This window comes from Clostridium frigidicarnis, from assembly GCF_900111985.1.
Classification (GTDB): Bacteria; Bacillota; Clostridia; order Clostridiales; family Clostridiaceae; genus Clostridium_Z; species Clostridium_Z frigidicarnis.
Map to the genome: position 1 here is coordinate 1 of NZ_FOKI01000004.1, position 57,671 is coordinate 57,671.

Below are 57,671 nucleotides of genomic sequence, written 5' to 3' on the forward strand. Positions count from 1 at the left end.
CTTCTCTCCTTTTAAGGGGGTATTATTTTGTTTCGCAAACTTATTGTATTTCCTTAGGTTGAGAAGATCAATGTTCATATAACTTAACAGATCGTATTTATATATAGGGGGAAATAAAAAAATATATTAGTTTAATTAGAAGAAAAAAATGAAAAGTTATTATTGAAGAATATTTTATATGTAATATATAATTTTGATATAACAGATAGTTTTAGTATTAATAGCTAATTGTAAGAAAAAGCAGGTGCTGTAATGAGAAAATAATTACAACACCTGTTTTTATATGTATATAAACTTCTTAATGAGGAACAAATAATAGTGAGATTTATTTATATTTTAGGAGGGTTTATATGGAAAATAAAATGTTTTGTTATCAATGTGAACAGACAGTAGGTGGTAAGGGATGTACTAAGATGGGTGTGTGCGGAAAAACACCTGAAATAGCTGCATTGCAAGATTTATTAATATATCAGGTAAAAGGTATAAGTTGTTATGCTAAGTATATCTTAGATAATGGAGAAAAAGTCGATGAAAATATTGTTGAATTTGTAGAAAATTCATTGTTTACAACTTTAACTAATGTAAACTTTGATGCAGACGTTCATGTTGATTTACTTAAGGAATCACAAAAACTAAAGGAAGATTTAAGATCAAAGACTAAAGGATATGAATGTTCTAGAGAAGCAGCTTTGTATAACTTAAGTGACACTAAAGAACAAATGCTTAAAGATGCTGTAAAAGCGGGAATAATGTATGATCAAACTATAGATGAAGATGTACGTTCTTTGAGACAAACAATAATATATGGACTTAAAGGAATAAGTGCGTATGGACATCAAGCTAGAATATTAGGGTATAAAAGTCATGAGGTTGATAAATTTTATTTTATAGCTTTGGAAATCACAATTAATGATAAATGTACTCAAGAGGAATTAATTAGAACTGTTATGAAAACAGGAGAAGCAAGTGTTGATATTATGAGGGCTTTAGATGAGGCCAATACTACAATATATAAAAATCCTACACCTAATAAAGTCAATGTACATATTAAAAAAGGGCCATTTATCATAGTTTCAGGACATGATTTAAAAGACTTAGAAATGTTATTAAATCAAACTGAAGATAAAGGAATAAATATTTATACCCATGGAGAAATGATACCAGCTCATGGGTATCCAGAGCTTAAGAAATATAAACATTTAGTTGGTAATTATGGTGGAGCATGGCAAGATCAACAAACTGAGTTTGATGGAATACCAGGATGTATTTTAATGACAACTAATTGTCTTATGAGACCAAGGGAAACTTATAAGGATAGAATATTTACAACAAGTGTAGTAGGCTGGGATGGAGTTAAATACATAAAGAAAAAAGACGATGGGACTAAAGACTTTTCAGAGATGATAAATAAAGCTTTAGAACTTGGTGGTTTTAAAGAAGATGAAGAACCAAAGGAAATATTAGTTGGTTTTGGACATAATGCAACCCTCTCACATGCAGAAGAAATAGTCAGTTTAGTTAAAGAAGGAAAAATAAAACATTTCTTCTTAATAGGAGGGTGTGATGGTGCAAGGCCAGGAAGAAATTATTACACAGATTTTGCTAAAATGGTTCCAGAAGATTGCATTATTTTAACTCTTGCCTGTGGAAAATATAGATTTAATAAGTTAGATTTTGGGGAAGTTGCGGGATTACCAAGACTTTTAGATGTAGGCCAATGCAATGATGCTTATTCAGCAGTGAGAATTGCCACAGCACTTGGCGATGCCTTTGATACAGATGTTAATGGATTACCTTTGGCTATTATCTTATCATGGTATGAGCAAAAAGCCGTAGCCGATCTTTTAGCATTATTATCATTAGGAATAAAGGGCATTTACTTAGGACCATCTTTACCAGCATTTTTATCTCCAAATGTACTTCAATATTTAGTTGAAACATTTGATATAAAACCAATAAGTACTCCTGAGGATGATTTGAAAAGTATATTAAAACAACAATGCTAGTTGGGCGTTTTTGAAAATGTAATTATATAAAATAATAAAGTTGAATCTTAATGTAGATTCAACTTTATTATTTAAATTGTTATTTTACCTTTTCACAATCTATTAGGATTTTTAAACTCTACAAACCATATTATATTGCATATCGTTTACTCATCAATGATTTTATATACAAAATTTATAGTAAGCATTATAAAATAAGGTAATTAGTTTTCAAATAAGACAAGTAAGTTTTTATACCCTATAATATTTATAGGGTTATTAAACATTAAGCTAATATTAAGCTTAAAGAGATATAATTAAAGTAAAAGCTTATTATAAGGGGAGAATGTATATGATAAAAATATTACTTGTAGAAGATAATATTGAAATAAGTAAAAATATAGTAGCATATTTTAAAAATGATTCTTATATTGAGGCTGTGTATGATGGAGGAGATGCTATAGAATATTTAAATGCATATGATTATGATGTTGTTATTTTAGATTTAATGTTACCAGAGGTAGATGGTATGAGCGTATTAAATTATATATCTAAAAAAGCATTAAACACGGGAGTAATTGTGCTCACAGCAAAAGAAGAGTTAGGAGATAAATTAAAAGCATTTAATTTAGGTGCAAATGATTACTTAACAAAGCCATTCTTTATGGAAGAATTAAAAGTACGTATTAATGCAATACTTAAAAGTATGGGTAAAATAAAAAAACCTAATTTTCTAGAAGTTAAAAATATGCATATTGATATGAAAACTAAAACAGCTTATATAAATGATGAGCCATTGGAACTTAATGAAAAATTGTATAGATTACTTGAATATTTAACCATAAACAAAGGTGTGTTACTTTTTAAAGAACAAATTTTTGATAGCATATGTGGATATGATAGTGATGCATCAACAGAAATTATTGAAGTGTACATGAGTAGACTAAGGAAGCAACTTGCACCTTTTGGATATGATAAATATGTTGTAACTAAACGGGGAATGGGATATATACTTGATGAGAATGTAGGTGATTAAAACACATGAAGAGAAAAGATATTTTTTATAAGACCAAGAAGAATATAATTATCATAAGTGTAACAATAGTATTTTTATGTTTATTTATATTTACTGTAATAACTAAGACTTTATATTCATCTAGGTTATTTAATGATGTAGATAGGCAAATATTACAGCAAAAGGATATGCTGGAGAGAATTTCACCTAATAGTATAAATAGCAATGAAGGCAATATATTGGATGAAAAGGGCCCATCTAAGTCACCACGTATTCCTCCAAATATAATAGTTATTGTATATGAGCGGGGAAATATAGATTTTATTAGTCCCAATGCTTATTTTAATATAACTAGTCTACCAGATTTAGCGAAAATCGAGAAAAACAAGATATCGGTGATAGAACATAATGGATATACGTTTAGATGCACTAGTTTTGATAACAAACAATATAATATGCAAGTATTTATAAATGTTAATTCAGAATTAAAGTCAATGAAACAGCTTACTAATGCTATAGTTATAAGTTTAATTGTGCTTATAATAATCGCCATAATTCTTTCAGCTTATCTAGCATCGAGAATTATAAAGCCAGTTAGAGAAGCGTATAATAAACAGGTCTTTTTTGTACAAGATGCTTCCCATGAGATGAGAACACCATTAGCAGTAATTAAAGGGAAATTAGAGCTTTTAGCAAATTCATGGGGAGATACTATAGATACTCATTTTGAGCATATTTCAAAGATGATGAGTGAAGTGAGATCCCTTGAAAAATTAAATAGCGATTTATTATTGCTATCTAAGGAAGATGTAGATTCAAGCATAAATATTACAGAAGTGAACTTAAATGATTTTATAGAGGATTTAAGCGATTTTTATGAGGATTTAGCTGATATGCAAGATAAAAAATTTTATGTTAATAAAACTAAGGATAATATAAAATTACAATGGGATTATAATAAAATAAGAAGAGCTACAATAATACTTATTGAAAATGCATTCAAATATACAAGCTCAAAAGGAGAAATAACTTTAACTTTTGAAGATATAAATAAAAGTATTCTAATAAGAGTTAAGGACAACGGAATTGGTATTAAAGATGAGGATAAAAATCGTATATTTGATCGTTTTTTCAGAAGTTCAGATGTTAGAGGTAAAAATATAAATGGAAGTGGAATTGGATTAAGTTTATTGAAGTCAATTTGTAAAACACTTGAGATTGGCATCAAAGTGGGGTCACAATATGGAAAGGGAACAGAATTCATTTTAAATGTTCCAAAGGTAATGAAGTAAATATTCTATCCTAATAAGAGAGCTTACATGAGTTATATTGTGTAAGCTCTCTTTTATTTGTGTTTACAATGATTAAGCCAATGTTAAGGTTTCAGATTTAGAATAAGAATTGTTAAGAACAGGAGGTGAGATTTATGAGTGAAACAAAATTTAGACATGAAATGAAACACTATATAAATATGTGTGATTATGTGGCTATAAGTAATAGACTAAGAAAGATTATGCACTTAGATAAAAATGCTAATTCTCATAGAGAATATAAAATTCGAAGTCTTTACTTTGATAATTTAAGGGATAAAGTATTAATGGAAAAAATCAATGGAATAAATCGCAGAGAAAAATTCCGTATAAGATTTTATAATGATGATTATTCTTTTATTAGATTAGAAAAGAAATCTAAAATCAATGGATTATGTAATAAGGTTAGTGAAAAAATAAGTGTAGATCAGTGTGAAAGGCTAATTAAGGGTGATATAAATTTTCTAAATGATTCTGAAAAGCCACTATTTGTTGAATTATATTCAAAAATGAAAGGCGACTTATTAAAGCCAAAAACAATAGTAGATTATACTAGGGAAGCGTACATATATCCAGTGGGAAATGTAAGGATAACTTTTGATAAATCAATAAGAACGGGAATTAATAGTACAGATTTATTTAATGAAAATTTACCAACAATAGGTGTGGTAGATAGCAGGTGTATAGTTTTAGAAGTAAAATATGATGAGTTTTTGCCTGAAATAATACAAGATATAATACAAACAAATAATCGTAGGGCAACAGCAATTTCAAAGTACGCAGCATCAAGAATTTATGGATAATTAGAGGAGGAAAAATTAATGGGACAACAAGCAATTAATTTTGGAGATATATTTAAATCAAGTTTTATTGAAAAACTAAATTCAGTATCAATTTTGGATATGGCAATAGCATTAGCACTTGCATTTATAATGGGATTATTTATAATGCAGGTTTACAAAAAAACATTTAAGGGTGTAATGTATTCAGCAAACTTTGGGGTAGCTTTAATGGCACTTACATTAGTTACAACTTTAATTATATTAGCAGTTACATCTAATGTAATTTTATCACTAGGTATGGTAGGTGCTCTTTCTATAGTTCGTTTTAGAAGTGCAATAAAGGAACCTTTGGATATAGCATTTTTATTTTGGTCAATCAGTGTAGGTATAGTACTTGGAGCAGGACTTATCCCCCTTGCAATTTTAGGATCTCTTTTCATAGGTATTGTAATGGTTATTTTTGTTAATAAGAAAACTATAGATAATCCCTATATATTAGTTATTAATTGTGATGATGATATGAGTGAAGCTAAGGCTATGGATTTAGTTTCAAGCAACGTTAAAAAACATGTTGTAAAATCTAAAACGGTTTCTCCTTCCAATGGTATAGAGATGACAGTGGAGGTTAGACTTAAAGACACTACTACTGAATTAGTAAACGAGATTTCTAAGGTAAGTGGAGTATCTAATGTCGTATTAGTAAGTTATAACGGAGATTATATGGGTTAATTTAGCATTGAAATTTAACTGGCTGAAAAAAGGCAGGTGTAATAATGTGAAGTGTGAAAAACATGATAAAGGTCTTTTAATAACTACTACAATACTATTAATAGTTTTTGTAGTATCAATGATAAATTATCTTCCAAAGAAAGAAGAGGACAAGTTAGTTTTAAATTCTGAGTCTATTTCAACTTCTGGTGAGGAAGTATTAGACAAGGATTCAGTAATGGATGTAAATATTGATATAAGTGATGAAGATTGGCAGTGGTTATTAGAAAATGCCACAAAAGAAGAATATAAAAGTTGTAATATAACTATAAATGGAGAAACTTTTAACAACGTAGGTATAAGGCCTAAGGGTAACTCAAGTCTTACAGCCGTTGCAAATGACGATACCACAGATAGGTTTAGTTTGAAAATTGATTTTGGTCAATACATTGAAGGACAAACATATCATGGAATTGAGAAATTAGCGCTTAATAATAATATATATGATACATCTAATATGAAAGAATACCTTTCTTATGACTTATTTGAGTCTTTAGGAATAGCTACACCAGAATATGCATATAGCAACATAAAGCTTAATAATAGTCAATGGGGATTATATTTAGCCGTTGAAGTTATTGATAAAAATTTTTTGCAAAAAGAGTTTGGAACTTCAGAAGGCAATTTATATAAACCAGAAACTATGGGAATGGGTGGAGGAAATATGAAAAATGGTAATAATGGTATGATGCCTAAACAACAAGGTGATATGCCACAATTACCAGAAGGAGTAAATAAAGAGGATATAGAAAAAAACATTAATAATGGAGAGGGAATGCCTCAGCAACAAGGAAATATGCCACAATTGCCAGAAGGGGTAAATCAAGAAGATTTAGAAAAAAACATTAATAATGAAGAAAGAATTCTCCAGCAAGAAGGCAATATGCCACAATTACCAGAAGGAGTAAATCAAGAGGGTAAAGGAGAAAACTTAAAAAATGGACAGGGAATGCCTAACATGGGAAAAGACAATGGGGGGGCAAACCTAAAATATAGTGGTGATAGTCTTTCAGATTATTCTACTTTAAGAGAAAGTGCATTATTTAAGAGTACAACAGACAAAGAGTTTGAAAAAGTAATTGATATGATTAAAAATTTAAATGATGGAACCAATATAGAGAATTACTTAGATGTAGAAGAAGTACTAAAATACTTTGCAGTAAATACATTTTTGGTGAATTTAGATAGTTATTCAGGAGGAATGTATCACAATTACTATCTTTATGAAAAAGATGGAGTGTGTCAGATTATACCTTGGGATTTAAATATGTCTTTTGCAGGTTTTGGAATTAATGAAGGAGAAAAGGCAGTAAACTTTCCAATTGATACACCAGTAACAGGAAACCTGGAGGATGCACCTTTAATAGGAAAGCTATTAGAAGTTGATGAGTATAAAGAGATGTATCATAGTTATCTAGAAAAAATGGTTTCAGATTATGCTAATAGTGGAGTTTTTGAAAGTAAAGTAATTAAAATACAAAATCTTATTAATGATTATGTAAAAACAGATCCAACAGCATTTTATACCTATGATGAATATAAGAATTCTATAAATGAATTAATTACATTTGTTAATGATAGAACTGATAGTATTGAAGCTCAGCTTAATGGAGAACAACCATCTACAGAGTATGGAACAATTAGTACAAATCTAAATCTATCAGCTTTAGGAGGAATGAATATGTCAAAGGGTGGCAACAAAGGACAAGAAGAAAAAGCAGTTGACAATAAAGAAGAAGGACAAAAAGCACCTGGACAAAATAATTTCAAACCTATGGATAATTCAAAAAATACTAATAATAGTTTTGATAAGAAATATTTTATTGAGTTATTTGCAATTACATTAATTAGTATATTAGGAATAGTGTTTACAGCAAGATATAAACGAAAACGATATTAAAAATTTATTTAAGTGACAAGTTGAAGCTGATTTTTATAAACAGAGTGAATAAAAACATCACTAACTTGTAACTAAAAAAATAGAGCTGTATCAAAAGTTATTTTGATACAGCTTTATTTTTTAATTTTAATAAATAACAATTAGGAGTATTAACCTTAATTGATTTAAAATATTGATACATAATTAGTTATTTATAACAAGATTTTTAAATGCTATAAAATAATAAATGATTGAACTTGAATGATAAAGTGAATGGTTTTGAGTGTTTTTGAATGAAAATGCTTGATTTTCTTTTTGAAAAGGTTTAATATATAAATATAGACAAGGAAGTGATTTTAATGTTAACAGAAGAAAGACATGAAATAATTCTTCAAGAACTTAAAAAAAATTCTGTAGTATATGTAAGCGATTTAGCTGAAAAACTAAACTCATCAGAATCAACTATTAGAAGAGACTTAAATACCCTTCATAAGGAAGGCGAACTTAAAAAAGTTCATGGGGGAGCGACTATATTAGATAAAATCATAAAGACAAGTGAAGATAAAGTTTCAGTAAGACAAACTCTTAATATAAATGAAAAGATAGAAATTGCAAAATATGCAGCAGGCCTTATAGAGAAGGATGATTTTGTATATATAGATGCGGGGACGACTACTGAACTTATGATAGATTTTATTCGAGAAAAAGGAGCAACCTTTGTAACAAATGGAATTGAACATGCTAAGAAACTTATTGAGAATGAGTGTAAAGTTTTTATACTTGGTGGAGAAATAAAATGGACAACAGAAGCAATAATAGGAGTAGAAGCTATAAATAGCTTGAAAAAATATAATTTCACAAAAGGTTTTTTTGGAACTAATGGTATTTCTATAGAGAGAGGATATACAACTCCTGATATAATAGAAGCTTTAGTAAAAGAAGAGGCAATTAATAGATGTAGAAATGCATATATTTTAACTGATAATTCAAAATTTGATGAAATAAGTTGTGTTACATTTGGAAATATAAACAAAGCAGCAATAATTACAACAACAATTGAAGATAATAAGTACAATGAATTTACAGAAATAGTGGAGGTGTCAAAATAGTGATATATACTATAACATTTAACCCAGCACTAGATTATATAGTCAGGGTTAAAGATTTTAAAATAGGATCAGTTAACAGAACAAGCTACGAAGAGATTTATCCAGGTGGAAAGGGAATAAATGTATCTATAGTTTTAAATAATTTAGGTGTAAATAATAGAGCCCTTGGGTATGTAGCAGGATTCACTGGAAGAGAAATTGAGAGAAGAGTTAGTGAGTTTGGATGTGAAACTGATTTTATTAAGTTAAATGAGGGTATGTCAAGAATAAATGTAAAATTAAAATCTGGTGAAGAATCAGAAATAAATGGTATGGGACCAGATATAAACAATGAAGCACTAAATGCTTTATATGAGAAGTTAGATAAATTAAAAGATGAAGATATTCTTGTATTAGCAGGAAGTATCCCTAATACTTTACCAAAGGATATATACGAAAACATAATGGAAAGGCTTCAAAGTCATAAAGTAAAATTTATAGTTGATGCAACTGGAGATCTTTTATTAAATGTATTAAAATATAAACCTTTTTTAATAAAACCTAACCACAATGAATTAGCTGATTTATTTAAAGTAGAAATAAAAAGTGAAGAAGAAATAATTTATTATGCTAAAAAGCTTAGAGAAATGGGAGCAGAGAATGTTCTTATATCAATGGCTGGGGATGGAGCAATCTTTGTAACATCCAGAGGTGAAGTTTTAAAAACTAGGGTGCCAAAAGGGATTTTGAAAAATTCTGTTGGTGCTGGAGATTCAATGGTAGCAGGATTCATAGCTGGTTATTTAAATAATTTTACATTAGAAGATGGATTTAAAATGGGAGTAGCTACAGGAAGTGCTAGTGCATTTTCAGATGGATTAGCTACTAAAGAAAAGGTAGAAGAATTATTAAAGGAAATTATCTAAATAAAAAGTACAGAGGAGGAAGGATTATGAAAATTACCGACTTATTAAACAAAAGCGGAATAGAATTGAGTAATGGTATAAAATCAAAAGAAGAAGCTATAAATAAATTAGTAAATTTAATGGACAGTACAGGAAATTTAAAAGATAAAGAATCATATAAAAAAGCAGTTTTAGAGAGGGAATCATTAAGCACAACAGGTATTGGAGATGGTATAGCTATACCTCATGCAAAAACTACAGCTGTTAAAAATGCTGGGTTAAGTGCTATGGTTGTTAAAGATGGTGTGGATTATGATTCTTTAGATGGGCAGCCAGCAAAGTTGTTTTTTATGATTGCAGCACCAGAAGAAAAAGGTGATGTACATCTTGAGGTTTTAGCAAGACTTTCAACTATACTAATGGATGAAAAGTTTAGAGAAAGATTAATAAATGTAAAAGATAAGAACGAGTTTTTAAAACTTATAGATGATAAGGAAAATGAAAAACTTAATGAAGAGAATAGTAAAGAACAAAAATCAGGATATAGAGTATTAGCAGTTACAGCTTGCCCTACAGGAATAGCCCATACATTTATGGCGGCAGAAAGCTTAGAAAACAAGGGTAAAGATATGGGAGTATCCATAAAGGTTGAAACTAATGGCTCAGGAGGAGCTAAAAATGTTTTGACTAGAGAAGAAATAGAAAATGCAGAATGTATTATAGTAGCTGCAGATAAAAAAGTGGATATGGCAAGATTCGAGGGTAAGAGAGTTATACAAACAAAGGTAGCTAATGGAATACACAAGGCGGAAGCTTTGATCAATGAAGCCCTTAGTGGAAATGCACCAGTATATCATCATAGTGGTAAAGGTGAAGAAATACAAGAATCAAATGAAAAAGAGAGTATAGGACGTCAAATATATAAGCACTTAATGAATGGAGTTTCTCATATGCTACCATTTGTTATTGGTGGAGGTATATTAATAGCCTTAGCATTCTTATTTGATGATTATAGTATAGATCCAGCAAACTTTGGAATGAACACTCCTTTTGCAGCTTTCCTTAAAACAGTAGGTGGAACTGCATTTGGATTTATGTTGCCAGTATTAGCAGGATATATTGCGATGAGTATAGGAGATAGACCAGCTTTAGCAGTAGGTTTTGTAGGTGGTATGCTTGCAAATGAAGGTGGGTCAGGATTTTTAGGAGCACTTTTGGCAGGTTTTATTGCAGGATATTTAGTTGTAGGATTAAAGAAATTATTTTCAACATTGCCAGATAGTTTAGAAGGCTTAAAACCAGTATTATTATACCCTTTCTTTGGTATATTAATAATAGGAGCACTTATAGTGTTCGTAATAAACCCTCCGGTTGCGGCACTTAATAATGGTATTACTAATACGTTAAATGGAATGGGAGAAAGTAGTAAGATATTATTAGGAGCAGTTTTAGGTGGAATGATGGCTATAGATATGGGTGGTCCTATAAACAAAGCAGCATATGTATTTGGTACAGCTTCTTTAGCTAATGGACAATTTGAATTCATGGCAGCAGTTATGATAGGTGGTATGGTACCTCCATTAGCAATTGCATTATGTACAACATTCTTTAAAAATAGATTTACAAAGAGAGAAAGACAATCAGGATTAACTAACTATATAATGGGATTATCATTTATAACAGAAGGTGCTATTCCATTTGCAGCAGCAGATCCTTTAAGGGTTATACCAGCTTGTGTTGTAGGATCAGCAGTGGCAGGAGCTTTATCTATGGCATTTGGATGTGCATTAAGAGCTCCACATGGTGGAATATTTGTATTACCTGTTATAACTAATCCATTAGGATACTTTGGAGCTTTAGTTATAGGTTCTTTAGTAGGAATGATTGTATTAGGTTTATTAAAGAAGAAAGTAGATTAATAAAAAAAGCCGCATTTAAAATGCGGCTTTTTTGAATTTATATTGAAATTAATGATGTTTTATTTATGTTGTTAAAAAATGTTAAGTGTGTATATTAAAAGTGTGAGGATATAAGCGTTAGCAAACTATTTGGCGAATATTAATAATTTTTGTTATAAAAAAACATTGATGACGTTAAAAATTCCAATTTGTCTGAAGTGAAGCAAGTTATTGGCATTTAACCATATGAAGTTTTTATACTTTAAAATATTTCATGTTGCTTAACTCCTTCTTTTCGATTGTATATTATTATAATAATAAAATTCTTTAATGAAAATAGAATGATAAGTGTTGGTATAAAAAAATTATATGGAGTTGAAAAATCTAATTATTGAACGTATTCATAAAATTAATGATGTTAAAAAATGTTAAGTATATATATTAAAAGTGCGGGGATATAAGCGTTAGCAAACTATCTGGCGAACATTAATCATTCTTGTTATAAAAAACATTGATGACGTTAAGAATTCCAATTTGTTTGAAGTGAAGCAAGTTATTGGAATTTAGTCATCGATGCTTTTTTATAACTTAGAATGATATGTGTAGCCAGCTAGTTTGTGTTGCTTATATTCCCACACTTTTTCATTTTTATATGACTTTCCTTATTAAATAGTATATCCTGTGTTTTCTATACAAGACTTAATTTCATTTTCATTAGCTGGTTCGTTAAATCCAACTTCTATTGTGCCTCTTGCCAAATCTACATTAACCATTTGAACTCCAGTTATTTTATCTAATGCATTTTTAACTTTAGTTTTACTTTCATTATTTGCTAAACCTGCTACATTATAATGGACTCTATTCATAAATTTAATCCTCCTTAATATAAGTTTATTCAAAGTTAGTATTGAGAATAAAGTCTCATTTTATACTAGGGATTAGATGTTTATAAATTAAGATTATTGTTAATAAGGTTTAAGATATTCTTCAGAATAACTTAATAATTGTATATTAAAATTAAATAGACTAATTAAGGCACATTCAAAAAATAACAAGTCAGTATGCCAGTCTATTTCGTGTAATCTTACCTCCTTGTCTAACTCAAAACATACATTGCATCTTTGACTTATTATTTTATTTCATTTCATGTGCCTAATATAAAATCAAAGAATTATATGTATTAGAAAGTTACATAAGCTTAATATAAAAAATATATTGTTTTGTGAAATTCATGTGATATAGGTATAGTATATTATTTTTAAAGGCTAATTAATTTATATAATTAGTTAGTATACATAAGAATAGGAGTATGGAATTATGAAGATTATCAAAAGATTAACTTTAATAATATTGTGTTTTTTAGTAGTTGCATGGGTATATTCAATAAAAATAGAACCTAAAATGCTTATTAAAAAAGAAATTAAATTAAAAAATGATATAAATTATAATAATGGTAATGTGAAAATTATTCAATTTAGCGATGTTCATTTAGGAGATTTTTTTTCTTTAAACCAGCTAGAAAAAGTAGTTAAAAAGATTAATGAAAATGAACCTGATATTGTTGTATTTACAGGAGATTTAATAGATGTAGCTTCACAATATGAAAATATAAATGAAATTTCAAATGTTCTTTCTAAAATAGATGCTAAGTTAGGAAAATATGCGGTGTATGGAAATCATGATTATGGTGGAGGCGCTGTAAGGGTTTATGAAAATATTATGAAAGAATCAGGATTTAAAGTTTTGGTTAATGAAAACCATAGTATAAAGGTATCTCCAAATAAAAATATTAATATTTTAGGTGTAGATGATGTGCTTTTAGGAAAACCTAATATAGAAAAAACAGTTAAAAATATAAGGCGTAATGATTATAATATACTGCTTTCTCATGAGCCAGATTATGTAGATAAGTTTAAAGATTATAATATAGATTTAGTTTTATCAGGACATAGTCATGGTGGACAAGTATATATACCTTTTTATGGACCGTTAAAAAGCACTACTTATGGGGAAAAATATACAAGAGGGCTATATAATTTAAATAACCAGAGAGATACAAAATTATATGTTAACACAGGTCTTGGAAATACAAAATTACCAATAAGACTTGGTAATGTACCTAATATATCTTTATTTGAAATAGAGTATTAATATATATAAATTAATTATAATAATTAGTTATTAGATTTATTATTGAAAAGAAATAATAATTTTAAGACATTAGGTATAAGATTAAATTAAAATGACTTTATAGTGTTTTAATTTAAATTTTCAATTAACTTAGAATAACTTTAAATTAAGTATGTAAGATGAGGAGATAAGTTATGAATATATTAATAGTAGATGATGAAAAATATATGACATCTATACTTAAAACATATTTTCAAAAAGAGGGGTTTAATGTTTTCGCGGCTAATAATGGAGAGGAAGCATTAGATATTTTTTATAATAATAAAATAGATATATCAGTATTAGACTGGATGATGCCTAAGATAAGTGGAGTAGATGTTTGTAAAGAAATTAAAAACATAAGTAAATGTAAGGTTATAATTTTAACAGCTAGAAGTGAGAATGAAGATGAACTTAAGGCATTAAATATTGGTGCAGATGACTATATAAGAAAGCCTTTTGATCCTAGAGTAGTTATATTAAGAGCTAAAAAAATGCTGAGAGTGGAGAAAATATTAAATTTAGATACATTAAAAATAGACTTTCAAAGTAGCAAAGCCTTTAATAATGGTGAAGATTTAAATTTAACAAAAATAGAATTTCAATTAATAAAGTGTTTTTGTAATTATAAAGGAGAAATTTTATCAAGACAAAGATTAATAGATCTAGTTTGGGGATTAGATTATATTGGGGAAGAAAGGACTGTAGACACCCATATAAATAGATTAAGAGATAAAATAGGTAGGGATTTAATAAAAACCCATAGAGGAATGGGGTATAGTTTTGAATATGAAGATTAATAAAATACAAAAAAAGTTATATGTTATGGTAACAATGGTGATGATATTTGTATTTGGAATTTCGTTTTTTTTAAACAATTATTTATTATCAAATTATTATTTATATAAAATGAAAGGTAAGTTATCTTACGTTTATGATTACTCAAAAGAGATGAATTTAGAGGATTTCAAAATAAATTCTAAAAGCTTTGAGGACAATAAGAATATAACAATGCTGTTTATTAAGAAAGACAATGATATAGAAAGTCTAAACGAGAATATAAAGAATCAATTAGCAAAGGAAAAAATAACTCTTAGTAAGTTCTGGATTACTGAAGAGGTTTTACAGGATATTGAAAATAAAGAATATGTAAATAAACTGTATTATCAAGAAAAATTAAAGTCTAGTTTTCTAGTTAAATTTTTTGATAAAGAGGATACATTAGTGGTAGTTGGAACAACTATTAGCCATAATAATGATGCTGTACAAATAATTAACCAGTTTAATGTTTATCTTATAATAGGTTCACTTATAGTGAGCTTAATTTTAGTTTTAATTTTTTCAAAGAGAATAATATCTCCATTGGAAATCTTAAAAGATTTATCTAAAGATATTTCTAATTTAAATTTTAAAAGAGTTAATATAAAGACCGGGGATGAAATTGAAGAACTAGCGGAAAGTATAAATATAATGAGTGAAAATCTTAGGATAGCACATGAAAATTTAGAAGAAAAAAATGAAAATCTTAAAATTTTAATATCAAGTATATCTCATGAAGTTAAAACACCATTAGCTTTAATTAAGGCATATTCCATAGGAATAAAAGATGGTTTAGATGATGGTACATATACAGATGTAATATTAGAACAAGTAGATAGTACATCAAAAATGGTGGATAATTTATTGAATCTATCTAAAATTGAAAGAGTGAAAGTTAACAAAACCTTATTCAATTTAAATGTATTATTAAATAAAGTTTTAGAAAAATACAATATTATTTTAAAAAATAGTGATATAAAGATAAATATAGACTGTGATTGTTTAAATCAATGTATAGTTAATGCAGATAAAGAACATATAGAATTAGTTTTAAACAATTTAATAAGTAATGCAATAAAATATAATGATGGAAGTTATATAAATATAAAAATAAATCATATAAATAAGGGAAAAATTTCATTTTCTATAAAAAATAAAACTTATAGGATAAATGAAAATAATATAAAAAAATTATGGGAGCCGTTCTATGTAATTGAAGAGTCAAGAAATAAGGAGCTATCGGGAACGGGAATTGGATTATCTATAGTATCAAGTATTTTAGATAAAAATAATATAAATTATGAGGCAAGTTTAAATGAAAATGAAATAGAATTTTATATTGAATTTGTAAAAGGCTCTTTTATTAGTAAAAGTTGTTAGCATAATTTATAATGATAAATAGGAAGAAAATATATAATTATTAATTGAGGTGCTTAAGATAATGAATAAAACAATTGGAATATTAGCACATGTGGATGCAGGAAAGACTACGTTTGCAGAGCAAATACTTTATCACACAAATAGTATTAGAAATAAAGGAAGAGTAGACCATAGAAATGCCTTTCTGGATAATCATAATATAGAAAAGGAAAGAGGAATTACTATATTCTCAGATCAAGGTATGTTTAATTATAAAGATTCAGCTTATTATCTAATAGATACCCCTGGCCATGTTGATTTTTCTACTGAAATGGAAAGAGCTATGGAAGTTATGGATTATGCAATTGTTATAATAAGTGCAGTTGAAGGAATACAAGGACATACAGAAACAGTTTGGCGTTTATTAAGAAAAAATAAAATTCCAACATTTATATTTATTAATAAAATAGATAGAGTTGGAGCAAATATTTGTGATGTTTTAGAAGATATAAATTCAACTTTAACAAAGGATGCTTTTCTTATAAATGAAGAGCTCAATAATGGAACAATGAGTAAAGATTTTATAGAGTTTATTGCAGAACGTGATGATATGCTTTTTGAAAAATATATGGAAGATGGCTATAATAAAGATTTATGGATAAATTTTATGAAAAAAATGATTAAAGAAAATAACTTTTTTCCATGCTTTACAGGGTCAGCATTACAAGATCAAGGTATAAGGTCATTTTTAGAGAGTTTACATAGTCTTACTTATACTGAGTATTGTGAGGATGAAGAATTTAGTGGGAAAGTTTATAAAATAAGAAATGATGAACACGGTAAAAGGATAACTTATATAAAAGCAATAAGTGGAAAATTAAGAGTGAGACAGGAACTAACATTTGGTGAAACCAATGAAAGTGAAAAAATTACGCAAATAAGGGTTTACAATGGGAATAAATTTAAGATAGTAGAAGAAGTAACTGCAGGAGAACTATTTGCAGTAACAGGATTATCAAGCTTAATCGCTGGAAATGGGGTAGGAAATTTAAAAAATAGCCTAATTTATGACATGGTACCAACTTTAAAATCTAAGGTTATATTTGATAAAAATATTAATGCAAAAGATGTTTTAAGTTATTTTAAAATACTAGAATCAGAGGATCCAGCTTTAAAAATAACTTGGGATAATAAATTACAGGAAATTCAGGTTAATATAATGGGGGTAATACAATTAGAAATTTTAAAAGAAGTTATAAAGGAAAGATTTAAAGTATCAATAGATTTTGGACCATGTAAAATTTTATATAAAGAAACTGTATTGAATAAAGTGGTTGGATATGGACACTTTGAGCCTTTAAAACATTATGCAGAAGTACACCTTAGCGTAGAGCCATTAGAAAGAAATAGTGGAATTATATTTGAAAATAAGTGTCATGCAGATGACTTAACTACAGGAAATCAAAATTTAATAGGGTATCATATATATGAGAAGGATCATAGAGGAATATTAACAGGGTCACCTATAACGGATTTGAAAATCACTTTGTTAACAGGAAGAGCACATAATAAGCATACATGTGGTGGCGATTTTAGAGAAGCAACTTTTAGGGCTTTGAGGCAAGGGTTAGAACAAGCACAAAATACATTGCTTGAGCCTTATTATAATTTTAAAATAGAGGTAGAATTAGAATGTATGGGAAGGGTATTATCAGATATACAAAAATTAAGTGGATTTTTTGATACGCCTAAAACAATAAATAACAAAGTGATCATAATAGGAAGAGGTCCGGTAGTAACTTTTATGAATTATGGCATGGAGTTTGTTTCCTTTACAAGGGGCAAAGGAAGCCTTAGCCTTGCTTTTGGTGGATATGATTTATGTCATAATGAAGAAGAAATTATTAAAAATAAAAATTATGATAAAAATGCGGATATAGAATATACATCAAGTTCAGTGTTTTGTTCAGAGGGACAAGGATTCATTGTAAGAGGTATTGAGGCAAAGGAACATATGCATTGTTTATAAAAAAAGCTTAATAACAGTGGTTTTAGTATTTACAATTGCAGTATAAATGATAAATATTAAAACTATATTATTTATTTTAATATTGTAAAAATATTAAGAAAACATAGAGGCTTTTTTATATATTAATGTAAAAATTGATAGAAATATGGTATAATTATGTTCAATTACTACTAAATAAATAATCTAAAATAGCCATTAACTGGGGTGGATTTTATGAATTTAAATTTATCAGGGGATGAACATAATATTTATATGAAAAAAGTAATTAAAATAATTTTAATTTCAACTGTTATATTTTCGTCGTTGTCAATTATTGGGTTATTTTTTTCATATAAAATATATTTGCCAAGATGCAAATTTTTATATGATATAAAAGCTATAAATGGAACTTTATCAATAATATCAGTAGCAAGTTGTTGGATTTATTATTACATATATAAAAAACAAGAATTCTTATTAGTAACTTTGCTCTTTTTAAGTCTTGCAGCTGAAAATATATTTATGGGCCTTATGCAAACTAATTTTAGAATTTTAAGAAATATGTTTTGTATTTCTATGACAACTCCGTATATTTTAAGAACATTTCTTATTACACTAACAGTTATAAAAAACAGTAAAACAGCGGAATTTATAGAAACCAACAAGATAGTTACATCTATAGCTATAATATTTTTTAGTATTGCATTATCAGGAATAGAAGTAGTGTATAGACTTAATCAAGACGCAGAATTTAGTCGAAAAATAACTGTAATTATAAATATACTTATAATTATATATTATTTTATTATACTAGGATTATTGGCAAAAAAAAGTGTAGTTCAAAATGAAATTATATATACAATAATTATAGGTAGTATAAATTGTTTTACAATTAGAAGAATGTATGCAATAAAAGAATATTTCACGGGTTACAACATTAATTTACAACAAGTATGCAATATATTTACTTTCATTGGTTTTTCAGTGTTGGTAATAGGATTATTTAGTGAAACAAAGAGAAAAGTACAAGAAAATGAAAAAATCAATAAAGAACTGGTTATGAATGAAAATAAGCTTCTAAGTGTAACAGAAAATATAAAGGATTTAATAATTACCATAGATATACATGATAAAATTGTATACGTAAACAATGCAGTTGTAAAAACATTAGGGTATTCTAAAAAAGAACTTATAGGTGCAACTTATAGCCATATATTAAAGTCTGAGGAGTGTTATTTGGATATAGCAGACTTTAAGAGAAATCGTTTTATAGAGCATAAAATAAAATGTAAGAATAATAATATATTAAACATGGAATCAATACATAGTGTAATTTCTAATGAAAATGGAAATGTAGTTGGGCATGTTGTTGTTTCAAGAGACTTAAGTTATAGGCAAGAGTTTGAAGTTATGAAAGAGAAATATAACGAAATTAAAGAGTATGATAAGATAAGAACAGATTTTTTTGCAAATCTTTCTCATGAAGTTAGAACTCCTATACATATAATATATTCTTGCGTGCAACTCTTAAATAATTCTAAAACATCAGGTCATAATGAGTTATGGAATTGTTATAATAAATATGAGAAAACAATAAAGCAAAACTGTTATAGAATGCTAAAACTTGTAAATAACTTATTAGATATTACAAAATTAGATTCAGGTTTTATCAAGACGGATTTTAAAAATTATAATATAGTGAATCTTGTAGAGGATATAACATTATCAGTAGTGCCATATGTAGAGGTAAAAAAGATAAATATAGTTTTTGATACAGAGATTGAGGAACTATATATAAAATGCGATAAAGATAAAATAGAAAGAATAATTCTTAATCTTTTATCTAATGCTATAAAGTTTACCGAAGTAGGAGGTAATATTCTTGTATATATATCATTAGAAGGAGAGTATGTAAAAATAAGAGTAAAGGATGATGGGATAGGAATACCACATAATTTTAGAAAATTTATTTTTGAAAGATTTATGCAAACAGATAAGTCTTTTAATAGGAAAAAAGAAGGTACAGGCATAGGTTTAGCCTTGGTTAAATCATTAGTAGAATTACATAATGGTCAAGTATATGTAGAGGATAATGAAACAGAAAATGGAAGTGAGTTTGTAGTAAACCTTCCAAATATTAAAATAGAATATACTGAGGAAGATTCTAAAGGTGAAGAAATAGAAGGTGATGACAAAAAGAAAAGAAATGATAAAATTCACCTGGAATTTTCAGATATATATGATTTAGTAGAATAATAATCAAAAGCATTAGTTGGATATTGTATCATGAGTTAATAACTGATATCTATATACTAATACTTTTCATATGTTTAGAAATAAATTATATATTATTAATATCCCCATATTATAGGATATTTTAGAAGTCCTATAATATGGGGAATTTAAAGGTTTGAAATTGTAATATAATATTCTAGAGATGGGTACTTAATTGTAATGTAAATTAACACTGAAAATTATTGACAAGTTTTTTTCCAATTTTCAGCCAAATTTTCTAATATGCTTTTAAGTACAGAACCTATTTTAGAATATGATTCATCCTCGAGATTAGCTAGGGATATTCTAATAGACCATTCAGGACCGTGAAAGCCACCACCACTTAGCAGTACTATAGAAGATTCTTGAGCTAATCTATATAAGATATCTACAGGTTTATAGTTAGACTGCAAGTAAGTAGCAAAATCTTTTCCGTAATTAATATAAGCCCATTCCAATAGATCAAATTGAGTATAATAAGCAGCATCATAAGGATTAATCTTAATATCTATACCTAAACCATCAAACAATAGTTTTTGTCTTTTATGACATATGTTTATTGTTTGATTTTTATATTTATTATCTTTATCTAATAGTGCAAAGGCACAAAAGAAGGCCATTTGTACTTGTTGAGGGGTGGACAATCCTGCAGTATGATTAAGAGCAACCTGCCTGCTATCAGCTACAATCCTATCAATAAAAGGTAGGGATTCAGGGTCTGAGGAAAGTGCACCGTATCTTCTATTTAAAACATCTTTTTCAGAGTTCTTAAATTTACTTAATAATTTATCAAAAACATTATTTTCATGTAAAGCTAATGTACCAAGCCTCCAACCTGTAACACCAAAGTATTTTGAAAATGAATAAACACCAATACTGTTAAAAGGCAGATATGAAACTAAAGATCTAAAATTATTTACAAACGTACCATAAACATCGTCAGAAATAATCATTAAATCTGGATTATTTTCTTTTACAATGTTAACAAGAGTATTTATACATGTTGGGTTCATAGCCATAGAAGGAGGATTACTAGGATTAACCATAAACAGTGCTTTAATAGCTTTATCATTTAACTTTTCAAGCTCACTTTTAGGGTATTGCCAAGTATGAGTACCATCTTCAGATTTTTCACTAGCACTTATAGCAACTATGTCTAAATCATATCTTGGTAAAAGAGGGATTTCAAGATATGGTGTAAAGATAGGAGTCATTAGAGCTATTTTATCACCTTTATGGATTAGATTATTAGCTATTAATGAATCAAAGATATAGCACATGGCAGCCGTAGCGCCTTCCACGGCAAATAATTTAAATTTCCCACTAGGTGGTTTATCATAACACATTTCTTGGAGAAGATAATCATGAACTACTTTTTCAATATGTGGTAGCATTCTATCAGGAAAAGGATAATTGTCACCAATTATTCCATCAGCTAATTCATGAATCCAATCATCACCATTAAAACCTTGCTCATTTATGCCATAATCAATAATATTTTTAAGAAGGTCTACTCCAGGAAAGTTTAGGTTTTTATCTAAATATTCATAAAATCTATTACAGATACCAGTTTTTTCAGGCATACCTGCTAAATCACCATCATCCTGAACTCTACGAGTTTCAGATACAGCAAAATGACCAAAAGTGAAGAATGCATCACGGGGTGTTGAAGCAGTCCAGTTGGGATTTCCACGACCAGCATCAAGCAAGGTACGAGCACTTTTTTCTTTTGGGTCTTTTGCTAATTGAATTAATTTATTTTTAAACTCAAAAGGGCTAATTTTACCATAGATTTTTTCCATTTCTTTAAGTTCAAGATTAACAAAATCCATTAAAATACCTCCAAATATAACAAGTATTTTTATATATTAATAAACTGAATTTATTAATATTCATAATAATCATCAATTTAGGTTATCCAAGTTTAGAATCAGGTATTCACTAAGTAGAATAAAGGAAAATATAATTATTTATAAAAAATAGAGCTTTTAACATCTTATTCATGTTAAAAGCTCTATTTTAAATTAGATTAGAATATCTTTTTTCTTAAATATAAAGTGAGCTATTAGATAGCAACCAACTATCCAACATAGCATAACTATAATTCCAAAGCCCAGAGTTATAAATGGCTTATTATAGAAAATGGCTATTTGTCCAGTTAGTAAGTCACTTGGGGTTCCAAAGCTTGTAAATAACAAGAATGAAATTTTTCTAAAGAAAGCAAATGCAGTATTAAATATATTACAAGCAATAAGTACAGATGTAGCTATTGCCATTGAAGTCATACTGGATTTAACTAAGGATGATACCATGAAAACAAATGAACAACAAGCAATTATATAAAGGGCTTGAAGTAAAAATGATCTTAAAGTAAATTGAGATAATGAAATCATGGTTGTACTATTAGCAATTTCGATTAACGGATGTATTCCATCTTCAATCTTACTTAAATCATATTGGAATTTGGTTCCAATAGTCATTGGATAATTAGAATTACCAAAACCTTTAAATAAACCAATAATTATAAACCCTAAGATTTCAGTACTAAGAATCATTGTAACAGAGGTTATACAAACTGCAATAAATTTTGAAAGAATAACTTTACCACGTGATATTGGTTGAATAAGTAAAAATTTAAGAGTAGCAGGAGTACACTCTCCAGAAACTATGTCACTCATAAATAGTGCTATACCAATTCCAAGTAAAAATACTCCTAAAATCTGCATAACAGATTTTAGATAATTATATGAATTAAGTTCCCACTCATTAATCGGTTTTATATTATTATCTTTTAAATAATTTAACTGAGTTAATTGAGTTTTCATTTGACCTTTATATCTTTCAGGCATAGTATCGTCTTTTAGTTGATTTTCAATGTCTTTAATTTGTCCATCTAATTGAACCTTCCAAAGATCCTTTGATTTTGATGGATCTTTTATAGCATTTTCTAAAGATGTCTTTTCATTTTTAAGATCATTAACTCTATTTGTCATCTGTTCATATTTTTCAGGGTCTTTATTTTGTAGGTCTTTAGAAGAAGAAAGATAATCTTTTTCAATATATTCAACTTCGTTATTTATATTTTCTATTTTAAATTCTGGAGAATTATATTTTTCCATAGATTTTCCACTAAAATAGTCACCAACGCCAATAAGTAAAAGGGCTGCTATAAATAATCCAAATATAATCCATGTTTTGCTACGTCTAAGTAATTTTCTAAGTTCATTTTTTACTAAAATACCAATCATTATCTAATTCCTCCTTCAACAAGTTCCATATATCTTTGTTCAAGGCCCACATGTTTTTTATAGACCTCAACAACACCTATATTATTTTGAACTAAGGCTTCAACAAGCTGTGGTGTTGAATTTGGATTTAGATTTACGGTTAAAGCTCCAATATCTTCTGAAATGTTATTTACAAATTCTAGGTTCTTTATTATGTCTATAGCATCATTATTTTCAGTGGTTATTACTATCATTGTATCTGTTTTAGTTTCTATGTTAGAATCACATAGATTTTCGATAGATTGGATTTCTCCATTGTTAATAAATGCCACTGTATCACATAATTGTTGAACTTCACTAAGAATATGAGATGACACAAACACAGACATTCCATCTTCTTTAGCTGCTTTTTTTACGATATTTCTAAAGTCTAGAATACCAGATGGATCTAAGCCATTTGTAGGTTCATCAAGAATCAAAAGTTTAGGGTTGTCAAGAAGAGCAGCACCAAGACCTAATCTTTGTTTCATACCTAAAGAATATTTTTTGAATTTATCATTTATTCTTCCTTCTAAACCTATAAGTGATATTACTTCGTCCACACGTTTTTTTGGAACTTTTCTTATTCTTGCTATCTGCATTAAGTTTTCACGGCCTGTTAAATATCCATATAATTCAGGATTTTCAACTACTGCTCCTAAGCAAGATAAAGCTTTTTCTCTATCTTTTTTTAAATCATGTCCCACAATTTTAATTGAACCTTCATTTGGAGCTATTAGTCCAACAAGCATTCTTATAGTTGTTGTTTTACCTGCACCATTTGGTCCTAGAAATCCAAAAATTTCTCCCTCTTTTACATTAAAGGAAATACCTTTAATTATTTCCCTTTTTCCCAAACGCTTTTTAACGTTGGAAACTTCTAAAATATTCATATAATACCTCCAAGTTTTATGGTTAAGTTTTCTTTGAAATTTTTTGATACCTTTATATACCATTATAACTTGTAAAACTTTAGATTTTCATAAAACAATCTTAAATATTTCTTAAGAAAATGTAAGAAAAGTTAATTAAGCTTACAATTAAGTATCTTAAGTTCAAGTATTATTAATATATTATAGATAAAAATAAAAAACTTTTCCTCTAAAGTTAAAGAAAAAGTTTTTATGATTTTATATAGTTTTTAAATTTCATGAAATTTTTATAAACATTGAAGGGATATAAGTAAATTTAATTATGTAGGTTAATCAACTTTATAAAGTCCAATACTATCAAGAAAAACTTTATCTATTTCTTTTCCATAAGGCAGGTCATGTTCTTCTCTATACTTCAAAACAGCTACCTCTAAAGAATAGTCATAAATACCGTTAACAGAGTCATTAAAATAACCAAGGGATTTGAGCATTCTTTGGACAAAATAAACGTCAGTACCTTTGTCATTTGGATGTATAGTCCTATTGTATGATGTGAAAAGCCAAGTAGGACCTGGATATACTATAACTATAGTATCATAATTTACCAAAGAAAAGACTTCTTCTATATGATAATTGTACATCCTTATACATCCACTAGACGCCATACTTCCTATGGAACCTGGATTATTAGTTCCATGAATACCAAATGTATCCCAAGGAGTATTAAGGCCAAGCCAATAACCTCCAAAAGGTCCAGGAAGATGAGCTTTGCTAGTAATTTGCCATGTACCAATAGGAGAAGGGGTTTCTTTCTTACCTATGGCTATTGGATATGTTTTCTCAAAGTCATAATTTTCTTTGTTTACTAATGATAGGGTTAGTTCATTAATATCTACAAAAATTAAATATTCTTTAGTGTTTTTAACCATAGAAGAGTCTTTAGCAATAACTAAATGAGTATTAAGAATATTAAATATAAGAAATACTATAAGGAATTTAGTTGTTTTTTTCATTTCATCACCTATGTATCTTTTTAATAGTTATTTTTATGAAAATATAAAAATTTTTTAAATTGAGAATTGAAGATGGACAATTGCAAACTGTCAATTATCAATTAAGCGTGGTGTAGCCACTTTATTAAATACTAATTTATATTGTCCCAATTCTAAAAAACTATGTATTTTTTAGAAAATCAGAGAAAAGAGAATATAAAATGAGCTGATTTACTTAATAAGAGGAAAATAAAAGTAACATTTTTAAAAGTATTAGTGTATTATATAACTAACACACTAATACTTTGGGATAAGAGGTGAGAAAGAATGGAATTTGAATTGAACTCCAAGGAGCCTATATATATACAAATCAAAAAACATATAGAGATGAAAATAGTTTCTGGAGAATTTAAAGGGGGAGAGAGAATGTCATCAGTAAGGGAATTTGCAAACTCATTAAAGGTAAATCCTAATACAATTCAAAGGGTGTATATGGAGCTTGAAAATGATAATTTAATATATACCCAAAGAGGAGTAGGAAAATTTGTTACAGATGATAAAAGTGCTATAAAACAATTGAGAAAGAATATATCAAAGGAAAAATTAGAGGAATTTATAAAAACTACAAAGCTTTTAGGGTTTACAAAGGAAGAAGTTGTAGAATCAATACTTGAAATGTATGAGGAGGTATAAGAATGGATGAGATTTTAGAAGTAAGTAATGTTTTTAAAAATTATGGAAATAAAGAAGTTTTAAAGGATATAAATTTTAAGTTAAAAGAGGGAAAAGTAGTAGGGATTTTAGGACCTAATGGACAAGGGAAAACTACCCTTTTAAATATTATAGGTGGATTGATAAAACCTACCAGTGGTGTTGCTAGTATAGATGGAATAAATGTGAGTTATGAAACAAAAAAAGTTGTTTCCTTTTTACAAGAAAAAAATGTTTTATACAACTGGATGAGTATAAAGGATGCAATTAATTTTTATAAGGATTTTTTAAAAGATTTTGATAGTAATAAGATGAGTGATTTACTTAAATTTATGAAATTAGAGGAAAATATGACGGTAAATAAGTTATCAAAGGGTATGCTTGAAAAACTTTCATTGAGTTTAACATTAAGTAGAAAAGCAAGATTGTATATTTTAGATGAACCTATATCTGGGGTAGACACTGTAACAAGAGATAAAATTGTAAATGTAATAATAGACAATATAACAATAGATTCATCAATGATTATAACAACTCATTATATTGGAGAGTTAGAAAATATATTTGATGAGGTCTTATTTTTAGGAGAAGGAAAGATAATTGAACATGGAGATGCTGAAGAACTTAGAGAAAAATATGGTACATCAATAGAAGAAATTTATAAAAAAATTTTTAATGAGTAGGTGAAATTTATGGAAAACATTATTAATATAATAAAATATACATTGAAAGAGCTTAAAAACTTATATTTTGTTGAAGTTATAATATTATTGATAAGTCTTTTTATTGGACATTTTATATCAATATTTACTGTAGGATTTGAAGCGATACCAATAATATCTATAATTTTAACAATAAACCTAGTAAATCATATGATTGAATTTTCTAAGCAAATATCAAGGTCAAAAGGTGGTCTATTATTTTTAGCTCCTATTAAAGGGTATGAGTTTGTTATATCGAAAATCTTAGAATTTATAATTAGCCAAGGTGCACTTGTTGGATTATATAGTTTAGGAATAGCTATATTTAACTCAAGCTTTAGTGAAGGATCTGTGTTAATTTTAGTGAAAATTTTATTTGGAATGATTTCATCATATACGTTTATAATTTTATTAATTCTTATATATTCAACATTTTTTAATAAAACAAAACAGGTTGTAATATGTGTCATAGGAACAGTAGTTGTAGGACAATGGCTAGCTGATAGTATTTTTGAAAAGTTATTTAACTTAATACCATATATTTATTTGAGAATTGGTACAGTTATAGAATTTAATTTATTTAAAATATTTATAGAGTTGTGTGTAGTTGTAGCATTAATTTTCTATGGAAGCTTAAGATTAGATAAAAACAAAGATATTATATAAAATTAGATAGAAACTACAGTATTACTAAAATAATAAAGAGGAGAATTGGTAGTATGAAAAAAAGATTAGGTATGGTTGTAATGGGTGCTCTTCTTATAGGGGCGTTGACGGGATGTGATGTAAGTGTAGGTATTAATCATCCGGATGAAGTTCAAAAAGATAGTGGATTAAACAACAATGTAATAGAAGATATCGATGAGAAGGTAAAAATAGAGGAGTTAAATAGAATTAACATATCTATGAATTTTGCAAAAATAGATATTATACAAAGTGATAGTAATGAAGTTGAAATAGTAAGTAAATCTAATAGTAATGTTAAAACAAATATTAATATTGAAAAAGATAAAGATTTGTTAAATATTGAGGAAGAGAAGAATAAAGTAGCTATTAATAGTTCTAACGGAGGAAGAGAAATAAGTATAAAAATTCCTAAACAATATAAGGGTGATGTAACTTTAAATTATGGAGCAGGGGAAGTTCATGTTAGTGATGTATCTATGAATAATTTCAAAATAAATGGAGGAGCAGGAGAATTATCCATAGATAAAGCTAAGTTCAACAATATGGAATTAAATCAAGGGGTTGGGGAATCAAATATTAATCTTGAAGAAAAATGTGGAGATATAGTTATAAATGGAGGTGTGGGAGAAATTAATTTAACTATGGAAGAAGTAGGTGGAAATTTAAGATATAAAGGAGGAGTAGGGGAAGCTAATATAAGTATACCTAAAAACTCTCCAGTATATTTCCAAACAAAATCAGGAATAGGAAGTTGTGATGTTAAGGCGATAACATCAGGAGAAAATAAATATTTGTTTGACTTATTAGTTTCAATTGGAAGTGTTACTATTAATAACAGTATTTAGGCACATTCAAAAAAATAACAAGTTTTTTCTTCATGTGCACTAATATAATATAAAAAGGTTCTATATAAATATAGAACCTTTTTTGTGGTTGCGGGGGCAGGACTTGAACCTACGACCTTTGGGTTATGAGCCCAACGAGCTACCAACTGCTCCACCCCGCGTCATTGTGTTATTAGCCTACTAATTGAAGCTTTTTTAGTATAATACATTAAATAAGTTAAATTCTTAATTTAATATAAAAGCTTTGGTTGCGGAGACAGGACTTGAACCTATGACCTTTGGGTTATGAGCCCAACGAGCTACCAACTGCTCCACTCCGCGTCATTGTGTTATTATAGCCTACTAATTGAAGCTTTTTTAGTATAATACATTACATTAAATAAGTCAAATCCTTAATTAATATAAAGGCTTTGGTTGCGGAGACAGGACTTGAACCTATGACCTTTGGGTTATGAGCCCAACGAGCTACCAACTGCTCCACTCCGCGTCATTATGTTATTAGTCTACTAATTGAAGCTTTTTCAGTATAGTACATTACATTAAATAAGTCAAGTTCTTAATTTAATATAAAAGCTTTGGTTGCGGGGGCAGGACTTGAACCTACGACCTTTGGGTTATGAGCCCAACGAGCTACCAACTGCTCCACCCCGCGTCATTATGTTATTAGCTTACTACTTAAAGTCTTATTAGTATAATATATTACATTGAATAAGTTAAATTCTAAGTTATTAGCTTACTATTTGAAGCCTTGATTAGTATAATACATTATATTAAATAAGTCAAGAAACTTATTCTATTATTACCAAATTCATCATTAATATAACCTTATAAGTTAAACATATTAAAATAATATAGATGTTAGAAGTCTAAGAGAAAAATATATTTAAAATTTTATCATTAAGTCAATAAGAATAAAATGACAAGTTATTACAAATTAGTTATAATAACTAAAAAGAGAGAAATATAAGATGGGGATTTTAGAAAAATATGTTTTTTAATAAGGAGAGAAAAATGAGGTATATTGATTTAAATTCTGATGTAGGTGAAGGTTTTGGACAATACAATTCCTTTGAAAAAAATGAACTCTATAACACAATAACTTCAGCCAATATAGCTTGTGGCTATCATAGTGGAGATCCAAATATAATGGATTATACGTGTGGACTTTGCAATAAAGCTATGGTTGAAATTGGTGCTCATCCTGGATTTCCAGATCTTTTAGGTTTTGGTAGAAGGAAAATGGATGTTTCTTTTAATGAAGCTGCCAATTACTGCTTATATCAATTAGGGGCATTAAATGCAATAGCAAAAACTCATAAGAAGAAAATTCAGCATTTAAAGTTGCATGGCGCCTTTTATAATATGGTAATGAAGGACTATAAGCTATCCCAATATATTATTAAAAGAGTAAAAGAGTTAGATAATAATCTAATATTTCTTGGATTATCAAATAGCAACTTTATAAGTGCTTGTAAAGAAGAAAAAGTTAGAGTTGCTAATGAAATTTTTGCAGATAGAGCTTATGATAAAGATGGGAATTTAGTATCAAGAAAAATTCCAGGTGCAGTAATAATAGATAAAACCAAAGCAATAGATCAAGTGAAAAATATCGTTCTTTATGGGGAAGTTAAAACAATAGAAGGAAGTAAAGTGAAATTAAATACAGATTCAATTTGTATACATGGTGATAATAAAGAGGCGTTAGACTTTGCACAGGAAATTAGAAGAGTTCTTGAAGGAGAAGGAGTTATATTTAAACCTCTTAAAAGCTTTGTATAAAAAATATCAGTAAGACTTTATTTAGTGACAAAGTAAATTAGATTGTTGATAAGATTATGAAGTGATTCTGATCTAAAATTTAAAAAATACAGGGGGGGAGGATTGATAAAAATAAAATATATACAATTAGAGTATATACTTTTAGTTTTTATCAATTGCATAATGTTTAATAAATTAAGATTTTTATATTGTGGGGATACAGCAATTACAGTGGAAATTGGAAGTGAAATAACTACAGAAATAAATAGTAAGGTTATAGCATTATATGAATATTTAAAAGAAAGTAAAATAAAGGGTATAAACGAAGTTATGCCAACATATTGTTCAATTACAATATTCTACGATCCTATAGAGTGCGATTTAATAGGATTAAAGATGGATATTGAAAATAAATTTCAGAATATTAAAAATAAAACATCCAACATGAAAGATGTTATAGATATACCTGTCATATATGGAGGAAAATATGGTCCTGATTTAGAAAGAGTGGCAAAATATAATAAGTTAACTAAAGAGGATGTTATTAAAATTCATTCTATGGAAACATATTTAGTTTACATGATAGGGTTTACTCCGGGTTTTCCATATTTAGGAGGAATGAATAGTAAAATTTCAACACCACGCTTAAATGTGCCAAGAAAAAGAATATTATCAGGGGCAGTTGGAATAGCTGGTAACCAAACGGGTATATATCCATTAGAAAGCCCAGGAGGGTGGAATATAATAGGACAAACTCCTATGGAATTGTTTAAACCAAATTCTAATTCACCTGTACTTATTACTCCAGGAAATTATGTTAGATTTAAGCCTATTGAGGAAAAGGTCTATATTGAATTTAAAAATAAAAAAGGGGCATAGGAGTATGGGGAAAATTAAAATATTAAATCCAGGTTTTTTTACTACAATTCAGGATAAAGGCAGGTTTGGGTATAGAAGTTTAGGGATTGCATCATCAGGCGCTATGGATAGATTTTCATATGAAATTGCAAATTTTTTAGTTGGAAATAAAATGCTTATGCCATCACTGGAAATGATGATTAGTGGACCAGAAATCCAATTTTATAATAAGGAGTTAATTTCTATATGTGGTGGAAATTTAAATCCAAGGATAAACAATAAAGAAGTACCTTTGTGGACAGCTATTAAAGTAAATTCAGGAGATGTTCTTTCATTTAAGGGAGATAAAAATGGAATGGTTGCATATTTAAGTTTTGCTGGAGGGCTTCATGTAAATAAAGTGCTTAATAGTTATTCTACAAATATAAAAGGACATTTTGGTGGAGTTTGTGGAAGAAATTTAAAATTAAATGATGATATTGAAATATTAACTAATGAGACAAACATAAATCAGTATATTAACAATAAACTACCAAATCAGTATGTGCCAATTTATAAAAATTCAATTAATGTAAATGTAATTTTAGGACCTCAAGATGATTATTTTTCAAAAGAAGAGATAAATAAATTTTTAGATGAAACTTATGAAATATCTCCTTTAATTGATAGAGTTGGATTTAGATTAAGTGGAGAATCTTTAGTTCATAAAAAAGGTTCAAATATAATATCAGATGCAAACAATATTGGATCAATTCAAGTTCCAGGAGATGGAATGCCAATAATTTTAATGAACGATTGTGGGACAACTGGTGGATATCCTAAAATAGCATCTGTAATTTTTAGTGACTTAGATAAGGTAGCACAACTTAAACCTGGTGATAAAATAAAGTTTACAAATATAAGTTTAGAGAAATCACATAACTTATATAAGAAATACTATGAAAAACTAAACCAAATAAAAGGCATACTATTAGACAGAAATTTAAGTGATAATTATTATAATGTAAAAGTTAATGGTAATACCTATGTTATTTCTATAGAAGAACAATAGTGATCTGTAAAGGTTTAGTTGACAAAAACATAAAGAGTAATATAATAAAAGAATAAAATAGAATATTTAGCTAGGGGTGCCTAATAGGCTGAGAGATAAATTTTTTATCAACTCTTGTACCTGATCTGGATAATACCAGCGTAGGAAAGCTTATTATATATAAGAATAATTTTTATATATTTTATGAAATAGTTATCAAAGAGCTATATTCCACGTTGGAATATAGCTCTTTTCTTTTTTCATAATATAGTTATTTGTTCAATAAAAAGGAGGATAAAAATATGTATAACTTAATAAATGATGTTAAGAAAAAAAATCCATTAGTATTACATTACACAAATGAAGTTACAATAAACGATTGTGCTAATATAACTTTGGCACTAGGAGCTAGTCCTTTAATGAGCTATTCAAAGGAAGAGGTAGAAGAGGTTGTAAGTATTGCAAACGCTGTGGTTATAAACATAGGAACTATGAATTCATCCTACTTAGATTTGTTTATAGAGGCAGGTAAGATGGCAAATAAGTATAATAAGCCTGTTATATTAGATCCCGTTGGAGTATTTGCAACTAAAACTAGGAAAGATTTTATAAATAGATTACTTAATGAAGTTAAATTTCAAGTAATAAAAGGAAATTCATCAGAAATAAAGTATATAGGAGGATTTGATGTTAGGGGAAAAGGTGTAGATTCTTTTGATGATGAGGAAGATCTACTAGAAATTATAAAAAAAATAGCTATTAAATTAGAATGTGTGGTGGCTAGCACTGGAAAAATTGATATTATAACTGATGGAAAAAATACTACGAAAGTACATAATGGAACACAAAAACTTAAAAGTATAACAGGAACAGGATGTATGACAGCAAGTCTTATAGGAAGTTATTTAGGATGTACAAATAATATATTACAGGCAGCTACTATGGGTGTGATTACAATGTCTTTAAGTGGGGAGCTAGCAGATAAAGAAGAAATACCAATAGGAAGTTTTAAGGTTAAGTTAATGGATAATGTATACAAGTTGAATGAAGAGACAATAAAAAAATTTGGAAGGGTTGAGATGTAATGAAATTTACAGAATATTTATTTGAAGAATCAAAAGAAATATGGGAGGGCTATTTAAATCATCCATTTATAAAAGAATTAGCAAATGGGACTCTTCCTAAGGAGAAATTTAAAAATTATTTAATACAAGATTATTTATATCTTAAAGAATATTCAAAGGTATTTTGTTTAGGAGTAATAAAGGCTTCAACTATGGAGGAAATGAGATTTTTTTATAATGCTATAAAAGGGTCAATGGATGATGAGACAGCAGTGCATATAACATATTTAAAGAATTTTGGAATAAAACCAACAGATCTTGAAAGATGTGAATCAACGTTAATTACTAAAAGTTATACAAGCTATATGAAAGGAGAGGCTTTAACTGGAGAACTTAAAGAAATAGCAGCAGCTGTATTACCATGTACATGGAGTTATAACTATATAGGAATGGAGATAGCAAAGAGATATAAGGATAATCTAAAAGGAAATTTTTATGAACCTTGGGTGGAAGTTTATTCATCCCAGTCATATAAGGATTTTACAGATGAATGGATAGAGTATACAGATAATTTGTGTAGTAATTTAACAGAAAAAGAAAAAGAAAAACTAAGAGATATATTTGTAACATCTAGTATTTATGAAATGCAATTTTGGGATATGGCATATGAAGAGGTAAAATAAAGGAGAATTGACATGGTGAACTTTATTATCGTAGTAGTAAGTGTAGTGATTTCGTGTTTATATTTAGTTGATTTTAAAAAACATAAACTGAACATTAGAACAATGGTTCCTATAGCCATGTTAACTGCATTATCATATATTTTACATATGATACAGTTTATAAAATATCCTCAAGGAGGAGGGATAACATTACTTTCAATGATGCCGATAATGCTACTTTCTCTATTATATGGAAGAGTAGCAGGAGTTACTGGTGGGTTGATATTAGGATTATTTAAACTTTTAAATGGTGGATTTATAATTCATCCTCTTCAACTATTATTGGATTATGTATTTTCAAATATGGCATTAGGACTTGCTGGTGTTTTTGGTAATGACAAAAAAATTAAAATAATATGGGGATGTTTATTATCTTCATCTTTAAGTGTTTTTATAAGCATAATTTCAGGAGTAGCCTTCTTTTCACAATATGCACCACCAGGAATGAATCTTTGTTCCTTTATAGGATATTATAAAATTTCGAATCTGTGGATAACTTTGATAACTATTAAAATATATAGATTTTTTAGTTGAAAACTTTAATGAGTGAAAAATTACAAGTGGCAAGTTGCAAGAGTTTAAGAAATTGACAATTGACGATTGAAAATTGACAATTCAAGGATAAATCTTCTAAGGAAGATTTTAAAATTTAAAAAATATAATTTAGAGAAAATCTGTGATTTTCAACCTGAACTTTCAACTTTCCACTCTCAACCTTCAACTTTATATTTAGGAAGTCTGTGACTTCCAACAATAATCGTCAATTGTCAATTATCAATTGTCAATTGAAAAAAGGGCGCAGCCTTTTGTTCTATAAAAATAGCAAAACTTATTATACGAGAGAATATTAAATTATTGAGGTAGGAGGTTAAGATAAAAAATGAAAGAAAAATTAAAACTTTATTTAGTAACAGATTCAGATATTTTAAAAGGACGAGACTTTTATAAATGCATAGAAGATGCTCTTAAAGGTGGAGCAACCATGGTACAATTAAGAGAGAAGGATTGTCTAGGAAAAGAATTTTTAGAAAAAGCACGTGAACTTAGGAAACTTACAAGAAAATATAATGCACTGTTTATAATAAATGATAGGGTTGATATAGCAATTCTTGTTGATGCTGATGGTGTACATGTTGGACAAAGTGATATACCAGCTAAAGAAGTAAGAAGATTAATTGGAAAAGATAAGATCCTTGGTGTGTCAGCGAGAACTGTAGAAGAAGCTGTAAAGGCGAGAGAAGATGGTGCCGATTATTTAGGAGTTGGTGCTATGTTTACTACAAGCACAAAATTAGATGCAAAACATGTAACCCATGAGGTTTTGTGTGAAATACAAAAAAATGTTGATATACCAATAGTTGCGATAGGTGGACTAACACTAGAAAATATTCATTTAATCAAGCCATTTAATTTAGCTGGTTATGCAGTGATTTCTGCTATATTAAAGGAAAATGATATATATGGTGAATGTAAAAAATGGAGTAAAAAGATTTAGTATCTATATGATTATATAAGTACAGCTTGACAAAATTAGAAATTGATTTTATATTAAACTATGTATAAAAAGTTAAATATAAATTATGAAATATACTAAATTTCATATGGATTTTGGAGTAGAAATTGATGAAATATAAAAAACTATCAATAAAGACCATTGTTGCAATAGGTATTGGATCAGCTGTATTTATGATTTTAGGTAGGTTTGGATCAATCCCAACAGGTATACCTAATACAAATATAGAGACTGATTATGCATTTTTAGCATTAATGGCATTGCTTTATGGTCCAATGGCAGGTATGCTAATTGGATTTATAGGACATGCATTAAAAGATACGGTGTTCTATGGTTCACCATGGCTAAGCTGGGTAATAGCATCAGCTGTAGTTGGATTAATTATAGGAACTTCTCATAATAAACTTAGAATTACCGAAGGAGTATTTGAAAAAAAACAGATAATCCTATTTAATATAATACAAGTCATAGCCAATATTATTGCGTGGTTTGGAATTGCTCCTACATTAGATGTGTTAATATATGCAGAACCTATTAATAAAGTATATTTACAAGGAGCTATAGGTGGAGTATCTAATATGATTACAGTAGGGATTTTGGGAACTATACTAGCATCTAATTATGCTAAGACAAGAACCAAAAGGGGAAGCTTAGATAAAGAAAATTAAATCAATCACTATACCGGAGAAGAGCTCCGGTTTTTTTACGAAAATAATACATTTTAGTATAAGATTTTAGAGGTATAGGTATATGAAGAAGCCAATAATAGAATTTGTAGATTTTAGCGTTCAGTATATAGTTCAAGCTAAGCCTACTTTAAAAAACATAAATTTAACAATAAACCAGGGAGAAAAGGTTCTAATAGTTGGACCATCAGGTTGTGGAAAAAGTACACTTGCCCATTGCATTAATGGATTAATACCATTTTCTTATGATGCAGAAACAAGTGGTAGTGCAAAAATTAATGGAAAAGAAACTAAGAGTATGAGTATATTTGAAATATCAAAAATAGTTGGAACTGTACTTCAAGATCCAGATAGTCAGTTTATAGGGTTAACAGTAGGGGAAGATATAGCCTTTAAATTAGAAAATAATTGTGTTTTCAAGGAAAAAATGATAGAGAAAGTTAATACAGTAGCCAAAATTGTTGATATAGATAGTAATATTAATGAGGCACCACATAGGTTATCAGGAGGGCAAAAACAGCGTGTGACAGTTGCAGGAGCAATAGTAGACGATGTGGATATACTTTTGTTTGATGAACCTCTTGCAAGTTTAGATCCCTATACAGGAAAAACATCTATAGAATTAATAGATCATATACAAAAAAATAATAATAAAACAATAGTAATAGTAGAACATCGATTAGAAGATGTTCTTCATTGCGATGTTGATAGAATCATTGTTATGAATGATGGTGAAATTATAGGAGACATGTCACCAAATCAGCTATTATGTTCAAATATATTAAGGGAAAATGGTATACGTGAGCCGTTATATTTAACTGCTCTTAAATATGCAGGATGCGATATTACTGAGAAGATTAACCCTAAAAATATTGCTACCATAGATGTAAAAGATTTTGAAGAAAAACTTTATAAGTGGTATAAGAATATAAGTATTCAAAAAGAGACTTCAAAGAAGGAGTCAATTATTGAATTAAATAATATATGTTTTGGATATAGTAAGGATAAACAAACATTAAACAACGTGTCATTTAAAATAAATAAAGGAGATATGGTAAGTATAGTTGGTAAAAACGGTGCAGGTAAATCAACCATATCAAAATTAATATGTGGATTTTATAAGCCAACAAAAGGATATATAAAATTCAAAGGTAGAGATATCTTAAAAGATACCATAAAAGAACGTGCTGAATACATAGGTATGGTAATGCAAAATCCTAATCAAATGATTTCAAAAAATATGATATTTGATGAAGTCGCACTTGGTCTTAAAGTTAGAGGGGTAGATAAAGATGAAATAAAAGATAGAGTTCTAAAAACACTAAAAATATGTGGATTATATGAATTTCGTAATTGGCCAATATCGGCTCTCAGCTTTGGGCAAAAGAAACGTGTTACAATAGCATCAATATTGGTTCTAAATCCGGAAGTCATTATACTTGATGAACCAACAGCTGGACAAGATTTTAGACATTATAATGAGATTATGGAATTTTTAAAACAACTTAATAATAGAGGGGTAACCATAATAATGGTAACTCATGATATGCACTTAATGTTAGAGTATACCAATAGAGCAATAGTTCTATCAAATGGTATGAAGATAGCAGATGATATATCATCTAATATATTAACAGATAGGGAGATAATTAAGAGAGCAAATCTTAAAGAAACTTCACTATATGAATTGGCAATAAAAGCTAAATTAAGTGAACCAAGAAAATTTGTTGAAAAATTTATAGACTATGATAGGGAGGATAGGAAAATATGAGCACAACTATGTTGTCATATATAAAAAAAGACTCTAAAATTCATAATCTAACAGGAGCCACAAAACTTATATTTTTTATATTATGGACATTAGCATCAATGTTAACATATGATACAAGAATATTGATAGGTATGTTTATAGTTAGTATTGTTATTTTTAAAATATCTAAGATAAAATACAAAGATATAGCATTTATTTTATATTTTATATTATTCTTTTTATTACTGAACAATATAGCTATATTTATATTTTCTCCATATGAGGGAGCTAATATTTATGGAAGTAAACATGAATTAGTTCATTTATTTGGGTCTTATTGGGTAACATCTCAGCAGATGTTTTATCAATTCAATGTTACAATTAAGTATTTTTCAGTAATACCTATGGCACTGTTGTTTATGGTAACAACAGATCCAAGTGAATTTGCATCTTCTTTAAATAGATTAGGTGTAAGTTATCGTATATCTTATGCTGTTTCAATAGCTTTAAGATACATACCTGATATACAAAGAGACTATCAAGATATTTCTTTTGCGCAGCAAGCCAGAGGCATAGATATGTCTAAAAAAGAAAAGTTTACAACTAGGATTAAAAATTCATCAGCTATACTTATGCCACTTATTTTTTCAAGTCTTGATAGAATAGATACAATAAGCTGTGCAATGGAACTTAGAGCTTTTGGAAATGGTAAAAAACGTACATGGTATAATTCCCGTGAATTTAAGAAATACGACTATATTGCAGTAACAATTGGGATATTAATATTTATAACATCATTGTGTATGACTTTTAAAAATGGAAGTCGTTTTTACAATCCATTTTAGAAGATAAAAAGCATTATTGAACTTCTTTTTATAGAAAATTTCAATAATGCTTTTCTTATATAAATATATTAGAATAAATTACAATTATATACATATAACCACAAATGAATATATAATTGTTTAGTTAATATGTGGAAAAATAATAAAAGTATAAATAAAAAAAAATTACAATTGTTAAAATTGTCAAATTTGTTTGAAAATAATAATTAAATAGTATTGATAAATCCATTTAGATATAATAAAATATAAATTGAAAAATGTTAAAAAAATAACTACAATATTAAACAATATATGTAAGGAATATATTCTAGATTAATGAAATTTAATAAATATTGAAAGAGGGGATTAAATTTGGGGTCAATGTGTGGAAATAACTTGAAACTAAAGGAGTTAGAGCACTTTATTCTACAACAGGAAGATAAAGAATCAGCATTAATAGGTGTTTTACATAAAGCACAGGGAATGTTTGGATATTTAGATGAAGAGATTCAAAAATTTATTGCTGATAAATTAGAAATACCTGTTTCAAAAGTTTATGGAGTTGTAACATTTTATTCTTATTTTACAACTGAGCCAAAAGGAAAGTATGTTATAAGTGTCTGTACAGGCACAGCTTGCTTTGTTAGAGGAGCTGGGGAAATACTAGAAGAATTTAAAAAAGAACTTAATATAAAAGAGGGTGAAACTACACAAGATAATCTTTATACATTAGATACCTTAAGGTGTGTAGGTGCATGTGGAATAGCGCCAGTTGTTAGTGTAAACGATAAAGTTTATGGACAATTTACAAAGTCACAAGTAAAAACACTTTTAAGTGAATTAAGGGAGCAATGATAGATTATGAAGAGAGTAGTTAATTACACAGAATTATTAAATTTAAGTAATGAGTTAAAAAAACTTATTGAATTGAGAAATAATACAGAGAAAGTACAGAATATTAGTGAAATTGGAGAAAGGCATATACTAATTTGTGGAGGAACTGGTTGTAAAGCATCTAATTCATTTAACGTAATAGATGCTTTACAAAAAGAAGTTAAAGATAAGGGGCTGGAAGATAAGGTTAAGGTAATTAAGACTGGATGCTTTGGATTTTGTGCTCAAGGACCAATAGTTCAGATACTACCAGACAAGACTTTTTATATAAAAGTTTCAGAAGATGATGTAAAGGAAATAGTTGAAAGCCATATAGTTAACAATAAAATTGTAGACAGGCTACTATATACTAATGCAGAAACAAGAGAGAAGATAGAAACAAAAGATGAAATTCCTTTTTATAAAAAACAAGTTAGAATTGCATTAAGGAATTGTGGAGTTATAGATCCTGAAAATATAGAAGAAGTAGTTGGAGCTGATGGATATAAAGCCCTTGGAAAAGTCCTTACAGAAATGTCACCAGAAGAGGTAACAAAGGAAATGACAGAATCAGGACTAAGAGGAAGAGGAGGCGGTGGCTTTCCAACAGGAAGAAAATGGGAGGCTACTCGTAAATCTAAAGATGATGTGAAATATGTTATATGTAATGCTGATGAAGGAGATCCAGGAGCCTTTATGGATAGAGCTATACTTGAGGGTGATCCCCATGGTGTACTTGAAGCAATGGCTATATGTGGTTATGCAGTAGGAGCTAACAAGGGATATATATATATAAGAGCTGAATATCCATTGGCTATTAGCAGATTAAAAATAGCAATAAGCCAGGCAGAAGAGGCAGGATTATTAGGTAAAAATATATTAGGAACTGGTTTTGATTTTGATATAGAACTAAAATATGGAGCAGGGGCTTTTGTGTGTGGAGAGGCTACAGCATTAATACATTCTATAGAAGGAATGAGAGGAGAACCTACAATGAAACCTCCTCGTACATCAGAAAAGGGACTATGGAAAAAACCTACATGTGTAAATAATGTTGAAACTTTTGCAAATATTGCTCCAATAATAAATAATGGTGCAAGTTGGTATAAAACTATAGGAACAGCTAAATCAACAGGAACTAAGGTTTTTGCTTTAGCAGGAAAAATTAATAATGTTGGATTAGTTGAGGTACCTATGGGAATATCCTTAAGAGATATTATTTATGAAATAGGTGGTGGAATAAAAGATGATAAAGAGTTAAAGACTGTTCAAACAGGTGGACCATCAGGAGGATGTATTCCAGCATCTATGGTTGATATACCAATAGAATATGATACTTTAACAGAAATAGGTTCAATGATGGGTTCAGGTGGAATGATTGTAATGGATGAAGATAACTGTATGGTTGATATTGCAAAATTCTACTTAGAGTTTACTGTAGATGAGTCTTGTGGAAAATGTACCCCTTGTAGAGTAGGAAATAAAAGAGTTCTTGAAATATTAAACAAAATTACTCAAGGTAGAGGTACTGAGGAAGATTTAAGAAAATTAAAAGAGCTTTGCGAAGTAATTAAAGATACTTCTCTTTGTGGACTTGGGGAATCAGCACCTAACCCAGTTTTAAGCACAATGAATTTCTTTATGGATGAATATGAAGCTCATGTAAAAGAAAAGAAATGTCCTTCAAAAGTTTGTAAAAAGCTTTTAAGTTATGAAATTACAGATAAATGTATAGGTTGTACAAAGTGTATGAGAAATTGCCCTGTTGATTGTATAAAGGGTAAAATAAAGGAAAAACATGTAATTGATAAAGATAAATGTATAAAATGTGGAGCCTGCCATGGAGCTTGTCCGGTTAAGGCTATCGTAATTAAGTAGTGGAGGGGAAGGATATGACCATGGTTAATTTAACTATTAACAATAAAAAAGTAGAAGTGCCAAAGGGTACATCTATATTAGATGCAGCTAAAAAACTTAATATAGAAATACCAACACTTTGCAATATGCATATGGTAGATGGACAAACTAGAAATTGTAAAGGTACATGTAGAATATGCGTAGTTGAAGTTGAAGGAAAAGGCTCATTAATACCATCTTGTTCAGTTGATGTTTCAGAGGGAATGAATGTTAAAACTCATACTCCTAGAGTTCTTAAAGCAAGAAGAACAATCTTAGATTTATTATTATCTGATCATCCTCAGGATTGTTTGAAATGTGAAAAGAACCTTAAGTGTGAACTTCAAAAATTAGCTATGGATTTCGGCATAGAAAGAATTAAATATGAAGGAGAAATATCTAGGTATCCAATAGACAGCAGTTCACCATCAATTATAAGGGATATGGATAAGTGTATTTTATGCAGAAGGTGTGTTACAGCATGTAATGATGTTCAAAAGGTACATGCATTAACAAATGTTGAAAGAGGATTTAATTCTGTTATATCAACATTTTTTAATAAGCCATTAAGTGAAACTGAGTGTACTTATTGTGGTCAATGTTTAGCAGTCTGTCCAACCGGTGCATTAAGAGAAGTTAGGGACTATGACAAAGTGTGGGATGTACTTGGTGATAAAAATAAGTTCGTTTTAGTACAAACAGCTCCAGCAGTGAGAGTTGCATTAGGAGAGGAGTTTGGATTCGAAAGTGGTGCTATTACAACAGGCAAAATGGTTGGAGCATTAAAAACATTAGGATTTAATGGAGTATACGATACTAATTTTGGTGCAGACTTAACTATTATGGAAGAAGCATATGAATTTGTAGATAGATTTACAAAAGGAGAAAATCTTCCACTTATAACTAGCTGTTGTCCAGCGTGGGTTAAATTTATTGAAGATAAGTATCCAGAATATTTAAATCTTCCATCAAGTTGTAAATCTCCCCAGCAAATGTTTGGAGCTATAGCTAAAACATATCTTGCTAAAAAATTAAACATTGAACCTAAAGATATAGTTGTGGTTTCAGTTATGCCTTGTGTTGCTAAGAAATATGAAGCTAAAAGAGAAGAAATGGGTAGAGATGGCATAAGAGATGTAGATGTTGTAATAACTACAAGAGAGCTTGCCAAGATGATTAAAGAAACAGGAATAAATTTAAAGGATATAGAAGATGCAAACTTTGATAATCCACTAGGAGAATCAACTGGAGCTGGAGTTATATTTGGAACTACAGGTGGAGTTATGGAAGCGGCTTTAAGAACAGCATATGAAGTGGTTACAGGAAAAACTCTAGAAAACGTAAATTTTGAACAAGTTAGAGGGCTTCAAGGAATAAAAGAAGCAAATGTAAATTTAAATGGAAAAGAAGTAAGAATTGCAGTAGCAAGTTCATTAGGTAATGCTAAAAAAATTATGGAAGACATAAAAAATGGAAAGTGTAAGTATGACTTTATTGAAATAATGGCATGCCCGGGTGGATGCATAGATGGTGGAGGACAACCATTTATAAAGAGTAATAGGGAAATACTTAAAAAGAGAATGGAAGGTCTTTATACTGAAGACACAAATAATAAATTAAGAAAATCACATGATAATCCAGTCATAAAAGAAGTGTATAATGAATTTCTAGAAAATCCTAATAGCCATAAAGCTCATGAATTACTTCATACACATTATGGCAAAAAATAATAGGTTAGTGAAAGTAAATTCTAAAATTAATTAAATAAATATAAAAAGATGATTCCTATTTTATAAGTGCCAGTATGTAAATTATAATCTGCAATTTATAAGAGAAAGGAATCATCTTTTATTTACTCTTCAGCATATCATAGACTTTAAATTAAAAGAAAGTGAGGTATAAGCGTTAGAAAGATATCTGACGAACAACTAGTATTGTTGCTTAGATCTTACTTTTAGTTTAGATAAATTTTATTGTAAGTTTTAAAAGTTTAAATTTAAGTTAAAGAATATCGTTAATAAATTATGATTTAGAAAGGATAAAGAAATTATGTTTTTAAGTATTAATGAAGATCCAATTGGAATGGTTTTAGTTGTTTTTCCTGTATTAATTTTTATAATATCTATATTATTGCAAATTATAATAAAGAAAAAACTAGTAGTAACAGGTTTTATATTCGGCGGTTTTTTAGTTGCTACATTTACTATATTTAATTCATCATTCCTGATATGGTGTTTTGTTTATACAGTGATTTCATATATTGGGACACTTACAGGAGATTCTATTCTTAAGTATAGGAATAAATCTAATTAAAAGTTTTTATAGAATGAATCTTCATTTAGATATTATACATCAGATAAATAGTTTTAAAATAAGTATTATTTCAAAGTAAGTACAGAAGAACACTTATCTAAAAAACTATTTGAAGTGTTATAGGGAAGTTTTGTTGAGGTAACCCCAACTTGATTAACACTGATTCCATCTCCTGTATTTCTAAAAGCGTGAATCATATAGTTTGAGCCAGTATAATTGCCAAGGTACATCATTACATGATTATTCATAAACAATAATGAACCAGGAAGCAAATTTTCAATTTGTTTTTCTTTATTTCCAGTAAGTTTTAATGAGATACAAGGTATCTTTTCCATAGGGTCAGTATCTCGAGGAAGCCTAAATCCCATGGTGTTGTAAATTGATGATATATATCCAGAGCAATCCCTTCCATTAAATTTATTACCCCAATCATATTTCTCACCTAGTGATTTAAACCCTTGAAGCAAAACATTTTCAATAGTATAGGATAAATACCCATAGTTAGTATCCTCACTAAAGGATAGTTTACCAATTTTAAATATTAAATTATCATTTTCATCCTTTATAGGAATTTTTATTATATAATTATTATTTACAATTTCTTGGGAAATATCTTTTGTCTCATTATTGTTTTCATATAAGAAAATTTTACTACCCATATTATAGGAGTACTTTATGTTGTCATCTAAGCTATAAGCGTTTATATGGTTTCCAGTAGTTATAATAAATTTATTGTTTTCTAAGTAATTAAAAAGATCATCTTTGTTTTTAACCTTTCCTATGTTAGAAGAACTACACCATCCTTTATAATTATATCCTTGTATAAAATACCATTTTTTATCTAAACTTTCATGTAATATAACAACAGGCTCATTGATTTCTAATGAGCTTTGTTGGAACATATCTATAAATATAGAATCAGAAGCTTTATAAGCTCCACTATCAGCAGGGTATGAACGAATATTGGTTTTAGTTAAAGTTAATCCGTACTGTGGTAAAGTAGGTGACGAAATAGAATTTAGATTAAGGTTATCTTTTAAAACAGCTTCATCTTTAGACGTGTACTTAGTTTTATTATCATTGTAATACTTAGTTATGTTTACAGCATACTCTTTTATGGAGTTTGAGATTTCTTCTTTAGATGGCATAGAGTAGTTTTTTAAATCATATACACCTAAGTTATTTTCTAATATTTTAGCATTTAAATCTTTAACTTTATCATAATCCATAACTAAAGAAGAAGAGTTTTTATAATTTGAAATCCAAAATTTAGGAGTGTTCATTTCGTTAGGTATATTCTCTATAGGTTTATAATTGTTAGGTGAGAAAGCATCTACATAACAATCTCTAGAAATATTAAAATTTATCTTGCTCTCTTCTGAAACTTTGTCTGAAATCTCATCTTCTGAATTTTTTGATTCATATTTTTGATTTAAATATTGAGATAATGATTTATAAATAATTACTCCACTGGTAAGTAAAATAAATAAAAGGAATAAATATTTTGGATTAAGTTTATTACTATCTTTAATCATATATATCTGATTTGAAATCAGATTTTCACCTGCCTTTCAATTTGTGTAATAATATGGGTTTACAAACAAATTATAAACTAAAAGTTATATTATGTATATAAGCTGTTTAGAAGGCTTTTGATATTATATGGACTTGTTAAAGGAGCAGTGGAACTTAGAATTAAAAAGTATGAATATATAGGAAGACTTTAAAAAGATATTTTGGTTGAAAATAAGCAGTATTAGGCATCTGAAAAAATAATAGACCAGTGTTCTTGTCTATTATTTTTCAGATGCCTTAACATTAACTTGTCACTTGTCACTTTTAATTTGTCACTAAAAAAGGCGTAGCCTTTTGTTCCTTTATATTAAATAGACTTATTACATTGTAAAGATTCTTTTGAAACAATATCAATAGGTGTTTCAGAAGTTTTAGAAAAATTAACAATCACTGCAGACACAATCATAAGACATACACCAAAAAACTTAATAATAGAAAAAGATTCCCCAATAATTGTCCAACCTATTATTGCGGATACTACCAATTCTACAGAACTAATAATTCCTACTTTTGATAATTCTATACCAGTAGAAATACCAGATACATAACAAATATATGCTAGAGAAGCAGGTATAAGTCCAAGACCTAGCATAAGAAAAATAGTATTTGTATCTTTTATGTAATTTACCATAGTCCAAGGTTTAGCAAGAGGTATCATTAAGATTGCCCCAAATAAAAAACCATATATTATAATAGTTATACTTTTACATTCAGATAAAGCGCCTTTGCTTATTATAGGCATACAAGCATAGGTTACGCTGGCACCTATGCCAAGTAATATACCTAAAAAATTAAGAGATGAGAAGTCTAAAATACCACCTGTAACTGCTATAAAAGCACCTATAAAGCATAAAAGTAATGATATTTGTTTACATTTGTCTATTTCTTCTTTGTATATTAGTTTTGAGAATAAGGCAACAAATAATGGTGAAGTATACAATAGAACTGCTGCAACAGACACGCCGATTTTATTTATTGCATTGAAATAGCATAAATTGAACATAGCTTGGCAAATAAAACCTATAATTATAGAGTAGATAAGTCCTTTTTTTGTAAGTTTTAATGCATCAGGTGTTTTGATAAGTGCATATAAAGCTAGGATTAAAAATCCTAAAAATAACCTTGTAAATGCAACTTGTTCTGGAGTTAATCCTTTTTGTATAAGATTATCAACAAAAAAACCTATACAACCCCAAAGAATACCTGCCATAGCAACTAAAACATAACCCTTGTTTTTCATAAAAATCCCCTTTCAAGTAATTAATAAATACTATAAGTTAAATTAAACGGTATTAGGCATATGAAAGAAAATAACAAGTCAAAGATGCCATGTATATTTTGTGTCAGACAAGGAGGTGATATTAGTTCATAGCATAGGCTATGGGCTAATATCGCTGACGCAGTATGACACAAAATAGACTAGCATACTGACTTGTTGTTTTTTGAATGTGCCTTATAAAGTTATAATACACCTCAATTACTAGAGTACATATAAAGTTCAACATATGTCAATATATTTAATAAAAAATCAACAATACTAATAATTTTAAAAAGAAAATAAGATCAGGAATGATATTTAATACCTTTCCTAATCTTATTTTTAAACTTTATTCAAAACTTCTACTAAGCCAAAAGATGTCCACTCTAACTTGAAACCAATAACTAATTAGTTATTGGTACTTCATTTTATAGCATTTCTATAAAAGCTTGAATCCTGGTATTTAATTGTCCTAAATCAGACGTTGAATAGTCAGTTTCTATTTTAATATAAGGAAGGTCTTTATCATTTCTGACAAAGTCTTTTATTCTAACAGATTCAACATTATATGTATGACAGGCTTGGAGAATTACTTCAACAACACCATCTACTTTGTATTCATCAATTAAATAAGATAAATATTCTATTCTATTATCATTAGGACTCATACATGCACATGCAGTTCTTAAGTATCGTTCAGTTAATGCATCAATTGGATTTTTAGATTCATCTACAAGAAGACTTTCGTCTTTTGCTCCACTACAATTTTCATAACATACTACAACACCACCATTAGATTCTATTGCAGTAATTACTTTTTCAGTAGAATCTCCAAGGGGACAGCCTGTTACAAGTATTCTTTTAGCATTTGTAGATACAGGTCTAACACCATTATTATAGTTTTCCATAGTTTTATTAGTTATAGTTTTTATATCTTCAATTTCTTTTTCTTTGTCAGATATATATAGTGTCCCTTGAATGACTTTTCTTAAATCATAACCTGTCATTGGTGGGGGACAGAGTTTAGAAAGACCATAGTAAGTTCTAAGAGCTTGTCTTTCTCTATTTCTAAGAGCTATTTTTTCCCTAAGGGCTTCATCAGTAATTTTTACATTAAATTGTTTTTCCAGGGTTTCTTTTAACTCCAATATTCCACTTTTATAATATTCATAAGCAGCTTTTCCATTAGGAGTTTGAGGTATTTGCATTACAAACATAGATTTTCTTTTACTTAACAACTCATACATTTTTTTCTTCCCATCGCAAGTAGTTTCTCCAACTAACATGTCTGAAAAATAGTAAAATGGACATTTCTCAGTTATAGCATATCCATAACTTGATTTTATTAAAGGACATAAATTTCTAGGTAAATCTCTCTCCGCATCTTCTACAGTTTCTCCATCCATTCCACAAAGCCAAGCAGAGATTGCTCCAGAAGCAGAAAGCACTTCCCACGGAGCAAAGCCACAATATACCCCTATTATATTTTTACCTTGATCTTTTAATTCTTTAATTTTAATAAAGGCATTTCTTCTAGCATCGCTGAATTCATTTATAAATTTTGGTAAATCTTTCATTAAGTATTCCCCCCGAAATGTAAAATAATTTGATCATCTCATGGCTACAATTACTAATATCGTCTATTTCTTAAGTAGGATATAAGTGATGTCATGGCCAAAGATAAGTTCATAAAAAAATCATTTATTTCATATGTATTACTCATAAAACTTAAATTTTGATATTTTTGAAATTCTAAGAATAAAATTTTTAGTGTTTTATAGATGGAATTTCATAATTTAGTTAAGTTGGTGTAAAATTACACCATATAATTTTAGCATAAGAACTAAAATATAAATGTTTGTATTTTAAAAACTAATAGATATCTTAAATACTATAGATAAAATGGAACGAACCTTAATTTAGGTTATGGTCATTATATAAAAAAAATGAATCTTTAAAAGTATAAATTTGGTATAATGATTAATATATTAGAAATTAATTTGGAGGGGAATTGTGGATAAAGAAGAATCTATAATACAGATGCTAGGATCTATATTTGTTATATTAATATATATAAATGATAGGAATTTCCAATATGAAACCGGAGTTGAATATATACTCATAGTTCTTACGTTACTTATCATACAGCTAAGTGGGTATTTTATTGGTAGACATGAAAGAATCTTAAATTTAATCCAAGTGTTTATGATTATAGTGTTTATGAATTTTGGATATTTTTTCACTATAATACTTATACCTATACTTTTAACAAAAATAATAACTGGAACATACAAAAATATACTATATTTTGTATGTGTAGGTATTATGTCAATATTTATGGACACCGAGTATGTATTTATGTTTTTAATTTATTCAACTCTTATTTATTTATATAGTGCAAGTTTAAATAGGAAAAAATATATAGAGAATACTCTAAAGGATTCTTATAGAAATGAAAGAGAGGAAAACTATAAGTTAATTCAAAAATTGACCTATATGGAAAATTACCGAAATCATACTAAAACCATGGTTAAGTTAAATGAGAGAAGTTATATAGCTCAAAAACTTCATGATAAATTAGGACATAGTGTAACCAGCTCAGTAATGCAATTACAAGTTACAAAAGCTATGATGGATAAAGACAAAGATTTAGCTATTAAATATTTAAATAGTGCAATAACAGGTTTGAATGCAGGAATGGATGATATAAGAAATGTCCTTAGAGATTTAAAACCTGAAGAACAACTAATAGGAATAGAAAGTATAAAAATATTACTTTTAGAGTTTCAAAGTAATTGTGGTGTGTCCACAAATATAAGTGTATCAGGAGATCTAGGGAAAGTAAGTACAGAGCAGTGGATTGTTATAGAAGATAATTTAAAAGAAGCATTAACTAATGCATATAAGTATTCAAAAGCTACTAAATTTTTGATGAGTATAGAAATTTATAATAAATTTATAAGAGTTGAAATTGTTGACAATGGATTAGGTTGTAACAAAGTAAAAAGAGGGTTAGGGTTAAGAGGAATGGAGGAAAGAGTAAAATCAATAGGCGGAACCATAAGATTTTATAATAATGATGGGTTTGCTATATCAATGATAATAGGGGTATAGGTGAGGTTATGAGTATAAAAATTTTAATATGCGATGATGATAAATTAATTAGAGAAAGTCTTAAAATATTACTTCCATTAGATAGTGAAATAGAAGTTGTTGCAGAAGCGTCTAATGGAAATGAAGCTATAGAGATGTGTAATACTAAGGAAATAGATGTTGCATTAATAGATATTAGGATGCCAGAACTAAATGGAGTAGAAGCAGTTAAAGAAATTGCACATAGGAGTAACACAAAATGTTTAATATTAACTACATTTGATGAAGAAATTTATGTGAATGAAGCTTTAAAATGTGGTGCTAAAGGATATATTTTAAAAAACAATTCACCAGAACAAATAATACATGCAATAAAGTCTGTATATAATGACACAATAGTTATGAATGAAAATATTTTAGATAAAATTAAAGGAAAAGATTGTGAACCTGAAATTTCTAAATATAAATTTACTGAAAGAGAACTAGATATAATAAAAGCAATAAGTGAGGGATTAAGCAATAAGGAAATAAGTGGAAAATTATTTATTTCCCAGGGAACAGTTAGAAACTATATAACAACTATTTTAGATAAAACTGATTTAAAACATAGAACACAGATTGCTATAAATTATTTAAAGGGTAAATTATAAAAATATGACATTTGTCATGATAAAAAAGTGATTTTTCTAACTAACTAGAAAATCACTTTTTTTATACAATAGGTTTAGGAGTGATGAAAATGAAATTTTTAGAAGTGAAGAATTTATGTAAAGAATATGGAAACATAAATGCAGTAGATGGAGTGGATTTTTTTATAAATAAAAAAGAAATATTTGGACTCTTAGGGCCTAATGGAGCAGGTAAAAGTACAATAATAGGTATGATAATAGGACTTATAAATTTAACTAAAGGAGAAATTATATTTGAAGAAACAAATAATAAAATAAATGGGTGGAAAGAAAATATTGGTCTCGTACCTCAAGACTTTGCACTTTATTGGGACTTAAGTGCAGAAGAAAATATTAAGTTTTTTTGTTCGCTATATGGATTTAAAGGAGAAGAATTAAATAGGAGGGTTGAGAGAGCACTAGAATTTGTAGGATTATCGTCTGTTAGAAAAAAAATAAGTGGACAATTTTCAGGAGGAATGAAAAGAAGGCTCAATATGGCATGTGCAATTGCTCATACACCTAAGCTTATAATAATGGACGAGCCCACTGTTGGAATAGATCCACAATCAAGGAATCATATATTAAACTCAGTAAAACAATTAAGAAATGAAGGATCAACAATAATATATACATCTCACTATATGGAAGAAGTGGATGACATATGTGACAGAATTGCTATTATGGATCATGGAAAAATAATAGCAGAAGGAAATAGTGAATATTTAAAATCCCTTGTTAGTGATCAAAATATATATTCAATTACTATAAATAATAAATCTTGTGATGTTTTAGAGTGTTTAAATTCCATTACAGGGGTAGAAAAAGTTGTGGTAAATGACAATGAAATAAAATGTTCTTACTTAAAAGAGAGTAATGTTATTGAACAAATAGTTTCTAATCTATCTAAAAGAAATATAATAATTGAAAATATAAAAAATGAAACACCTAGTTTAGAAACTGTATTTTTGTCACTGACTGGCAAAAAATTAAGGGATTAGGGGTGCAGTTCAAATGATACTTTTTTATATGATGAAAAAAGAGCTTATACAGTTTTTTAGAAATAAGAGTAATGTAATAATTTTATTTGTATTTCCTATATTACTTATAACCTGTCTTGGATTTGCTTTAAAAGACGTTATGGAAGAAGGTAGTCCTGATATTTTTAATGATGTTAAAGTCCTTTATAATATAGAGGAAATATCCAGTTATTCGGGGGCATTTCATAGCTTTATGAAAGATGTAAATAATAATTTAGATATATCATTCCAAAGTATTAACAATACTGAAGAGGCAAAAGAAAAGGTTGATTCAGGATATGCAGTAGCTTTTATAACAATCAGCAATAAGGGATATGATTATTATAGAACAAAAAATAGAGAAACCATTGAGGGAAAAGTATTTAGAAATGTATTTGAACAATTTATAGACAATTATGCCTTAATAGGTATAGAAGAAAAAAATCATAGTTTTATTGATAATAAATCTTTTGAAAACTATAATGACTCAGCTATTAGAGAGGAATCAATGGGATTAAGAGGAATAAATTCTTTTGAATATTATACATTTGCAGAATTAGCTTTAATAATGTTATACGTATCAACATCAATATCAGAAACAGTGTATGACGAAAAATATTCATCTACAATTAATAGAATAAGAATTTCTAAAGCAAATAGTGTTCAGCTTATTATTTCAAAAGCTTTTGTAGGGGTAATAATAGGAGTTTTACAATCAATAGAGGTTTATATTTATTCATCTATTGTATTAAAAACTAACTGGGGAGAAAATATATGGTTGATGTTTGCCATACTTGCATGTTTAAGTGTATTTAGTTCCATACTTGGAATTGTAATAGGATTAGCTACAAAAGACGGTAAGAGTATGAATAGCATATTAAACATTATAATTATAAGTTTATGTATGTTTGGGGGATGTTATTTTCCTATATCAATGTTAAAATCTATGCCAATTATTCAAGAGATAATTGTATTCACTCCATTATACTGGGTAAATTCTGCTTTAATGAGTGTGAGCTCAGGCATTAAAAGTAATTATGCAGCAATATCTATAGCCTTATCATTAGGACTTTCAATAATATTAGTACTAGGATATGTTGTTGTAAGATGGCTCAAAAGGGGGAAGACAATTGGGTAATGTAATTTTAAACACATTTAAATTATTAATAAAGAGAAAAAGTTTTATAACTGTATCCATAATTATTCCAGCTATATGTACAATCCTTTTTAGCTATGTAAATGGGCAATCAATGGTAGAAAAAGTAGGAATAGTAGATAATGATAATGGAGAAATGAGTTACAGGATAAAAGAAAAATTAGGGAAAATAGAGGGGGTTAAATTAGAGAACTTAAAAGAGGAGAAAGTTGAAAATTTATTAGCATCTAGGGATGTAGAATTAGTGATAATTATAAATAAAAATTATACTGAAGATATTATAGATGGAAAAGAGCCAAAAATAGTTATAAAAAAAGCAAAAGTAAGCGAAATAAGTGAAATGGTAAAATCAACAATAAATTCTGAAAATAAAATATTGTACTCCTTAAGCGAAATGTCTCAAAATAATATAGAAAAATTTCGAATTTTAGAAAAGGAATATAAGGATAATATACCTAATTATTCATTTAGCAGAAGAGAAGAAAATAAAATATCAGTTATGCATTCAATAGGTATTATAATAATGATAATTTTTATATCAGGTCAAACAATAACAAGATTTATAATACAAGATGAAAAAGGAGGAACACAAAATAGAATACTTTTAAGCAAAGTATCAAAACAAAAATATTATGCATCAATGCTTATAGTATTTTATATATGTTCATCACTAACTTCAATTATTTATTATATAATGTGTTTAATCTTTAGGTTTAATTTTGGTATGGATAATAGTGTATATTTCTTAGCTACATTACTTTTGACCAATTTAGTAGCAGTGGCTTTTAACTTATGTATAGTATCAGGAATTAAAAGTTTATCCGTGGCATCAGGAGTAAGTATTCTCTTTATAGTACCAACATCAATGCTTTCGGGAGCATATTGGGATTTTGAACTTATGCCTGAGTTTATGCAAAGAATAGGTGGATTGTGTCCTCAAAGATGGGCAATGAATGTAATAGAAAAGTTTCAGAAGGGATATGGAATAAAACAAGCAATGCCTTTAATTATGGCAATGATTTTATTATCAATTGTTCTGTTTATGTTAAGTTTGTTTTTTGCAAATAGAAGAAATTTGGATAATGTAGGTTAATGTGGGTAAAATAATAAAGCCAGCAAAAGCTGGCTTTATTATTTTATTTCTTAGTATTATTTTCATTTTTTGAATTGTTATCATTGGTTGGTTGGGTATTATTCTTATCAGTTTTTGGTTCTTCAGTAGCTTTTTCTTCACTTGAAAGAAGGTTACTGAAAAAATCACTTATTGACTCCCACATGCCTGAAAAGAAATCTTTTACTTTAGAAAAGAAGCCTTTAGCTTCGTCACTATTTAATTGGTCTTTAAGTTTTTTACTTACATCATTTAATTGATCTTTTATTTGTTTGAAATCTAAGTCTAATCCATTTATTTTGCTCATTAAAGAAGTTACATTTTTTACATCTTCATCACTTAATTTTGAACCATAACTATTAGTTACATTTGATACTAACTTTTCAATTTCTTTGTCAGTTTTAGGCTTTTCTTTTACAACATCTTTTTTTATTTCATTTATTGCTTTTGCAGCTTCATCTTGTCCAATTTTATCACCTAATTTACCAGTTACAACTAATTCTTCATTTGCTACTTCTTTTTTATTTTCATCTATTTTTTTACCAGATTCACTATTTTCAAAACCTTTTAATATACCAGTTAATGCTGCAGTTCCAGAAACCTTAAAAGGTGCAGAAGCAATAACAGTAGCATTTGTTATACCGGCTGTTATTAAGGCGTTTGTTATCATGCTATCTGTAACCCAGTAAAGGTTATTAGTTTTTACATTTATTCCTCCCTTAGATGTAGGCTCTACATAAGAAGAAGAAATAGATTTGCTACCAAGTTGTTCTGGGGGTGCAATTTTTCCTAAGTATTTTTTTTCTTCAGTTATATTTACTTCTAAAATATTAGCTTCATCTTTTTTTACATTAAAATATTTTAGCATATCATCCTTTTGTTGTTGAGTAAGATCTGCTCCTAGAGTAACAACTTTCATAGCATCTGCCTTCGCCTCATTCCCAGGTAGACTTATTACTGTGGATATAGTCAAAACACCTAGTAGTATTTTACTAATAGATTTTAATATTCTCTGTTTTAACATTTTGTACACTCCTATTCATTTAAATATTGTATAAGGCACATGAAAGAAAATAATAGACAAGCATACTAGTCTATTATTTTTTGAATGTGTCTTAAGTAAATTTGTTTACTTATATATTTTATACCATATTATATAAATTAAAGTTACAATATATATAAATTTTTCTTAAGAATTTAATAAGAGTATTTAAAAAGTTACATGGTAAACTATAAATAAACTAATTTGATTTATGTAAAAGGAATTTAGTCACAAAAAATTAACATATAAACAATGGATTTTACTAGGTTTTATTTTGTTGAGAAAAATATATATAACATAAAATACATATTTACTTATCATAAGAAGTGAGTTAAAATAGATAAAAATATGAAAACCAATTCAGGTAATCTATTAAATAATATGGAGTTGATTTACTAATGAATAATATAGAAAAAATTATAAAGGATACAACTTTAACATTTGAACAAAAGGTTGTAGCCCTAGCAAGGGAAGCAGAAAATAGTGTAAATGTATTAAAAATTTCAGATGAAGCACAGAAATTAAGAGAAAAAGGGGTAATTTGTGATCTGTTTGAAGGAAATGCCCCTTATAGACCTAGATATATACTCCCAAACTATGAAAAATTTATGAGTGAAGGGTGTAAGTTTTTAAACCTTACACCACCTAAAGATATATGGGAAGCTGTAAATAATTTGCTTATAATGTACAAGCATGTTCCATCAGTAACAACTATGCCAGTATATATAGGTAGTATTGACGAGCTTCTAGAACCGTTTATTGTAGATGAAAATGAAGGGAAAAAAGCTATAAAATTATTTTTAACTCATATAGATAGAACAATAACAGACTCTTTTTGTCATGGAAATATAGGACCAAGAGATACAAGAGCAGGAAGAATTATTCTAGAAGTAGAAAAAGAGTTAGAGAATGCAAATCCTAATTTAACTTTAAAATATAACAATACTACTCCAAAAGAGTTTGCATTAAAAGCAATAGAAACATCATTAAAGACTGCTAAGCCAAGTTTTGCTAATGATGAAATGTTTTCTAAAGAGTTAGGTGAAAATTATGGAATAGCTAGTTGTTATAATGGTCTTCCAATAGGTGGAGGGGCATTTACTTTAGTAAGGATGAATTTAGCTAAGCTTTCGTTAATGGCAGAGAGTATAGAAGATTTCTTTAATGAAAAATTACCTAAGGCATTTCAATTAATGGCAGAGTATATAGAAGAAAGAATAAGATATATAGTTGAGGAAAGTACATTTTTTGAGAGTAATTTCTTGGTTAAAGAAGGTTTTATAAGTAAAGATAGATTTACAGCTATGTTTGGTATGGTCGGCCTTGCTGAATGTGTAAACAATCTTTTAAATGCGGAAAAACAAGAAGATAGATTTGGACATAATGAAGAAGCAGACAATTTAGGAGAAAAAATAATTAAGACTTTGTATGATTTAGTTAATAAACATCATAGTCCTTACTGTAAGGCTACCAATGAAAGAGTGTTACTTCATGCACAGGTTGGGCTTGCAGAGGATAAAGGTGTAACACCAGGATGCAGAATTCCTGTAGGGGAAGAACCAGAGCTTTGGAATCATTTAAAGCAAACAGCTAGATTTCATAAGTATTTTCCATCAGGAATAGGCGATATATTCCCATTTGAAAAGAATTCACAAAACAATCCTGAGTTTATATTAAATATAATTGAAGGTGCATTTAAAGAAGGAATGAGATATTTTTCACTATATTCTTCTGATGCAGATGTAATAAGGATTACAGGATTTTTAGTTAAAAGAAGTGAAATTGAAAAATTAGATAAAGGTGAATCAGTTCTTCATGATACGGTTGTGTTAGGACAGGGACAGGTTAGAAATGGAAATATTTACAATAGAAAGGTTAGATAGTATGGTTTATGGATATATAAACAGAATAATACCTTTTAGTTCAGTAGATGGACCAGGAAATAGGACTTCTATCTTTTTTCAAGAGTGTAATTTTAATTGTATTTATTGTCATAACCCAGAAACAATAAATACTTGTGTAAATTGTGGCAAATGTATTGAAGTTTGTAAAACAGGAGCAATAAAAAATATACTTGGAGAAATTGTGTGGGATTATAGTAAATGTTGTAATTGCGATAGTTGTATAAAGATTTGTAAGAATAACAGTAGTCCTAAGATAAAAAAATTTACACCACAAAATTTAATGAATGAAATAGAAAAATATAAGAATTTCATACAAGGGATTACCGTATCAGGCGGAGAATGTACTATTCAAGAAGAATTTATTATAGAACTATTTAAAATAGCAAGAAATAATGGGTTAACATGTTTTATAGATAGCAATGGATTTAAAGACTTTAAAGAAATGACTGAACTTTTAAGTTTAACTGATAAAGTAATGCTAGATGTTAAATCATGGGATAAGGCTATTCATAAGGAATTTATAGGCGAAGACAACACTAATGTATTAAAAAATCTTAAATATCTAGCTAGTATGGATAAGCTTTATGAGGTAAGAACTGTAGTGGTGCCAGATATGTTTAAAAATGAGGATACAGTTTATAATGTTTCAAAGTTTATAGGAGAGAGCAATTTAAATATAAGATATAAACTTATAAAATTTAGAGCAATGGGCGTAAGAGAAGAAATTAAAGATATGAAAAGCCCAAGTGATGAATACATGAATAAACTTAAAGAAATAGCATATAAAAATGGTTGTGAGGATGTAGTGATAGTTTGATTAGGCATATGAAAATAAACTAGCATACTGGCTAGTTATTTATTTGAATGTGCCTTAAAAAAAACTATTGCTATGTAATGATCTAAAAGCTAAAGGTTTGAAGAAAGGTAACCTATAAGAAGATAGTTGACTTTTTTACTTTATAGTATATTATAAAATTTCAAATCTGTGGATAACTTTGATAACTATTAAAATGCATAGATTTTTTAGTTGAAAACTTTAATGAGTGAAAAATTACAAGTTGCGGATAAATCTTTTCAGGAAGATTTTGAAAATAAAAAAATATAATTAAAGAAAATCTGTTATTTTCAACATCAATTTGTCACTTGTTACTTTTAACTTGTCACTAAAAAAGGGCATAGCCTTTTTTCATTAGAATAACTAAATAGTAAGAATATATTAAGGATT

At 28.2% G+C, this 57,671-nt stretch carries 48 protein-coding genes, 4 tRNA genes and 1 riboswitch; of the genes, 39 read left to right on the top strand and 13 right to left on the bottom strand.

Translation table 11 applies throughout. The annotated features are described in order from the left end of the window. Positions 1-350 precede the first annotated feature (350 nt). From hcp to BM119_RS02965, 9 genes are all read left to right on the top strand, one after another. Positions 351-2,006 (top strand): hydroxylamine reductase, encoded by a 1,656-nt coding sequence (hcp, locus tag BM119_RS02925; protein ID WP_090038756.1) that lies wholly within the window; start codon positions 351-353, stop codon positions 2,004-2,006. A 331-nt stretch (positions 2,007-2,337) separates the two neighbouring features. Further along, on the top strand, positions 2,338-3,021 hold the full coding sequence (locus tag BM119_RS02930) for a response regulator transcription factor (protein ID WP_090038757.1): 684 nt from the start codon (positions 2,338-2,340) through the stop codon (positions 3,019-3,021). Between the two features lie 5 nt (positions 3,022-3,026). Next, positions 3,027-4,292 carry a sensor histidine kinase gene (locus BM119_RS02935; RefSeq protein WP_090038758.1) on the top strand — a complete coding sequence of 422 codons (1,266 nt, stop codon included), beginning with the start codon at positions 3,027-3,029 and terminating at the stop codon, positions 4,290-4,292. A 134-nt stretch (positions 4,293-4,426) separates the two neighbouring features. Continuing rightward, complete coding sequence (locus tag BM119_RS02940; protein ID WP_090038760.1) at positions 4,427-5,113, top strand: polyphosphate polymerase domain-containing protein; 687 nt, start codon at positions 4,427-4,429, stop codon at positions 5,111-5,113. Between the two features lie 18 nt (positions 5,114-5,131). Then, positions 5,132-5,821: a DUF4956 domain-containing protein gene (locus BM119_RS02945; protein ID WP_090038762.1), complete on the top strand. Its 690-nt coding sequence runs from the start codon at positions 5,132-5,134 to the stop codon at positions 5,819-5,821. A gap of 46 nt (positions 5,822-5,867) precedes the next feature. Then, positions 5,868-7,760, top strand: coding sequence for a CotH kinase family protein (locus BM119_RS02950; protein ID WP_242948289.1), 1,893 nt, complete (start codon positions 5,868-5,870; stop codon positions 7,758-7,760). A 338-nt stretch (positions 7,761-8,098) separates the two neighbouring features. Further along, positions 8,099-8,848 carry a DeoR/GlpR family DNA-binding transcription regulator gene (locus tag BM119_RS02955; RefSeq protein WP_090038764.1) on the top strand — a complete coding sequence of 250 codons (750 nt, stop codon included), beginning with the start codon at positions 8,099-8,101 and terminating at the stop codon, positions 8,846-8,848. Continuing rightward, positions 8,848-9,753 (top strand): 1-phosphofructokinase, encoded by a 906-nt coding sequence (gene pfkB, locus BM119_RS02960; RefSeq protein WP_090038766.1) that lies wholly within the window; start codon positions 8,848-8,850, stop codon positions 9,751-9,753. The genes BM119_RS02955 and pfkB overlap by 1 nt, the downstream gene beginning before the upstream one ends. Before the next feature lie 26 nt (positions 9,754-9,779). Continuing rightward, on the top strand, positions 9,780-11,651 hold the full coding sequence (locus tag BM119_RS02965) for a PTS fructose transporter subunit IIABC (RefSeq protein WP_090038768.1): 1,872 nt from the start codon (positions 9,780-9,782) through the stop codon (positions 11,649-11,651). A 644-nt stretch (positions 11,652-12,295) separates the two neighbouring features. Here the strand turns inward: BM119_RS02965 and BM119_RS02970 are convergent. Beyond that, entirely contained in the window at positions 12,296-12,496 is a 201-nt protein-coding gene (locus BM119_RS02970; protein WP_090038770.1) for a heavy-metal-associated domain-containing protein, read from the bottom strand. Positions 12,497-12,947: 451 nt separating this feature from the next. On the opposite strand from BM119_RS02970, the gene BM119_RS02975 reads away from it, so the two are divergent. The 5 genes from BM119_RS02975 (at position 12,948) to BM119_RS02995 (ending at position 20,241) form a co-directional block, all read left to right on the top strand. Beyond that, positions 12,948-13,781, top strand: coding sequence for a metallophosphoesterase (locus tag BM119_RS02975; protein ID WP_090038772.1), 834 nt, complete (start codon positions 12,948-12,950; stop codon positions 13,779-13,781). 173 nt (positions 13,782-13,954) lie between these two features. Further along, a complete protein-coding gene (locus BM119_RS02980; protein ID WP_090038774.1) occupies positions 13,955-14,599 on the top strand; it encodes a response regulator transcription factor in 645 nt (214 codons plus the stop codon). After that, positions 14,589-15,998: a sensor histidine kinase gene (locus BM119_RS02985; RefSeq protein WP_177199298.1), complete on the top strand. Its 1,410-nt coding sequence runs from the start codon at positions 14,589-14,591 to the stop codon at positions 15,996-15,998. The genes BM119_RS02980 and BM119_RS02985 overlap by 11 nt, the downstream gene beginning before the upstream one ends. 61 nt (positions 15,999-16,059) lie before the next feature. Continuing rightward, positions 16,060-18,006: a GTP-binding protein gene (locus BM119_RS02990; RefSeq protein ID WP_090038778.1), complete on the top strand. Its 1,947-nt coding sequence runs from the start codon at positions 16,060-16,062 to the stop codon at positions 18,004-18,006. Positions 18,007-18,219: 213 nt separating this feature from the next. Next, a complete protein-coding gene (locus tag BM119_RS02995) occupies positions 18,220-20,241 on the top strand; it encodes a PAS domain-containing sensor histidine kinase (protein WP_090038779.1) in 2,022 nt (673 codons plus the stop codon). Between the two features lie 218 nt (positions 20,242-20,459). Here BM119_RS02995 and aspD read toward each other — a convergent pair whose 3' ends face one another. The 4 genes from aspD to BM119_RS03015 form a co-directional block, all read right to left on the bottom strand. Further along, complete coding sequence (aspD, locus tag BM119_RS03000; RefSeq protein WP_090038781.1) at positions 20,460-22,091, bottom strand: aspartate 4-decarboxylase; 1,632 nt, start codon at positions 22,089-22,091, stop codon at positions 20,460-20,462. A 192-nt stretch (positions 22,092-22,283) separates the two neighbouring features. Further along, a complete protein-coding gene (locus tag BM119_RS03005; RefSeq protein WP_090038783.1) occupies positions 22,284-23,507 on the bottom strand; it encodes an ABC transporter permease subunit in 1,224 nt (407 codons plus the stop codon). Next, the gene (locus BM119_RS03010; RefSeq protein ID WP_090038785.1) at positions 23,507-24,418 is read right to left on the bottom strand and encodes an ABC transporter ATP-binding protein; all 912 of its coding nucleotides are present in this window, start codon (positions 24,416-24,418) and stop codon (positions 23,507-23,509) included. Before BM119_RS03010 ends, BM119_RS03005 begins: the two co-directional genes overlap by 1 nt. Positions 24,419-24,726: 308 nt before the next feature. After that, the gene (locus BM119_RS03015; RefSeq protein WP_090038787.1) at positions 24,727-25,410 is read right to left on the bottom strand and encodes a L,D-transpeptidase family protein; all 684 of its coding nucleotides are present in this window, start codon (positions 25,408-25,410) and stop codon (positions 24,727-24,729) included. A 306-nt stretch (positions 25,411-25,716) separates the two neighbouring features. Between BM119_RS03015 and BM119_RS03020 the strand changes: the two genes are divergently transcribed. From BM119_RS03020 to BM119_RS03035, 4 genes are read left to right on the top strand one after another with little or no spacing between them, the layout of a single operon-like run. Next, a complete protein-coding gene (locus BM119_RS03020) occupies positions 25,717-26,082 on the top strand; it encodes a GntR family transcriptional regulator (protein ID WP_090038788.1) in 366 nt (121 codons plus the stop codon). A 2-nt stretch (positions 26,083-26,084) separates the two neighbouring features. Continuing rightward, on the top strand, positions 26,085-26,783 hold the full coding sequence (locus BM119_RS03025) for an ABC transporter ATP-binding protein (protein WP_090038789.1): 699 nt from the start codon (positions 26,085-26,087) through the stop codon (positions 26,781-26,783). 9 nt (positions 26,784-26,792) lie between these two features. Then, complete coding sequence (locus tag BM119_RS03030; protein ID WP_090038791.1) at positions 26,793-27,467, top strand: hypothetical protein; 675 nt, start codon at positions 26,793-26,795, stop codon at positions 27,465-27,467. Positions 27,468-27,520: 53 nt separating this feature from the next. Then, positions 27,521-28,333, top strand: coding sequence for a DUF4097 family beta strand repeat-containing protein (locus BM119_RS03035; RefSeq protein WP_090038793.1), 813 nt, complete (start codon positions 27,521-27,523; stop codon positions 28,331-28,333). Between the two features lie 85 nt (positions 28,334-28,418). Here the strand turns inward: BM119_RS03035 and BM119_RS03040 are convergent. The 4 genes from BM119_RS03040 to BM119_RS03055 all read right to left on the bottom strand — a co-directional run bounded on the left by BM119_RS03040 (position 28,419) and on the right by BM119_RS03055 (position 28,985). Next, a tRNA-Met gene (locus BM119_RS03040) sits at positions 28,419-28,494 on the bottom strand. 84 nt (positions 28,495-28,578) lie between these two features. Next, positions 28,579-28,654: transfer RNA gene (locus BM119_RS03045), tRNA-Met, on the bottom strand. Between the two features lie 90 nt (positions 28,655-28,744). Continuing rightward, positions 28,745-28,820: transfer RNA gene (locus BM119_RS03050), tRNA-Met, on the bottom strand. Positions 28,821-28,909: 89 nt separating this feature from the next. Continuing rightward, positions 28,910-28,985 (bottom strand) — tRNA-Met (locus tag BM119_RS03055). A 359-nt stretch (positions 28,986-29,344) separates the two neighbouring features. Here BM119_RS03055 and BM119_RS03060 point away from each other — a divergent pair. The 14 genes from BM119_RS03060 (at position 29,345) to BM119_RS03125 (ending at position 43,620) form a co-directional block, all read left to right on the top strand. Continuing rightward, positions 29,345-30,112 (top strand): 5-oxoprolinase subunit PxpA, encoded by a 768-nt coding sequence (locus BM119_RS03060; protein ID WP_090038795.1) that lies wholly within the window; start codon positions 29,345-29,347, stop codon positions 30,110-30,112. 102 nt (positions 30,113-30,214) lie between these two features. Then, positions 30,215-30,970, top strand: a complete 756-nt coding sequence (gene pxpB, locus BM119_RS03065; RefSeq protein WP_207647663.1) for a 5-oxoprolinase subunit PxpB — start codon at positions 30,215-30,217, stop codon at positions 30,968-30,970. A gap of 4 nt (positions 30,971-30,974) precedes the next feature. Beyond that, on the top strand, positions 30,975-32,000 hold the full coding sequence (locus tag BM119_RS03070) for a 5-oxoprolinase subunit C family protein (protein ID WP_177199299.1): 1,026 nt from the start codon (positions 30,975-30,977) through the stop codon (positions 31,998-32,000). Positions 32,001-32,062: 62 nt separating this feature from the next. Next, positions 32,063-32,164: riboswitch (TPP riboswitch) on the top strand. A 117-nt stretch (positions 32,165-32,281) separates the two neighbouring features. Further along, a complete protein-coding gene (thiM, locus tag BM119_RS03075) occupies positions 32,282-33,064 on the top strand; it encodes a hydroxyethylthiazole kinase (RefSeq protein WP_090038800.1) in 783 nt (260 codons plus the stop codon). Further along, the gene (gene tenA / locus BM119_RS03080) at positions 33,064-33,726 is read left to right on the top strand and encodes a thiaminase II (protein WP_090038802.1); all 663 of its coding nucleotides are present in this window, start codon (positions 33,064-33,066) and stop codon (positions 33,724-33,726) included. The genes thiM and tenA overlap by 1 nt, the downstream gene beginning before the upstream one ends. Positions 33,727-33,738: 12 nt before the next feature. Continuing rightward, positions 33,739-34,299, top strand: coding sequence for an energy-coupled thiamine transporter ThiT (thiT, locus tag BM119_RS03085; RefSeq protein ID WP_090038805.1), 561 nt, complete (start codon positions 33,739-33,741; stop codon positions 34,297-34,299). Positions 34,300-34,645: 346 nt separating this feature from the next. After that, a complete protein-coding gene (gene thiE / locus BM119_RS03090) occupies positions 34,646-35,260 on the top strand; it encodes a thiamine phosphate synthase (RefSeq protein WP_090038808.1) in 615 nt (204 codons plus the stop codon). A 128-nt stretch (positions 35,261-35,388) separates the two neighbouring features. Continuing rightward, on the top strand, positions 35,389-35,946 hold the full coding sequence (locus BM119_RS03095) for an ECF-type riboflavin transporter substrate-binding protein (RefSeq protein ID WP_090038810.1): 558 nt from the start codon (positions 35,389-35,391) through the stop codon (positions 35,944-35,946). Between the two features lie 82 nt (positions 35,947-36,028). After that, positions 36,029-37,735 carry an ABC transporter ATP-binding protein gene (locus BM119_RS03100; protein WP_090038812.1) on the top strand — a complete coding sequence of 569 codons (1,707 nt, stop codon included), beginning with the start codon at positions 36,029-36,031 and terminating at the stop codon, positions 37,733-37,735. After that, positions 37,732-38,559, top strand: a complete 828-nt coding sequence (locus BM119_RS03105) for an energy-coupling factor transporter transmembrane component T family protein (RefSeq protein ID WP_090038814.1) — start codon at positions 37,732-37,734, stop codon at positions 38,557-38,559. Before BM119_RS03100 ends, BM119_RS03105 begins: the two co-directional genes overlap by 4 nt. A 360-nt stretch (positions 38,560-38,919) precedes the next feature. Next, positions 38,920-39,393 carry an NADH-quinone oxidoreductase subunit NuoE gene (gene nuoE / locus BM119_RS03110; RefSeq protein WP_090039031.1) on the top strand — a complete coding sequence of 158 codons (474 nt, stop codon included), beginning with the start codon at positions 38,920-38,922 and terminating at the stop codon, positions 39,391-39,393. 6 nt (positions 39,394-39,399) lie between these two features. Further along, positions 39,400-41,289, top strand: a complete 1,890-nt coding sequence (locus BM119_RS03115; RefSeq protein ID WP_090038816.1) for an NADH-quinone oxidoreductase subunit NuoF — start codon at positions 39,400-39,402, stop codon at positions 41,287-41,289. Between the two features lie 14 nt (positions 41,290-41,303). After that, positions 41,304-43,037 carry an NADH-dependent [FeFe] hydrogenase, group A6 gene (locus BM119_RS03120; protein ID WP_090038818.1) on the top strand — a complete coding sequence of 578 codons (1,734 nt, stop codon included), beginning with the start codon at positions 41,304-41,306 and terminating at the stop codon, positions 43,035-43,037. A 319-nt stretch (positions 43,038-43,356) separates the two neighbouring features. Then, a complete protein-coding gene (locus tag BM119_RS03125; RefSeq protein ID WP_090038820.1) occupies positions 43,357-43,620 on the top strand; it encodes a DUF2651 family protein in 264 nt (87 codons plus the stop codon). Positions 43,621-43,685: 65 nt separating this feature from the next. Here BM119_RS03125 and BM119_RS03130 read toward each other — a convergent pair whose 3' ends face one another. From BM119_RS03130 to BM119_RS03140, 3 genes are all read right to left on the bottom strand, one after another. Beyond that, the gene (locus BM119_RS03130; RefSeq protein WP_090038821.1) at positions 43,686-45,155 is read right to left on the bottom strand and encodes an NlpC/P60 family protein; all 1,470 of its coding nucleotides are present in this window, start codon (positions 45,153-45,155) and stop codon (positions 43,686-43,688) included. A gap of 347 nt (positions 45,156-45,502) precedes the next feature. Further along, entirely contained in the window at positions 45,503-46,435 is a 933-nt protein-coding gene (locus BM119_RS03135; RefSeq protein ID WP_242948291.1) for a DMT family transporter, read from the bottom strand. A 446-nt stretch (positions 46,436-46,881) separates the two neighbouring features. Continuing rightward, positions 46,882-48,030 (bottom strand): double-cubane-cluster-containing anaerobic reductase, encoded by a 1,149-nt coding sequence (locus BM119_RS03140; protein WP_090038824.1) that lies wholly within the window; start codon positions 48,028-48,030, stop codon positions 46,882-46,884. 436 nt (positions 48,031-48,466) lie between these two features. Between BM119_RS03140 and BM119_RS03145 the strand changes: the two genes are divergently transcribed. The 5 genes from BM119_RS03145 to BM119_RS03165 all read left to right on the top strand — a co-directional run bounded on the left by BM119_RS03145 (position 48,467) and on the right by BM119_RS03165 (position 53,482). Beyond that, the gene (locus tag BM119_RS03145; RefSeq protein ID WP_090038826.1) at positions 48,467-49,567 is read left to right on the top strand and encodes a sensor histidine kinase; all 1,101 of its coding nucleotides are present in this window, start codon (positions 48,467-48,469) and stop codon (positions 49,565-49,567) included. 8 nt (positions 49,568-49,575) lie between these two features. Continuing rightward, a complete protein-coding gene (locus BM119_RS03150; protein ID WP_090038828.1) occupies positions 49,576-50,196 on the top strand; it encodes a response regulator transcription factor in 621 nt (206 codons plus the stop codon). A gap of 89 nt (positions 50,197-50,285) precedes the next feature. Beyond that, a complete protein-coding gene (locus tag BM119_RS03155) occupies positions 50,286-51,215 on the top strand; it encodes an ABC transporter ATP-binding protein (RefSeq protein ID WP_090038830.1) in 930 nt (309 codons plus the stop codon). 13 nt (positions 51,216-51,228) lie between these two features. Beyond that, positions 51,229-52,371 (top strand): ABC transporter permease, encoded by a 1,143-nt coding sequence (locus tag BM119_RS03160; RefSeq protein ID WP_090038832.1) that lies wholly within the window; start codon positions 51,229-51,231, stop codon positions 52,369-52,371. Then, complete coding sequence (locus tag BM119_RS03165; RefSeq protein ID WP_090038834.1) at positions 52,364-53,482, top strand: ABC transporter permease; 1,119 nt, start codon at positions 52,364-52,366, stop codon at positions 53,480-53,482. The genes BM119_RS03160 and BM119_RS03165 overlap by 8 nt, the downstream gene beginning before the upstream one ends. A 43-nt stretch (positions 53,483-53,525) precedes the next feature. On the opposite strand, the gene BM119_RS03170 is transcribed toward BM119_RS03165, so the two are convergent. Beyond that, positions 53,526-54,524: a DUF1002 domain-containing protein gene (locus BM119_RS03170; protein ID WP_090038836.1), complete on the bottom strand. Its 999-nt coding sequence runs from the start codon at positions 54,522-54,524 to the stop codon at positions 53,526-53,528. A 416-nt stretch (positions 54,525-54,940) separates the two neighbouring features. Between BM119_RS03170 and BM119_RS03175 the strand changes: the two genes are divergently transcribed. Both BM119_RS03175 and BM119_RS03180 read left to right on the top strand, forming a co-directional pair. Further along, positions 54,941-56,425 carry a YjjI family glycine radical enzyme gene (locus BM119_RS03175; RefSeq protein ID WP_090038838.1) on the top strand — a complete coding sequence of 495 codons (1,485 nt, stop codon included), beginning with the start codon at positions 54,941-54,943 and terminating at the stop codon, positions 56,423-56,425. Position 56,426: 1 nt separating this feature from the next. Beyond that, the gene (locus BM119_RS03180; RefSeq protein ID WP_090039033.1) at positions 56,427-57,263 is read left to right on the top strand and encodes a YjjW family glycine radical enzyme activase; all 837 of its coding nucleotides are present in this window, start codon (positions 56,427-56,429) and stop codon (positions 57,261-57,263) included. The last annotated feature ends 408 nt before the right edge of the window (positions 57,264-57,671 follow it).

Coding starts and splice junctions, on each gene's coding strand:
- hcp (WP_090038756.1), top strand. CDS start 351: ATGGAAAATAAAATGTTTTGTTATCAATGTGAACAGACAGTAGGTGGT.
- BM119_RS02930 (WP_090038757.1), top strand. CDS start 2,338: ATGATAAAAATATTACTTGTAGAAGATAATATTGAAATAAGTAAAAAT.
- BM119_RS02935 (WP_090038758.1), top strand. CDS start 3,027: ATGAAGAGAAAAGATATTTTTTATAAGACCAAGAAGAATATAATTATC.
- BM119_RS02940 (WP_090038760.1), top strand. CDS start 4,427: ATGAGTGAAACAAAATTTAGACATGAAATGAAACACTATATAAATATG.
- BM119_RS02945 (WP_090038762.1), top strand. CDS start 5,132: ATGGGACAACAAGCAATTAATTTTGGAGATATATTTAAATCAAGTTTT.
- BM119_RS02955 (WP_090038764.1), top strand. CDS start 8,099: ATGTTAACAGAAGAAAGACATGAAATAATTCTTCAAGAACTTAAAAAA.
- BM119_RS02965 (WP_090038768.1), top strand. CDS start 9,780: ATGAAAATTACCGACTTATTAAACAAAAGCGGAATAGAATTGAGTAAT.
- BM119_RS02970 (WP_090038770.1), bottom strand. CDS start 12,496: ATGAATAGAGTCCATTATAATGTAGCAGGTTTAGCAAATAATGAAAGT.
- BM119_RS02975 (WP_090038772.1), top strand. CDS start 12,948: ATGAAGATTATCAAAAGATTAACTTTAATAATATTGTGTTTTTTAGTA.
- BM119_RS02980 (WP_090038774.1), top strand. CDS start 13,955: ATGAATATATTAATAGTAGATGATGAAAAATATATGACATCTATACTT.
- BM119_RS02985 (WP_177199298.1), top strand. CDS start 14,589: ATGAAGATTAATAAAATACAAAAAAAGTTATATGTTATGGTAACAATG.
- BM119_RS02990 (WP_090038778.1), top strand. CDS start 16,060: ATGAATAAAACAATTGGAATATTAGCACATGTGGATGCAGGAAAGACT.
- BM119_RS02995 (WP_090038779.1), top strand. CDS start 18,220: ATGAATTTAAATTTATCAGGGGATGAACATAATATTTATATGAAAAAA.
- aspD (WP_090038781.1), bottom strand. CDS start 22,091: ATGGATTTTGTTAATCTTGAACTTAAAGAAATGGAAAAAATCTATGGT.
- BM119_RS03005 (WP_090038783.1), bottom strand. CDS start 23,507: ATGATTGGTATTTTAGTAAAAAATGAACTTAGAAAATTACTTAGACGT.
- BM119_RS03010 (WP_090038785.1), bottom strand. CDS start 24,418: ATGAATATTTTAGAAGTTTCCAACGTTAAAAAGCGTTTGGGAAAAAGG.
- BM119_RS03015 (WP_090038787.1), bottom strand. CDS start 25,410: ATGAAAAAAACAACTAAATTCCTTATAGTATTTCTTATATTTAATATT.
- BM119_RS03020 (WP_090038788.1), top strand. CDS start 25,717: ATGGAATTTGAATTGAACTCCAAGGAGCCTATATATATACAAATCAAA.
- BM119_RS03025 (WP_090038789.1), top strand. CDS start 26,085: ATGGATGAGATTTTAGAAGTAAGTAATGTTTTTAAAAATTATGGAAAT.
- BM119_RS03030 (WP_090038791.1), top strand. CDS start 26,793: ATGGAAAACATTATTAATATAATAAAATATACATTGAAAGAGCTTAAA.
- BM119_RS03035 (WP_090038793.1), top strand. CDS start 27,521: ATGAAAAAAAGATTAGGTATGGTTGTAATGGGTGCTCTTCTTATAGGG.
- BM119_RS03060 (WP_090038795.1), top strand. CDS start 29,345: ATGAGGTATATTGATTTAAATTCTGATGTAGGTGAAGGTTTTGGACAA.
- BM119_RS03070 (WP_177199299.1), top strand. CDS start 30,975: ATGGGGAAAATTAAAATATTAAATCCAGGTTTTTTTACTACAATTCAG.
- thiM (WP_090038800.1), top strand. CDS start 32,282: ATGTATAACTTAATAAATGATGTTAAGAAAAAAAATCCATTAGTATTA.
- tenA (WP_090038802.1), top strand. CDS start 33,064: ATGAAATTTACAGAATATTTATTTGAAGAATCAAAAGAAATATGGGAG.
- thiT (WP_090038805.1), top strand. CDS start 33,739: ATGGTGAACTTTATTATCGTAGTAGTAAGTGTAGTGATTTCGTGTTTA.
- thiE (WP_090038808.1), top strand. CDS start 34,646: ATGAAAGAAAAATTAAAACTTTATTTAGTAACAGATTCAGATATTTTA.
- BM119_RS03095 (WP_090038810.1), top strand. CDS start 35,389: ATGAAATATAAAAAACTATCAATAAAGACCATTGTTGCAATAGGTATT.
- BM119_RS03100 (WP_090038812.1), top strand. CDS start 36,029: ATGAAGAAGCCAATAATAGAATTTGTAGATTTTAGCGTTCAGTATATA.
- BM119_RS03105 (WP_090038814.1), top strand. CDS start 37,732: ATGAGCACAACTATGTTGTCATATATAAAAAAAGACTCTAAAATTCAT.
- nuoE (WP_090039031.1), top strand. CDS start 38,920: ATGTGTGGAAATAACTTGAAACTAAAGGAGTTAGAGCACTTTATTCTA.
- BM119_RS03115 (WP_090038816.1), top strand. CDS start 39,400: ATGAAGAGAGTAGTTAATTACACAGAATTATTAAATTTAAGTAATGAG.
- BM119_RS03120 (WP_090038818.1), top strand. CDS start 41,304: ATGACCATGGTTAATTTAACTATTAACAATAAAAAAGTAGAAGTGCCA.
- BM119_RS03125 (WP_090038820.1), top strand. CDS start 43,357: ATGTTTTTAAGTATTAATGAAGATCCAATTGGAATGGTTTTAGTTGTT.
- BM119_RS03130 (WP_090038821.1), bottom strand. CDS start 45,155: ATGATTAAAGATAGTAATAAACTTAATCCAAAATATTTATTCCTTTTA.
- BM119_RS03135 (WP_242948291.1), bottom strand. CDS start 46,435: ATGAAAAACAAGGGTTATGTTTTAGTTGCTATGGCAGGTATTCTTTGG.
- BM119_RS03140 (WP_090038824.1), bottom strand. CDS start 48,030: ATGAAAGATTTACCAAAATTTATAAATGAATTCAGCGATGCTAGAAGA.
- BM119_RS03150 (WP_090038828.1), top strand. CDS start 49,576: ATGAGTATAAAAATTTTAATATGCGATGATGATAAATTAATTAGAGAA.
- BM119_RS03155 (WP_090038830.1), top strand. CDS start 50,286: ATGAAATTTTTAGAAGTGAAGAATTTATGTAAAGAATATGGAAACATA.
- BM119_RS03160 (WP_090038832.1), top strand. CDS start 51,229: ATGATACTTTTTTATATGATGAAAAAAGAGCTTATACAGTTTTTTAGA.
- BM119_RS03170 (WP_090038836.1), bottom strand. CDS start 54,524: ATGTTAAAACAGAGAATATTAAAATCTATTAGTAAAATACTACTAGGT.
- BM119_RS03175 (WP_090038838.1), top strand. CDS start 54,941: ATGAATAATATAGAAAAAATTATAAAGGATACAACTTTAACATTTGAA.
- BM119_RS03180 (WP_090039033.1), top strand. CDS start 56,427: ATGGTTTATGGATATATAAACAGAATAATACCTTTTAGTTCAGTAGAT.